The sequence below is a fragment of the Bacillus sp. AK25 genome, assembly GCF_048270685.1.
In the GTDB taxonomy this organism is placed as follows: Bacteria; Bacillota; Bacilli; order Bacillales; family Bacillaceae; genus Bacillus; species Bacillus altitudinis.
On the sequence record NZ_JBLUWC010000001.1, the window covers coordinates 754,729 to 812,399 of the forward strand.

At 40.0% G+C, this 57,671-nt stretch carries 51 protein-coding genes, 2 pseudogenes and 2 other annotated features (2 of these 55 only partly in view); of the genes and pseudogenes, 37 read left to right on the forward strand and 16 right to left on the reverse strand.

Going from position 1 to position 57,671, the window contains the following annotated elements; all coding sequences use genetic code 11:
• From treP to ACNO7B_RS03795, 5 genes are all read left to right on the forward strand, one after another.
• A protein-coding gene (gene treP, locus ACNO7B_RS03775) for a PTS system trehalose-specific EIIBC component (protein WP_035703666.1) crosses the window boundary here: on the forward strand, positions 1–843 show its 3' portion. Its footprint begins 591 nt before the window's first position; 843 of the gene's 1,434 nt are visible here — the last part of the coding sequence; the start codon falls outside the window, past its left edge; its stop codon occupies positions 841–843.
• Positions 844–858: 15 nt separating this feature from the next.
• Positions 859–2,559, forward strand: a complete 1,701-nt coding sequence (gene treC, locus ACNO7B_RS03780) for an alpha,alpha-phosphotrehalase (RefSeq protein ID WP_417901207.1) — start codon at positions 859–861, stop codon at positions 2,557–2,559.
• Between the two features lie 19 nt (positions 2,560–2,578).
• Positions 2,579–3,295, forward strand: coding sequence for a trehalose operon repressor (gene treR / locus ACNO7B_RS03785; protein ID WP_007496585.1), 717 nt, complete (start codon positions 2,579–2,581; stop codon positions 3,293–3,295).
• A 64-nt stretch (positions 3,296–3,359) separates the two neighbouring features.
• Positions 3,360–3,794, forward strand: a complete 435-nt coding sequence (locus ACNO7B_RS03790) for a terpene synthase (protein ID WP_417901208.1) — start codon at positions 3,360–3,362, stop codon at positions 3,792–3,794.
• Between the two features lie 485 nt (positions 3,795–4,279).
• Positions 4,280–5,272, forward strand: a complete 993-nt coding sequence (locus ACNO7B_RS03795; RefSeq protein ID WP_417901209.1) for a Two component regulator three Y domain-containing protein — start codon at positions 4,280–4,282, stop codon at positions 5,270–5,272.
• 65 nt (positions 5,273–5,337) lie between these two features.
• On the opposite strand, the gene ACNO7B_RS03800 is transcribed toward ACNO7B_RS03795, so the two are convergent.
• Complete coding sequence (locus ACNO7B_RS03800; protein ID WP_417901210.1) at positions 5,338–9,618, reverse strand: multifunctional 2',3'-cyclic-nucleotide 2'-phosphodiesterase/3'-nucleotidase/5'-nucleotidase; 4,281 nt, start codon at positions 9,616–9,618, stop codon at positions 5,338–5,340.
• Positions 9,619–9,872: 254 nt separating this feature from the next.
• Between ACNO7B_RS03800 and ACNO7B_RS03805 the strand changes: the two genes are divergently transcribed.
• Positions 9,873–10,391: a type 1 glutamine amidotransferase domain-containing protein gene (locus tag ACNO7B_RS03805; RefSeq protein ID WP_007496591.1), complete on the forward strand. Its 519-nt coding sequence runs from the start codon at positions 9,873–9,875 to the stop codon at positions 10,389–10,391.
• 101 nt (positions 10,392–10,492) lie between these two features.
• On the opposite strand, the gene ACNO7B_RS03810 is transcribed toward ACNO7B_RS03805, so the two are convergent.
• A complete protein-coding gene (locus ACNO7B_RS03810; RefSeq protein ID WP_008341757.1) occupies positions 10,493–10,708 on the reverse strand; it encodes a DUF1128 domain-containing protein in 216 nt (71 codons plus the stop codon).
• A 75-nt stretch (positions 10,709–10,783) separates the two neighbouring features.
• Positions 10,784–12,139: an alanine/glycine:cation symporter family protein gene (locus tag ACNO7B_RS03815; RefSeq protein ID WP_417901211.1), complete on the reverse strand. Its 1,356-nt coding sequence runs from the start codon at positions 12,137–12,139 to the stop codon at positions 10,784–10,786.
• 174 nt (positions 12,140–12,313) lie between these two features.
• Here ACNO7B_RS03815 and ACNO7B_RS03820 point away from each other — a divergent pair, with 174 nt between their 5' ends.
• The 3 genes from ACNO7B_RS03820 to ACNO7B_RS03830 are packed head-to-tail and all read left to right on the forward strand — an operon-like array spanning position 12,314 to position 13,974.
• Positions 12,314–12,784, forward strand: a complete 471-nt coding sequence (locus tag ACNO7B_RS03820; protein WP_242731756.1) for a low molecular weight protein-tyrosine-phosphatase — start codon at positions 12,314–12,316, stop codon at positions 12,782–12,784.
• 20 nt (positions 12,785–12,804) lie between these two features.
• Positions 12,805–13,137, forward strand: coding sequence for a hypothetical protein (locus tag ACNO7B_RS03825; RefSeq protein WP_017366825.1), 333 nt, complete (start codon positions 12,805–12,807; stop codon positions 13,135–13,137).
• An 18-nt stretch (positions 13,138–13,155) separates the two neighbouring features.
• Complete coding sequence (locus ACNO7B_RS03830; RefSeq protein ID WP_008341753.1) at positions 13,156–13,974, forward strand: YihY/virulence factor BrkB family protein; 819 nt, start codon at positions 13,156–13,158, stop codon at positions 13,972–13,974.
• A 211-nt stretch (positions 13,975–14,185) separates the two neighbouring features.
• On the opposite strand, the gene ACNO7B_RS03835 is transcribed toward ACNO7B_RS03830, so the two are convergent.
• Entirely contained in the window at positions 14,186–15,367 is a 1,182-nt protein-coding gene (locus ACNO7B_RS03835; RefSeq protein WP_046342950.1) for an MFS transporter, read from the reverse strand.
• Between the two features lie 20 nt (positions 15,368–15,387).
• Here ACNO7B_RS03835 and ACNO7B_RS03840 point away from each other — a divergent pair, with 20 nt between their 5' ends.
• The 3 genes from ACNO7B_RS03840 (at position 15,388) to ACNO7B_RS03850 (ending at position 17,802) form a co-directional block, all read left to right on the forward strand.
• Positions 15,388–15,819 carry an OsmC family protein gene (locus ACNO7B_RS03840; protein ID WP_417901212.1) on the forward strand — a complete coding sequence of 144 codons (432 nt, stop codon included), beginning with the start codon at positions 15,388–15,390 and terminating at the stop codon, positions 15,817–15,819.
• A 65-nt stretch (positions 15,820–15,884) separates the two neighbouring features.
• Positions 15,885–16,952, forward strand: coding sequence for a calcium/proton exchanger (gene cax / locus ACNO7B_RS03845; RefSeq protein WP_035703687.1), 1,068 nt, complete (start codon positions 15,885–15,887; stop codon positions 16,950–16,952).
• Between the two features lie 67 nt (positions 16,953–17,019).
• Positions 17,020–17,802 (forward strand): YfkD famly protein, encoded by a 783-nt coding sequence (locus ACNO7B_RS03850; RefSeq protein ID WP_017366830.1) that lies wholly within the window; start codon positions 17,020–17,022, stop codon positions 17,800–17,802.
• A 376-nt stretch (positions 17,803–18,178) separates the two neighbouring features.
• Here the strand turns inward: ACNO7B_RS03850 and ACNO7B_RS03855 are convergent, their stop codons facing one another.
• The 4 genes from ACNO7B_RS03855 to yfkAB all read right to left on the reverse strand — a co-directional run bounded on the left by ACNO7B_RS03855 (position 18,179) and on the right by yfkAB (position 21,498).
• Positions 18,179–18,898: a YebC/PmpR family DNA-binding transcriptional regulator gene (locus ACNO7B_RS03855; RefSeq protein ID WP_007496614.1), complete on the reverse strand. Its 720-nt coding sequence runs from the start codon at positions 18,896–18,898 to the stop codon at positions 18,179–18,181.
• Positions 18,899–19,030: 132 nt separating this feature from the next.
• Positions 19,031–19,432 carry a nuclear transport factor 2 family protein gene (locus ACNO7B_RS03860; protein WP_017358797.1) on the reverse strand — a complete coding sequence of 134 codons (402 nt, stop codon included), beginning with the start codon at positions 19,430–19,432 and terminating at the stop codon, positions 19,031–19,033.
• A 100-nt stretch (positions 19,433–19,532) separates the two neighbouring features.
• On the reverse strand, positions 19,533–20,369 hold the full coding sequence (locus ACNO7B_RS03865; RefSeq protein WP_017358798.1) for a mechanosensitive ion channel family protein: 837 nt from the start codon (positions 20,367–20,369) through the stop codon (positions 19,533–19,535).
• 7 nt (positions 20,370–20,376) lie between these two features.
• Complete coding sequence (gene yfkAB / locus ACNO7B_RS03870) at positions 20,377–21,498, reverse strand: radical SAM/CxCxxxxC motif protein YfkAB (protein ID WP_017358799.1); 1,122 nt, start codon at positions 21,496–21,498, stop codon at positions 20,377–20,379.
• Between the two features lie 147 nt (positions 21,499–21,645).
• Between yfkAB and ACNO7B_RS03875 the strand changes: the two genes are divergently transcribed.
• Positions 21,646–21,837 carry an SE1561 family protein gene (locus ACNO7B_RS03875; RefSeq protein ID WP_003218031.1) on the forward strand — a complete coding sequence of 64 codons (192 nt, stop codon included), beginning with the start codon at positions 21,646–21,648 and terminating at the stop codon, positions 21,835–21,837.
• 102 nt (positions 21,838–21,939) lie between these two features.
• Complete coding sequence (gene pdaA, locus ACNO7B_RS03880) at positions 21,940–22,731, forward strand: delta-lactam-biosynthetic de-N-acetylase (RefSeq protein ID WP_417901213.1); 792 nt, start codon at positions 21,940–21,942, stop codon at positions 22,729–22,731.
• A 32-nt stretch (positions 22,732–22,763) separates the two neighbouring features.
• Here pdaA and ACNO7B_RS03885 read toward each other — a convergent pair.
• From ACNO7B_RS03885 to ACNO7B_RS03895, 3 genes and pseudogenes are all read right to left on the reverse strand, one after another.
• Positions 22,764–23,064: pseudogene (locus tag ACNO7B_RS03885) on the reverse strand (DUF2716 domain-containing protein).
• A 34-nt stretch (positions 23,065–23,098) separates the two neighbouring features.
• Complete coding sequence (gene corA, locus ACNO7B_RS03890; RefSeq protein ID WP_007496624.1) at positions 23,099–24,058, reverse strand: magnesium/cobalt transporter CorA; 960 nt, start codon at positions 24,056–24,058, stop codon at positions 23,099–23,101.
• Between the two features lie 131 nt (positions 24,059–24,189).
• On the reverse strand, positions 24,190–24,696 hold the full coding sequence (locus ACNO7B_RS03895) for a hypothetical protein (RefSeq protein WP_007496625.1): 507 nt from the start codon (positions 24,694–24,696) through the stop codon (positions 24,190–24,192).
• 433 nt (positions 24,697–25,129) lie between these two features.
• Between ACNO7B_RS03895 and ACNO7B_RS03900 the strand changes: the two genes are divergently transcribed.
• Together ACNO7B_RS03900 and rlmD are read left to right on the forward strand one after the other, a co-directional pair.
• Positions 25,130–25,999 (forward strand): DNA-3-methyladenine glycosylase family protein, encoded by an 870-nt coding sequence (locus tag ACNO7B_RS03900; protein ID WP_417901214.1) that lies wholly within the window; start codon positions 25,130–25,132, stop codon positions 25,997–25,999.
• Positions 26,000–26,101: 102 nt separating this feature from the next.
• Positions 26,102–27,487 (forward strand): 23S rRNA (uracil(1939)-C(5))-methyltransferase RlmD, encoded by a 1,386-nt coding sequence (gene rlmD / locus ACNO7B_RS03905; RefSeq protein ID WP_373422529.1) that lies wholly within the window; start codon positions 26,102–26,104, stop codon positions 27,485–27,487.
• A 275-nt stretch (positions 27,488–27,762) separates the two neighbouring features.
• Here the strand turns inward: rlmD and ACNO7B_RS03910 are convergent, their stop codons facing one another.
• Positions 27,763–28,125 carry a DUF1433 domain-containing protein gene (locus tag ACNO7B_RS03910; protein WP_417901215.1) on the reverse strand — a complete coding sequence of 121 codons (363 nt, stop codon included), beginning with the start codon at positions 28,123–28,125 and terminating at the stop codon, positions 27,763–27,765.
• A 50-nt stretch (positions 28,126–28,175) separates the two neighbouring features.
• On the opposite strand from ACNO7B_RS03910, the gene ACNO7B_RS03915 reads away from it, so the two are divergent.
• The 12 genes from ACNO7B_RS03915 to ACNO7B_RS03970 all read left to right on the forward strand — a co-directional run bounded on the left by ACNO7B_RS03915 (position 28,176) and on the right by ACNO7B_RS03970 (position 41,058).
• Complete coding sequence (locus ACNO7B_RS03915) at positions 28,176–29,591, forward strand: lipase (protein WP_417901216.1); 1,416 nt, start codon at positions 28,176–28,178, stop codon at positions 29,589–29,591.
• A 12-nt stretch (positions 29,592–29,603) separates the two neighbouring features.
• On the forward strand, positions 29,604–29,909 hold the full coding sequence (locus ACNO7B_RS03920; protein ID WP_191219222.1) for a hypothetical protein: 306 nt from the start codon (positions 29,604–29,606) through the stop codon (positions 29,907–29,909).
• A gap of 322 nt (positions 29,910–30,231) precedes the next feature.
• A complete protein-coding gene (locus tag ACNO7B_RS03925) occupies positions 30,232–30,642 on the forward strand; it encodes a DUF6508 domain-containing protein (RefSeq protein ID WP_348649983.1) in 411 nt (136 codons plus the stop codon).
• Positions 30,643–30,668: 26 nt separating this feature from the next.
• Entirely contained in the window at positions 30,669–31,187 is a 519-nt protein-coding gene (locus ACNO7B_RS03930; RefSeq protein WP_060832173.1) for a hypothetical protein, read from the forward strand.
• Positions 31,188–31,321: 134 nt separating this feature from the next.
• Positions 31,322–32,149 (forward strand): MerR family transcriptional regulator, encoded by an 828-nt coding sequence (locus ACNO7B_RS03935; protein WP_304717408.1) that lies wholly within the window; start codon positions 31,322–31,324, stop codon positions 32,147–32,149.
• 26 nt (positions 32,150–32,175) lie between these two features.
• Positions 32,176–33,363: an MFS transporter gene (locus ACNO7B_RS03940; protein ID WP_178929598.1), complete on the forward strand. Its 1,188-nt coding sequence runs from the start codon at positions 32,176–32,178 to the stop codon at positions 33,361–33,363.
• A gap of 190 nt (positions 33,364–33,553) precedes the next feature.
• A complete protein-coding gene (locus ACNO7B_RS03945) occupies positions 33,554–34,384 on the forward strand; it encodes a DNA alkylation repair protein (protein WP_417901217.1) in 831 nt (276 codons plus the stop codon).
• A 268-nt stretch (positions 34,385–34,652) separates the two neighbouring features.
• Entirely contained in the window at positions 34,653–35,837 is a 1,185-nt protein-coding gene (locus ACNO7B_RS03950) for a DUF1835 domain-containing protein (RefSeq protein ID WP_366963887.1), read from the forward strand.
• 74 nt (positions 35,838–35,911) lie between these two features.
• Positions 35,912–36,136: a binding site (T-box leader), on the forward strand.
• Between the two features lie 38 nt (positions 36,137–36,174).
• Positions 36,175–36,399 (forward strand) — a binding site (T-box leader).
• A gap of 51 nt (positions 36,400–36,450) precedes the next feature.
• Entirely contained in the window at positions 36,451–38,370 is a 1,920-nt protein-coding gene (gene thrS / locus ACNO7B_RS03955) for a threonine--tRNA ligase (RefSeq protein ID WP_417901218.1), read from the forward strand.
• 174 nt (positions 38,371–38,544) lie between these two features.
• A complete protein-coding gene (locus ACNO7B_RS03960; RefSeq protein WP_417901219.1) occupies positions 38,545–38,961 on the forward strand; it encodes a hypothetical protein in 417 nt (138 codons plus the stop codon).
• A gap of 166 nt (positions 38,962–39,127) precedes the next feature.
• A complete protein-coding gene (locus ACNO7B_RS03965) occupies positions 39,128–40,420 on the forward strand; it encodes a hypothetical protein (protein ID WP_417901220.1) in 1,293 nt (430 codons plus the stop codon).
• Between the two features lie 356 nt (positions 40,421–40,776).
• On the forward strand, positions 40,777–41,058 hold the full coding sequence (locus ACNO7B_RS03970) for a hypothetical protein (protein WP_017366847.1): 282 nt from the start codon (positions 40,777–40,779) through the stop codon (positions 41,056–41,058).
• A 55-nt stretch (positions 41,059–41,113) separates the two neighbouring features.
• On the opposite strand, the gene ACNO7B_RS03975 is transcribed toward ACNO7B_RS03970, so the two are convergent.
• Complete coding sequence (locus ACNO7B_RS03975) at positions 41,114–42,622, reverse strand: helix-turn-helix domain-containing protein (protein ID WP_366963883.1); 1,509 nt, start codon at positions 42,620–42,622, stop codon at positions 41,114–41,116.
• A gap of 709 nt (positions 42,623–43,331) precedes the next feature.
• Here ACNO7B_RS03975 and ACNO7B_RS03980 point away from each other — a divergent pair.
• The 4 genes and pseudogenes from ACNO7B_RS03980 (at position 43,332) to ACNO7B_RS03995 (ending at position 51,549) form a co-directional block, all read left to right on the forward strand.
• Positions 43,332–49,484 carry a SpaA isopeptide-forming pilin-related protein gene (locus ACNO7B_RS03980; RefSeq protein WP_417901221.1) on the forward strand — a complete coding sequence of 2,051 codons (6,153 nt, stop codon included), beginning with the start codon at positions 43,332–43,334 and terminating at the stop codon, positions 49,482–49,484.
• A gap of 21 nt (positions 49,485–49,505) precedes the next feature.
• Positions 49,506–50,108, forward strand: a complete 603-nt coding sequence (locus ACNO7B_RS03985) for a class D sortase (RefSeq protein WP_417901222.1) — start codon at positions 49,506–49,508, stop codon at positions 50,106–50,108.
• A complete protein-coding gene (locus ACNO7B_RS03990) occupies positions 50,101–50,427 on the forward strand; it encodes a hypothetical protein (RefSeq protein ID WP_017366851.1) in 327 nt (108 codons plus the stop codon). Before ACNO7B_RS03985 ends, ACNO7B_RS03990 begins: the two co-directional genes overlap by 8 nt.
• Positions 50,428–50,737: 310 nt before the next feature.
• Positions 50,738–51,549: pseudogene (locus tag ACNO7B_RS03995) on the forward strand (leucine-rich repeat domain-containing protein).
• Between the two features lie 40 nt (positions 51,550–51,589).
• Here ACNO7B_RS03995 and ACNO7B_RS04000 read toward each other — a convergent pair.
• The 3 genes from ACNO7B_RS04000 to ACNO7B_RS04010 form a co-directional block, all read right to left on the reverse strand.
• Positions 51,590–51,904 carry a DMT family transporter gene (locus ACNO7B_RS04000; protein ID WP_007496650.1) on the reverse strand — a complete coding sequence of 105 codons (315 nt, stop codon included), beginning with the start codon at positions 51,902–51,904 and terminating at the stop codon, positions 51,590–51,592.
• Entirely contained in the window at positions 51,905–52,249 is a 345-nt protein-coding gene (locus ACNO7B_RS04005; protein ID WP_073415281.1) for a DMT family transporter, read from the reverse strand.
• A gap of 80 nt (positions 52,250–52,329) precedes the next feature.
• A complete protein-coding gene (locus ACNO7B_RS04010; RefSeq protein WP_417901848.1) occupies positions 52,330–52,908 on the reverse strand; it encodes a TetR family transcriptional regulator in 579 nt (192 codons plus the stop codon).
• Positions 52,909–53,081: 173 nt separating this feature from the next.
• On the opposite strand from ACNO7B_RS04010, the gene ACNO7B_RS04015 reads away from it, so the two are divergent.
• From ACNO7B_RS04015 to ACNO7B_RS04035, 5 genes are all read left to right on the forward strand, one after another.
• Positions 53,082–53,630, forward strand: coding sequence for a VanZ family protein (locus ACNO7B_RS04015; RefSeq protein WP_417901223.1), 549 nt, complete (start codon positions 53,082–53,084; stop codon positions 53,628–53,630).
• Positions 53,627–54,091, forward strand: a complete 465-nt coding sequence (locus tag ACNO7B_RS04020) for a DUF6884 domain-containing protein (RefSeq protein WP_417901224.1) — start codon at positions 53,627–53,629, stop codon at positions 54,089–54,091. The genes ACNO7B_RS04015 and ACNO7B_RS04020 overlap by 4 nt, the downstream gene beginning before the upstream one ends.
• 150 nt (positions 54,092–54,241) lie before the next feature.
• The gene (locus ACNO7B_RS04025; protein ID WP_255233713.1) at positions 54,242–54,871 is read left to right on the forward strand and encodes a rhamnogalacturonan acetylesterase; all 630 of its coding nucleotides are present in this window, start codon (positions 54,242–54,244) and stop codon (positions 54,869–54,871) included.
• A 152-nt stretch (positions 54,872–55,023) separates the two neighbouring features.
• Entirely contained in the window at positions 55,024–56,064 is a 1,041-nt protein-coding gene (locus tag ACNO7B_RS04030) for an NAD(P)/FAD-dependent oxidoreductase (RefSeq protein WP_255233714.1), read from the forward strand.
• 75 nt (positions 56,065–56,139) lie between these two features.
• On the forward strand, positions 56,140–57,671 hold the 5' portion of the coding sequence (locus tag ACNO7B_RS04035; RefSeq protein ID WP_410685310.1) for a helix-turn-helix domain-containing protein. Its footprint extends 73 nt past the window's final position; only the first 1,532 of its 1,605 coding nucleotides appear in the window; the start codon lies at positions 56,140–56,142; its stop codon lies beyond the right edge, outside the window.

Genomic DNA, 57,671 nt, shown 5'->3' on the forward strand with positions numbered 1-57,671 from the left:
GTACATCCAGATCTGTTGAATGCGTGGGGATATGGAGCGGCGGAAAAGACAGGTGACATTCCTGTTTGGAATTTGTTTGGACTTGAAGTGCAAAAGGTAGGTTATCAAGGGCAAGTTCTGCCGATACTCGTTGCCTCCTATTTACTCGCAAAGCTCGAATTATTTATAACAAAACGGACACCTGAAAGTATTCAGCTGTTAGTTGTTGCACCAATTACATTACTACTCATTGGATTTTTATCATTTATCGTCATTGGTCCCGTTACATTTGCGATCGGAAACGTTTTAACATCTGGACTCGTCACCGTGTTCCAGCAATTCGCAGCACTTGGTGGCCTTTTATACGGCGGATTGTATGCAGCGTTAGTCATTACAGGGATGCACCATACGTTCCTAGCAGTCGATATTCAGCTGATTAACTCAAAACTGCACGGAACGTTCCTATGGCCAATGCTCGCCCTGTCTAATATTGCTCAAGGATCAGCGGCACTTGCGATGATGTTTGTCTTAAAAGATGAAAAGCAAAAAGGGCTCTCGCTGACATCAAGTATTTCTGCTTACTTGGGCATTACTGAACCGGCGATGTTTGGGGTGAACTTGCGCTATAGATTCCCGTTTATTTTTGCCCTGATCAGTTCAGGGATAGCTGGTATGTTTATTGCCTCACAAGGGGTACTGGCAAGTTCAGTCGGCGTTGGAGGCATTCCAGGAATCTTCTCGATCATTCCGAAATATTGGGGGGCATTTGCCATCGGAATGGTGATTGTGCTGATCGTCCCATTCATTGGTACCCTTTTATATGCAAAACTTAAAAAGAAGGATGTATCACAAGAACTGAACTAGTGGTGGTGAAGGAAATTGAATCAACAAACAAACGAACCGTGGTGGAAAAAAGCCGTGGTCTATCAAATTTATCCGAAGAGCTTTTTAGACACAACAGGCTCTGGTACAGGTGATATCAATGGCGTGACGAAAAAGCTCGACTATATCAAAGAGCTAGGGGCGGATTGTATTTGGCTGACCCCTATGTATGAGTCACCACAGCATGACAATGGTTATGATATTAGTGATTATACAAAAATCCATGACATGTACGGCACAATGGCTGATTTTGAGCACATGCTGAAAGAAGCACATGAACGAGGGATCCGTGTCATCATGGATCTAGCCGTGAACCATACGTCCATTTTCCATGAGTGGTTTCAAGCCTCCCGAGAGTCGAAGGAGAACCCGTATCGAGACTATTATATTTGGAAGGAGCCGAAAGCGGACGGCTCTCCTCCGAATGACTGGCAGTCAAAGTTTGGCGGGCCAGCGTGGGAATTAGATGAAGCGACAGGTGACTATTATCTTCATTTATATGATGTTACCCAGGCAGACCTCAACTGGGAACATGATGAAGTGCGCAGGAAAGTATATGACATCATGCACTTTTGGTTTGAAAAAGGGATCGATGGATTCAGACTGGATGTCATCAATAACATTTCAAAGGATCAACGCTTTTTAGATGATGCCGGGCAATCAGTGCAAGGTGACGGGCGTATGTACTATACAGATGGGCCGAGAATTCATGAATTTTTGCATGAAATGAATCAGGAAGTGTTTTCGAAATACGATAGCATGACCGTGGGGGAAATGTCTTCAACGAATATTGCAGACTGCATTCGGTATACAAGACCTGATCGGCAGGAGCTGGATATGACGTTTAATTTTCATCATTTAAAAGTTGACTATCCTAACGGTGAAAAGTGGGCCATTGCGCCATTTGATTTTCTAGAGTTGAAATCCATTCTGTCAGAATGGCAGACGAAAATGCATGAGGGCGGCGGCTGGAACGCACTCTTTTGGTGCAACCATGACCAGCCACGCATCGTGTCTAGATACGGTGATGATGGCACGTACCATCAGCAATCAGCGAAGATGCTGGCGACCACCATTCATTTGATGCAAGGCACTCCTTATATTTATCAAGGTGAAGAAATTGGGATGAAGAATCCTCGCTTTGAGGACATTTCGTCATACCGCGATATCGAATCACTCAATATGTACGAAGTCATGCTTGAAAAAGGGAAAACAAAGGAAGAAGCTTTGGCAATTTTACAGGTCAAATCAAGAGATAACGCAAGGACACCTATGCAATGGACGTCGGAAAAAAATGTGGGGTTCTCAAAAGGTATGCCTTGGATTGAACCAGCTCAAAACGATATTTCAGTAGAAGCTGCTTTAAAAGATGAGACGTCGATTTTTTATCATTATCAAGCCCTTTGCAGGCTTCGTAAGGAACTTGATGTAATCACCTATGGAAGCTTTACTTTATTGCTGGCAGATGATCCAAAGGTGTTTGCGTATGTCCGAGAAGGCAAAGATGAGAAGATTCTCGTGATCAATCATTTTTATGCAGGCGAGACGGACTTTACACTTCCAGATGAGCTTGCAAAGGATGTCAATGAAATGGAAGGGCAAGTCCTGCTGTCCAATTATGAGGATGTGCCGGCAGATATCAAGGGATTTACGTTGCGCCCATATGAGTCAATCGTTTATCATTTAACCAAACGCTAGTAAATGGGGCGGAAGGAAAATGAAAGAGAATAAGTTTCGAGTGATTTATGATCAGCTCGCAAGACGAATTGAACAAGGTGAATGGCAGGATAAAGGCATCCTCCCATCAGAACATGAGCTGTCTGTCATGTATGACACATCCCGTGAGACGGTGAGAAAGGCATTAAACATCCTTGTGCAAAATGGCTATATCCAAAAAATTCGTGGGAAAGGCTCAGTATTGCTGAATCGAGAGAAAATGCAGTTCCCAGTTTCGGGTCTTGTCAGCTTTAAAGAGCTTTCCCAAACGCTTGGACGCAAGACGGTAACAACGGTTCATGAGTTCGGTTTAATCAAGCCAGATCAGTATATTCAGTCTCAGCTGAAAATCAGTGGGCAGGAGGACGTTTGGGAAGTCATTCGCTCTCGCAATATTAGCGGAGAAGAAGTCATTTTAGACAAAGATTACTTTTTGCAAAAACATGTGCAGGTCTTGTCTAAGGACATTTGTGAAGGATCGATCTACGAGTATATTGAAGGAGAACTTGGGGTTTCGATTAGCTACGCACAAAAGGAATTTGTGGTCGAGCCATGTACAGAAGAGGATGAAAGGTATCTCGATTTGAACGGGTTTGATCATGTGGTGGTGGTGAAAAATTATGTGTTCTTGGAGGATACGAGTCTATTCCAATACACCGAAAGCCGCCACCGGCTAGATCGTTTCAGATTCGTGGATTTTGCTAGAAGAGAGAAGTAGACAGGGCCGAGGCTCTGTCTATTTCAGGTTTTAGGGAAACAAGAGCAACATTCTAGGAGGACAAATGATCAGACTGAATAGACCATTAAAATTAAGAGATTTAGAAATTTTTAGCGTGATGAAAGATCACAGGATTTTATGTTATGTCATCATTGAAGACACGCGAAAACCGTTTACGGAAGAAGATAGAAAATTAGAGCCATTATGTTATATGGATGAAGAAGACATTCAAGGGATTTTGAATGTATTTCATATTTCAATTATCAGTGATGAAATATTAAATGAAGAAGATTTAACCCTTGTGAAATCGTACTTTGCTGAATTTGTGAATAACACGAACTTAACGAATTTCATTACGAGAGAATATGTTCAAGAGGATTTATATGCCATTGATGATGAAGATGATATCACGTTCTTTAATAGAATGCTGCGTCATATAGGGTCAGATGATGTGAAAGAATTTGATGACCGTCATTGGATGTATTTATCCCAAGATTGATAGTGAGATGGAAAAAGGACAGAGCCGAAGCTCTGTCCTTTTCTTTTAAGAAGACATCTTGATTCGTATATTGAAAGTCATTCAATATACATAAAAATCCAATGATATCAAAAGATAATGTGGTTATCAGCGGAAGCACCGATTTGGAAACCATTTTACCCAGTCTGATACTTATACCAGAAAATGAATTAATCTAGAACATGAAGACAGTATGCAAAAGAGTTTCTGCTATTAAATTAGTAGAAAAAAGGTTGCTGGGTCTCGAATTCTGTATATTATTTTGTAATGAAATGATAATATATATATAGGATTTAGGGAGGATGTACTAATAGAAGAAAAATTTGAAAATCGAATAGGTGTATTCTATTTTATAAAAAAGTGCATTAAAAGAAGATCAAGAAATTGAAAGTAAGAACGAGGAAGTAGTGTCCCTCCTAAATATAAAAGAAAATAACATAATGAAAAATTTTGTGGAGAGTGAATGAATGTTTAAGGATGAAAAAACTTTCGATAGTGAAAAGAGTGTAAAGTATGTATTTAGAAAATCTTTCAAAGAAACAGATGCGCTTGTCATTGTCTTTTCTGCATTCCAAAAAATTGGTTCACCACCTAGCTATAACTATGTTCGAACGATAGAAGAGTTTGATTGCAATAAATTGTTCATATTAGATGATTTCGGGGCAAGGGCTTCTTATTATTTGTGTGAAAATAGGGACTTTTCGATTGAACGCTCGGTAATAAAATTAATCAAGAAAATCATCGGAGAAAATGACATAAAGACAGTCATATCTGCTGGATCTAGCAAAGGTGGATACGCTGCAATGTATTATGGAATAAAATACGGATTCGATTATATAATTTCTGCTTCTCCGCAATATTTACTAGGTGACTATTTACTAGAACAAACGAGAACGAACGAAGTTGTAAAATTTATGGCCGGGAATGACTTAGAGGGAGATCATATTTTTTTAAACACGATAATGAAAAATATGATAATCAAAACTCACAACAAGCCAAATATTTTGATACATTTAGGTAAAGGCGAAATGTCTTATCAAGAACATGTACTGCCTTTAACGAAAGATCTAGATGATGCTGGATTACAATATAATCTCGACCTAGGAGATTATGATAAACATAGTGATGTAGCAAAGGCATTTCCACCAATATTAAAGAGGAAAATAAGGGAATATATAGGATACCCAAGTCTGGATATTGAGATTCAAAGAAACAATGTTGATGGTAGTTGTAAATTTATTGCAAAAACAGAGACTGATAATAAAGTTGCTTGGTATGTCTATCAAAACAATAAAAAGATAGATGCAAAAAACTATTCACTAGACAAATTTTATGATTTAAAGACAACAAATCATGGGGAATACAAAGTTAAGGCATTTGCACAAAATGAGAAAGGGCTAAAGGTATCTTTATTTTCCGAGCCAATCATTATTCAAATGGAACAAACTATTCAGTCGTAATTAGTTAAAGGAAGACAAAATCATTGCATGAAAAAAGGACAGAGCCAATGCTCTGTCCTTTTCTATTAAGATGATACTTTGTCTCGTGTGCGTTTGCGCTGGTAGTAATAAAGGATACCGCCTGAGGCGAGCATGAGCAAGCCAATTAATACCGCTGTATACATCATCGTTGCAGTATTCGGCAGTGTGCCGCCTGGTAAGCCGCTTCCATCCTGATTTGGATCCGAACCGCCTGGAGCAGAAGTTCCACCGTCTCCGCCATTTTGGCCTGGAGCTGTTCCAGCAGCTTCACTTTGATTGAGTACGGTGTATTCACTAAAGTGCTCCGTTTGACCTGAGACAATCCCGTTTTCGAATGAACCGTTACTTGTTTTGGCATAGCGGTTTTTCTCACGATCGACATAATAGACACCTGGTTTTTTCGCTTTTTCAGGCGCATCTAATGTAAAGAACAGTGTGACGGGATCTTTAAAGGTAGACACATTTTTCTGATCTTGTTTGATTTGGAAATCGTATGTGTCGGTTAATGCGTTTTTCACCTTATTTGTTTTTGCCATTGATATATCTGCTTGTTGCTCTGACAAATTGGAGAGCGGTAATGCTAGACCGACTTTGTCATGATAGATGGTGACGTTTGGATCTTGCTCTCGTTTCTTCAGTTCAGCTACTTGCCCTTTTGATAGAGACAATTGAACCTTTTTCGCTTCGGTTGCTTTGTCTAAATAGAGCAATGCTTTGTTCGTATGCTGCACATACGTTTGGAATTTCTCATCATCTTGAATGTCATAGGCGCCTTTTCCTTTCAAGCGAGGAAGGAATACTTCTTTCACTCGATGGTCGATGACTGGAGAAATATGACCGTCTGCCTGTTCAATTTGCTCTTTGAAAATTTCATAGTCAACATAGCCTAAGTCTTCACCATGAGACGCTTCTGTAAAGACGCTGTAGCCATCACCGCCTGTGCCAACAAATGCGTTAGTCGCCACGCGGTATGTTTTCTGATCATCAATGTCAGTCAGATTGCCATTTTGATCTTTCAATTTGACATCAATCAGTCTACTGCCAGCAGGCTTACTGAGCGTAAACGTATATTCAATGCCAGCTACATGAGGGAATGCGCCTCCGCCTTCTTCAATGCCTGAAAGACCTTGTTCAAGCGCTTTTTTAATTTGACTGCCTTTTAAATCTGCGACATATAGTGTGTTTCCAAAAGGCATCACCGTTAAAATATCCCCTAATGTGATATCTCCTTTTTCAATGCTGCCTCGAATACCGCCACCGTTTGTAATGGCAAGGTCAGCCCCAGCAGATTCTTGTGCTTTCTTTAACATGCCATCTGCAATAAAGTTTCCAAGGTTCGTTTCCTTTGCACGGACGTGTTCACGCTGTCCATCTAAGAAGACATCAGACGTCCCGACTTTTTCGGTTTTTAAATCTTGGATATCTGCCTTGTACTGATCAAGAATCGCTTTTGCGTCCTCATCTTCTTTCACAGAGTCGTCGATCGTGATGAGGTCAAAAGTAGATTCTTTTGGCTGTACGACGCCTTTTTTGTCAAAGGCCACGTCTACTTTTCCTAAAAATTGTCCGTAGTCTTTTACTTGCGCAACAATCGTTGGTTCTTTTTTATTGATGACCTTTAATTTTTCAACAAGGGTGTGGGTGTGACCACCAATGATGAGATCAATGCCATCTACTTTTTGAGCCAGTTCTAGATCACGATTATAGCCAATATGTGTAAGCGCAATAATTTTATTGATTTTTTCTTCAGTTTGAATGGTATTGACTGTTTCTTTTGCTTTTTTGTATGCATCTTGAAATTGAATGTTGGGACCACTGCTGGATGTAACGGCTGTGTCTTCAGTGGTTAAACCGAATACAGCGACCTTTTCACCATTTACATCAAGCAGAATGTAAGGGTAAATGCCAGCTTCTTTTTTCTCACCAGCTTTAAATGTTGCTGGTTTTTTCACTAAGTCGCTTAACTGTTTTTCCTTAGAGACATTCACGTTTGATGACACGATCGGGAAGTTCGGTTTTTCAAACTGATGACGGTTTTTAGCATCAACACTGGATGCGTCACCTGTCAGGAATTGACGAAGGACAGATGGACCTTTATCAAATTCATGATTCCCAAACGTCATGGCATCGTATTTCATTAAGTTCATCAGCTTCAGATCGGCAAGTCCTTGCCATTTTGTGAAATAGAGATCACCAGAGAAGACATCACCAGCGTCTAATAAAATATTGTTTTCGCTTTGGGCGCGAACTTCTTTGATCTTGGTTGCGCGTCTTGCTGCATCATCCAGATGGGCATGTGTATCGTTTGTATGCATCACCGTTAAATGCCAATTGTCTGTTGCAGGTGGTTCTGTTGTACCATCATCTTTAAACGCTAGCTTGTACACGCCAAGTCCGTCTGTGCTGGCATTTCGAATAAAGTCGACGCTGTTTGATTTCTCTGCGAACGGTTTTGCAAGTAGAGAAGATTCAAAGGTGACTGTTGCGCCTTTTACTGGTGCAATGGACCAGTTTTGATCTGCGCTTGGGTTAATGGTTTTTTGTTCAATAATATAATCCATCAGCACTTGGCGGTTCTCATCTGCTGAGGCGAGCACGACTTTATCTTGTGTGAGGTGCGGGAAGCCTCCGCCGCCAGATGCACGGTAATTGTTTGTCACGACTAAAAATTCTTGATTGTCAGAAACGGGTTTTCCGTTGTAAGACAAGTTTTTGATGCGGTTCGCACTAGCGTTAACAAGTGTGCCTGTTGTGCTGTATTTAGCAGGCTGTGTGACATCTACTTGGTACGTCACACCATCGATTACATCAAAATTATATGAGCGGTATTCTTCGTTTAAAATAGGCTGTTCATTTGAAGTATTTGGTTTGATTTGGTTAAACTGACCAGCAGACATTTCAAGCCAGTCTTTTACTTCACTGCCTTTTAGTTTTACAATCTGCACGGTGTTATCGTAAAGGTAGAGATCACCGATGTTTTTAATCGCTAAATCACCTTTTGCGATATTTGTATAATAGTTCACACCGTTGCGTCCGCCGGCTTTAAATGGCGCACCCGCAGAGAGAATCGGCAAGTTTTTGTACGAAGTATCTTTCATTTTTTCTTGTGCATACCATTTCTGGGCATCTGTCACGATTTGAATAGAAGGGTCATCCATCACTTGAGCGAAAAAGCTGTTAATGTCTGCTTCTGTTTTTCCAACTGGCTTTCTGACGTAATCTAGGGTGTTTTGGTGAGTTGTTTGAATGGCATTTTTCACTGTACTGTTTTGAGATGTCACCCCGGCAACAGATTCGATTTTGCCTGTTCCGTCTGTGACTTTCCAGTTGCTGCCGTCTGGCTCTAGTGTTAAATCAATGACTCCGAGGTAGCTTCCCCAGTTTTTTGACATGACGACAGGAATGCCATTAATGGTTCCCTTTGCGACATCAAATTTGTCTACGCCGCTATATTCAGCGCTTGGGAATGTGCCATGCTGGTGGCCAGACACAATCGCATCAATGCCTTTTGTTTTCGTGGCAAGGTCAAAGATCATATTTTCTGATCCTTTAGGTGAAGCTGTTTTTTCAATTCCTGTATGAGCAAGAGCGACGATGACATCTGCGCCTTTTGCTTTCATTTCTGGAATGGTTTCATTGGCAGACTCCACAATATCTTGCACTTGAACTTGTCCATCTAAATGTTTCTTATCCCACGTCATAATTTGTGGTGGTACGAATCCTATGTAACCGACTTTCACAGTTTGGGAGGCTCCGTTTGCATCTTTAAAGGTTTTATCCTGAATGACATAAGGAGTAAATCGGTGTTCTCCGTTTAACTTTTTGACGTTCGCATTGACAATCGGGAAGTTGGCGCCCGCAATGGTACCGTCAAGAAAAGATAAACCGTAGTTAAATTCATGATTGCCGAGTGTACCTGCATCATATTTTAGTTTGTTGAGTGTATGAATAATGGGGTGAACCTTTGTTTGATTGATGATGCTGTCTTTTTCATTTTTATAAACGTATTCTCCAAGAGGGGTTCCTTGAATCAGGTCTCCGTTATCAACAAGGAGTGTATTGGGATTTTGTGAACGGTGCTTGTCAATCAGCTCGGCTGTTTTTTCCAAACCGAATTCATTTGTTTCTTTGTCACTGTAGTAATCATAATTCATCATGTTCGCATGAACATCCGTTGTGGCTAAGATACTGACCTTTACGGCGCTGCCGCTTTCTGTTTCTGCATGAGTAGGTACTGCTGGGAGAATGAGACTAATCAACATCATGGAAGTGAGCAGAATAGACAGGTTTTTCCTTCGTTTAGACCTATGTGCTTGCTTCTTCACCTGATCTCCGCCTTTCTAATTTTTTTGACCACAATACCTATTGTAGAAATGTTTCGTTAACTTTTGTAGTTATTTTTTGCAGATTATTGTAAAGATAACATAAATCATACGAATTACCTTGTTAAGGGAATGTGAATGAGTCTAAATGCTTATTTTTCTGAAAGGGGGTTTTCTCATAGGGATAGGATGTTTGATTTCAATTGGCGGGGGTATAGTGTGTAGTGTAAACGATAATCAAGCAGGAGGGTTTCTACATGGGTAAGAAAATTGCAGTTGTCTTAACAGATTACTTTGAGGATGTTGAATTCACCGAGCCTGCAAAAGCCTTTAAAGACGCAGGCCATGAGATCACAGTAATTGAAAACGAAAAAGGAAAAACAGTGAAAGGAAAGCAAGGAGAGGCAGAAGTAAGAGTCGATGCGTCTATCGATAACGTGAAACCAGAAGACTTCGATGCACTTCTGATTCCTGGCGGCTTCTCACCAGACATTCTGCGTGCGGATGATCGCTACGTGCAATTCACAAAAGCCTTTATGGACGAGAAAAAACCAGTATTTGCGATCTGTCATGGACCGCAATTGCTTATTACAGCGAAGACGCTGGAAGGAAGAGGCGCGACCGGCTATACATCCATTCAAGTAGATATGGAAAACGCAGGCGCCAAATTCAAAGATGAAGAAGTCGTCGTTTGTCAGGATCAGCTTGTCACAAGCCGTACACCTGATGACATTCCAGCATTTAACCGTGAATCATTAAAACTGCTCGCCAAATAAGTAGTTTTGACAGGATAAACAAAGCCAGCACCTTGCGAGGTGCTGGCTTTTTCTGTGCATGGATGTAAGAAAGCAGCGTAAACCGCAATTCAGGTGCACGATTATTTTCTTAAGCTTTTCAGCTCGCTTGCAATGGCTTGCATTTCACTTGGGCTGAATGAAGATTTTTTCATCACCATTTGGTGAAGAAATTCAATATCTTCATACTTATCTGGACTGAAGTCTTCGGCTTTGATGACTCCAATATTCAGCATATTGAGCTTTTGCGAAATGTCTTCAATCAGCTGATTGACTTCAGCCGCTTTTTGCTGTGACAAGGGCGGCACGTCCTTTCCTGCATGTGTCGAATAATATGTCTATTTTAACAGAAAAGCAAAAGAATAAAAGGGCTATTATGATGACACTGAAATGTTTTTTTCCTTTTTCTCTTCTTTGATCTTATCAATGATTCGTTTGGATTCAAACACCACAACACCTGATAAACCGATGAGTCCAATTAAGTTTGGAATGGCCATCAGTCCATTGAGCATATCTGCTACGCCCCAGACGAAGTCATTCTTAAACACGGCACCGAAAAAGACAGCTATCACAAACACGATGCGGTAATACATGACGTACGAATCCTTCGCCAAATATGTAAAGCATTTCTCTCCATAATAGGACCAGCCAATGATGGTTGAATAGGCAAACAGGAGCAGCCCGATTGCTACGATGGTTGAACCAGCTGGACCGAGGAAGTGAGCAAAGGATAACGAAGTCAGCGCATCACTTTTTTCTGTTAAATACATATCTGCCATGACAATCGTAATGCCAGTGATAGAACAAACAATGATGGTGTCAATAAACACTTGCGTCATAGAGACGAGAGCTTGACGGGCAGGCATATCTGTTTTCGCAGCTGCAGCAGCAATTGGTGCTGATCCAAGACCAGCTTCATTGGAAAAGACGCCTCGCGCGACACCCCAACGAATAACGGTTCCAATCGCACCACCTGCCACGGCTTGACCTGTAAAGGCATCTGAGAAAATAAGACTGACTGCGCCAGGAACAAGATCAGCATTCATGACAAGAATGATGAGCCCACAAATGACGTAAAATAAAGCCATGACTGGTACAAAAATAGATGTCACTCGGCCGATACTTTTAATTCCGCCTAAAATCACGAGTGCCGTAAAGACGGTAATGATGATACCTGTTACCCATGTTGGAATTTGAAAAGTAGAATTCATGACGCCTGAGATGGAATTAGACTGTACCAGGTTGCCGATCCCAAAGGCAGCACTGGCACCGAAAACAGCAAATAGCACCCCTAGCCATTTCTGTTTTAAGCCATGCTCTAAATAATACATAGGTCCGCCAGACATTTCGCCTTTTTCGTTTTTGACCCTGTATTTCACAGCAAGAACAGCTTCTGCAAACTTGGTGGCCATCCCGAAAAATGCAGCAAACCACATCCAAAATACTGCACCAGGACCACCTGCAATGACAGCTGAGGCAACACCGACGATATTCCCTGTACCGACAGTTGCAGCAAGAGCCGTCATTAATGCTTGGAAATGGGAGATATCTCCCTCTGAAGTTTTGTCTTGTTTTGAAAAAGCGAGCTTTAAAGAATAAGGAAGTAATCTAATTTGAATGAAGAGAACGCGAAAGGTGAGGTAGATTCCAGTACCAACAATTAAAATTAACAGGGGAGGCCCCCACAAAAAATTGTTCATCGTCGTGACAAATTGCTCAATGATTCCCATCTAATGTCCCCCTTTGTTTGTGTAATTCTCCTAAAGTTTCTCCTGTTTTTGTGTAATTTGTCAATGCCGATGGGAGTTTTTCTTGCAAAGTTTCCAAAAGAAAAAGGGCTTGATATGATAGAGAAAAGGTTTTCCAAAGGGATTCTTAGGGAAAAGATAGGAGGAGAATGAAGGATGATTCATGTATTATTTGTATGCCTCGGCAATATTTGCAGGTCACCGATGGCAGAGGCGATGTTTAGAAAACGAGTCGAAGACGAAGGGCTGAGTGAACACTTTGTGATTGATTCAGCAGGCATTGGCGGCTGGCATCAAGGCAGTCCTCCGCATGAAGGAACACGAAAGCTGCTTGATGAAAAGGGTATCAGCTATGAAGGAATGACTGCAAGACAAATCATGGATAAGGATATCACCACATACGACTATATCATTGCGATGGATGCTGAAAATGTTGGCGCCCTCCGCAGTTTAGCCGGCTATGGAAAACATCACTTTATTGGCCGTCTTCTTGACTTTGTAGAAGACGACGATCGAGACGATGTGCCAGATCCTTATTACACTGGGAACTTTGAGGAAGTACATGATTTAATTAAAACAGGAATTGATCGTTTTTTGACGTATGTAAAAAAAGAGAAACACCTTTAACTGAAAGGAGATCAGATGAGATGGAAGAGAACAAACAAATCGTGCTTCGGGGAGCTGTTATAGGCGCAGCCTGCGGCATATTGCTGACATTATTTCATCGTCCAACAAGAACTGTACTGAAAGAAAAATGGAATGACTGCCAGCAAAAGCTGGATGAATACCGCCTGGAGCCTGGCAGGATGTCTGCTTGCGTGAAGGAAAAAATGGAAGAAACGAAGCAATTGATGAGAACGGTCTCAGATGATTTGTCTTTTCTGAATGAACAGGTGAATCAGTTAAAGGAAACAACACCAAAGGTATTAGAGATTATTGAAGAAACAAAGGATCACTTTCAAAAGAAACAGAAAGATTGATCATTGGAGATGAGGCGTATGGGTTTTGTTAAAGCGTTAATTGGACGCTTTTTGCTGCATGAAGGACCGGCAAAATCAGCTGAGCTTGCGTATTTCTTTTTGCTTTCATTATTTCCGTTTCTCATCTTCGTGCTGACGCTTGTTGGTTATTTGCCGCTGACATCAAAGGATGTTCTAAGTGTCATTTCTGGTTATGCGCCAGAGGGAGCGCTTTCCATGATTGAATCCATTGCCGAAGAGACGCTGAATAACCGTAACGGCGGATTGTTGTCATTCGGGATTATTGCGGCACTCTGGTCTGCATCCAACGGCATTAATGCGGTGGTCAGAGCATTTAACCACGCTTACGAAGTTGAGGAAAATCGTTCCTTCATTCTCGTACGTTTAACATCAATCATCTTAACCATTGCGATGGTGCTTACGATTATTTTTGCCTTGATGCTGCCTGTCTTTGGAAAAGAACTTGGTTTATTCGTTGCCAAATTAGTAGGGCAGTCAGATGCGTTTCTCACCATTTGGACCGCCATGAGATGGATTATTAGTCCACTGATTTTACTGATTGTTTTTACATCCCTATATTATTTTGCCCCCAACATCAGGCTGAAATTGAAATTTGTGCTGCCAGGCGCCATATTTGCATCTGTTGGCTGGATTCTTGTCAGCATGCTGTTCTCATTTTATGTAGGTGAATTTGCTAACTATAGTGCGATGTACGGAAGCATTGGGGGAATCATTATATTAATGATCTGGTTTTATTTAACCGGCATTATGATCATCCTCGGCGGCGAGCTCAATGCGCTTTTACATAAGCGTAAAATCGTACCAGGCAAGGTGTGAAGAAATCCGGGCATCCTAAAGAAGAACGAACATGTTCAATCTTGACGGATGGGGGAATACCGAATGTCTAAACAATCGAAAAAAGGCGGAAGCAACACAAAACAAAACAAAGGCCATCAGCCAAAGCACAAAACAAGTGGAAGTGCGAATGGGCAAAATGGGTATCACTAGATGAAAAAACTCCTCTGCATAGGTAGGTGCAGGGGAGTTTTTAATGAGAAATGGATTCGTTTGGAGTGTCAACCACTGCCAGCGTCTTCCCAAATCGAACACAACAAAACACAAATAAAATCACAATGCTGACAAGGTAAAGTAAATTCATGCCCTCGAACGTCTGCACAAAGAATCCGCCAAGAACCGGCCCGAGAATACTTCCTGCACTAAACGCCATCCCGCACATCAAATTCCCAGCAGGCAGCAGATGCTTTGGCAATAAGTCCGTCATATAACTGATGCCAAGTGAGAAGGTCGAACCTACAGCCATACCTGCGATAAAGAAACAGATCGCAACAGCCAAAACGGACTGAATGAAAATCCCTGCTAAAAGGAAAAAGAATGAACCGACGAGTGTCACAACTAAAATCATGCGTCGTCTGCCGAAACGGTCACTCAGCATCCCGAGAGGAAGCTGAAAAACAATACTCCCAATCGCAAACGCAGGTAAAATAAACGCAACAGCATCTATCGTCACCCCGCTTCTCAGCGCATACACAGGGAAGTTACTATTGAGTGTCGTTTCTAAAAAGCCGTAGCAAAACGGCATCATAAACGCTACCCAGCCAAATTGAAACGCCTTCTTGAAGCGCTTCAAACTATTTGTCTGCTCTGACGTCTGCATTTCACCTGTATCAGGATATGTATTTTTTAAAACAAACACAAGCAGCCAAATACACAAACTAACTGCACCAGACACAATAAACGGCAAGGATGGATTGATTTCAATGAGTGGTGTTAAAAAAGGGCCAGCGGCAAAACCGAGTCCAAAGGATAACCCATACAATGAAATATTTCGCCCGCGATTTCTAGATGATGAGGCATAGGTTACCCACGTCTGTGTGGAGAAATGAAGCATATGATCACCGATGCCAATCATCAGCCGCAAGAAGAACCAGACGACATAAGATTCAATAAAGACAAAGCTAAACAAACTTAAAAAGACAGCAGCGCCCCCAATGACGATCAATGGTTTAAATCCGAAGCGGCGAAGCGGCGCTTCCATAAAAGGAGACGCAAGCAGCACGCCGATATATAAACCGGTGGCATGCAGTCCGTTTAACGTCGGAGAAGTGCCGGCATGTTCGAAAATAATCGAAATAACTGGCAGTAACGCTCCCTGTGAAAAACCAGATACGGATACAAGTAAAATTAAAATCATAAAATGAATTCTCGACATAAGAAGCTCCTTACAAGTTCATGCTTTCATCGTACAATGGAACCATAGGGGTTTCAATAGAAAGGTGGAAAAGGAATAAGCTGATATACGAAAATGATCGGTGGATCGCAAATGCTGATCAAAGGCAGCTGCCTATTTCAGGAAATGAAGAAGCGGGATACAGGCCGTATCAATTGTTCACCTCGGCTATTGCGGGCTGTTTTGGAGAAATGGTCATTCATGTATGCCGAAAAAAACGAATATCCTATCAAGGGCTGACCATTACACCTGAAACGACAAGAGAAGGAACTGTAAACAAAATCACTCATATTCATTTACATATGATCTTTGAAAGCATCAGCACCTCTGATGAACAGCTGGAAAAAGTAATGAAACTTGCGTTGAAACATTGCTCCATGGTGCAATCCGTGAAAGGAACGATTGATATCACCCTTTCACACGAACGAATCTAAATGTATATGATGCCGGCACTCACGAAAGAATAACAGTCAGATATGATGTAAAGGAGATTGGCTGTATGAATCGTTTGTTTCTTGTGATTGTCGCAATTGGTGTTCCATTATCTGTAATTGGTAGTTTTCTTCATTTCCCGCAGGCTGTCATGTTTGCCGTCTATTGTATCGCCATCATCGGTCTTGCAAGTTTTATGGGAAGAGCGACAGAGAGTCTTGCCATTATAGCGGGACCAAGAATTGGTGGGTTATTAAACGCTACTTTTGGAAATGCAGTAGAATTAATCATTTCATTTTTTGCATTAAAACAAGGACTCACCGCCATTGTCCTTGCTTCACTCACTGGCTCAGTGATCGGCAATTTACTGCTTGTGGCTGGACTGTCTTTTTTCGTTGGCGGATTGAAATTTAAACGACAAGAGTTCAATGTCCACGATGCAAGGCATAACTCTGGGCTGCTTATGTTTGCGATTATTGTGGCTTTTGTCATTCCAGAAGTCTTTTCCATGGGGATGGCAGAAGATCGTCAATTTGTTTTAAGTATCGGCATTAGCATTGTGATGATTTTGCTTTATGTCGCAGCACTCTATTTCAAACTTGTCAGCCACAGAGGTGTTTATGTTGCCAAGCAAGAAATTGCGAAAGGGGGAGCCGCGACGGAAGAAGAGACACCAGAATGGTCTGGGAAGTTTGCCACGGCGATTTTACTCCTTGCGACAATTGCTGTGGCGTATATTTCAGAGCGGCTCGTCCATACATTTGACACGGTCGGAGAACAGTTTGGCTGGAGCGAACTGTTTATCGGGGTCATTATTGTTGCGATTGTCGGTAATGCAGCAGAACACGCATCTGCAGTCATTATGGCGTATAAAAACAAAATGGATGTCGCAGTGGAAATTGCTTTCGGTTCTACGCTTCAAGTCGCCATGATGGTCGCACCGATCCTTGTGATCAGCTCTCTGTTTTTTGAAAAGCAAATGCCACTGATCTTCTCATTACCAGAGCTCATTGCCATGGCATCCTCTGTTTTACTAACGGTCATCCTCTCAAATGATGGGGATACGAACTGGTTTGAAGGTGCTACATTGCTCGCTGCCTATTTCATTATGGCGATTGGATTTTTCCTTTTATAATCTTTTGTGGATAAGGGACGTCTTTCGGGAAAATACTATGGAAAAATGAATGAGAAAGAGTGATGATATGAAAAAGATGCCCCGCATCATGTTTGTTGTTCTCTTATCCTTAAGTTTTCTATACAGCTTTCCAGCCGAGGCAGCAAAGCCGTTTAAGGTGCCATCGTCTGTCGCCAGTATCTCAAAGGAAAATACGTATCCAAATGCGTCACAGGATCAACCGCTGCTCCAGCCGAGCGAGCTGACGGCCGAATTATTTAAAACAACAAGTGTACCAATTGAAAATACACATTTGATTAAAATGCTGAATGAATCCAGTATCTCAGGTACACCGCTAGCAGTTGGCTACAGGGCAACGATTTTTCTTGGAAGATGGGCACTTAGCTATGATTCAAACGAAACCGTCGCCAATTGGGAATACAAAAAAGTGAACACGAATCACATTGATAATAGAGGCGGAAACAAAACAGCCATCGGCAAATATGTGCAAAAGCAACAAGTAAAAGTAAGTGGAGGGCTCACAGCAAAAGTACCAAACCCAGAAGATGTGAAAACATTGATGATGCAAAAAGCCATCCAAAAAACAAAACTTCCGCTCGCCTTCGACACAGTGATTGGTGCAGGAACAAAGCGAGATCAGTCCTACCACGTATCTCCGAAAAAAGCAGCAACCCTGCATGCATACGCTCCAGCCATTAACGAAAAAGGAAAGGTCACATACGGAGAAGTGTATCTTGTGCTCAAAGGAAATAAACGCAAACTCGTCGTGAAAAACGTGACCTCACAAGGAATCGGCGCTTGGATTCCTGTTCAGGATCACCTGACGTTTGGGTTTCAAGGGATGAATTAAAAACAGTCATCTCCTCTATTGATAAGAGGAGATGACTGTTTTTTGATTAAGATGTCCTATCTTTTTTCTTTTTCATTTCATGAATGTAAAAATCAAAGGCGTTATATAAATACCATATAATGAAAAAAAAGAAAATGATTTTAGTGAATATCGTCAAATTGTTGAAAATAAAGCATAGGCCAATATAAGGGAGGATCATAAAGCCAGAATACGAAAACCACCATGTTTTAAAAATGAAACTCAACCCCTTGGTTATTTGTGGGAATGACTCTATCTTCATATTACATGGTCTTGAGTAGAACGTAAACCTTACCTAGACAATAAAAAAGCCAACGCAGAAGTTGAATGAATCCAACAACTACGATGGCTTAGCTGATTATTCCCCTAAATCCACATTATGATAAACCTGCTGCACGTCTTCAAGCTCTTCTAATACATCGATGAGTTTTTCAAATTGTGCTTTCGATTCATCATCTAATGTCACTTCGTTTTGAGGTAGCATTGTGATTTCAGCGACAGTAAATTCTTCTACGCCTGCCTGTTTGAACGCTTCTTGAACTTGATGGAATTGATCTGGTTCAGCGTAGACGATCACCGTATCATCTTCTTCCATAATGTCACGTACATCAATGTCTGCTTCCATTAAAAGTTCAAGCGTTTCTTCTTCACTTTTCCCCTCGACACCGATCACCGCTGTTTGGTCAAACATGTAAGCAACAGATCCACTGACGCCCATGTTTCCACCGTTTTTCCCAAATGCCGCACGAACATCTGACGCTGTACGGTTCACGTTATTGGTGAGGGCATCAACAATCACCATAGATCCGTTTGGCCCAAATCCTTCGTAACGCAGCTCATCGAAGTTCTCTTCTGCGCCGCCTTTTGCTTTTTCAATCGCACGGTCCACAATGTGTTTTGGGACACTATATGTTTTTGCACGTTCTAGGACAAAACGAAGTGCTTGGTTTGATTCTGGATTTGGCTCACCTTGCTTGGCAGCCACATAGATTTCACGCCCGAATTTTGCGTAAATACGACTTGTATTGGCATCCTTTGATGCTTTCTTTTCTTTAATGTTGTTCCATTTACGACCCATCTTATTCACTCTCTTTCACTTAGTAAATACACAGTATGAGGGTCCCCATGCTGCATGAAATCAATCTGCTTTCTATTATACATGAATCAGTCAAGAGGATAGAAGTAAGACGGCTGAAAAGAAAAGAATTCCTTAGCTGATATGTCCAAGTTGTTCAAGCGTCTTATTTTTCTCATGCGGTCTAGTCAGCTCATCACACCGAATGATTCTACCATCTAATAAAGTAAATAACGCCATCACATCTATTAGACCATGGTCTCCTGTGGACAGCTCAACATGTACAGTGTAACGAAAACACCCTTGCTGAGTCTCTTCATCAAACAACATATCATGAAAGGCGGGGATGTCGAGCTGTTTGGTCATGACTTTTAATGTGGAGAGATGCTTTTTAAATTCATCAAGGGAAGAGACCTTTCCATCAGTGACTTGCTGATAATCTGAAGAAAAATAAGTCTCCACCTTTTCTATATCTAATTGGATTAACACCTCTTGATACATTTGCTTAATAAAAAAAATCGCTTCAGTTTTTCTCAATGTAAACATCCTTTCTTTTAGTTAACCGGTGAACTATATAATATTATAATTAACTGGTTAACTAAAAACAATCAAAAAAATAACCTCATCACAAATGAGGTTATTTTGTAGGCTGTGGATAGACGAGATCCTCAAGCAATTTCACATCATGCTGATGAAGTTGTGTGATCATTTCTTTTCGCACAGCGAGGGCGGCTTCGAAGTATTTTTCATCCTCGACCATTCCTTTTACGGTGATCTCAATTCCGCGATTCAATTTATTGAGCCCCATAATGCCATGAACCTGAAAAGGTTCAATGGCGTTTTGGAATTCATCTTTTTTCAGTAAATCATGATGCATTTGATTTAACTGATCACATGCTGTTTCTAGCGCCTTGAAAGCAATGTCGGGATTTTGGTTTGCGCTGATCAAGACTGACTCTGTGATACGCATGTAGTGCATATTGTAGTTTTGGATTTGACGAATGTCTCCGTTTGAAATGGTTAACAGCTTGCCGCTCCATTCTCTAATTTGCAAAGACCGGAGACCAATTTCTTCAATGGTTCCGTTAAAAAGATTATTGACCGTCACATAATCACCTTTATGAATTTGCCTTTCATAAATGAGGAAGATGCCGGCTAAAATATCACGAATCAAGGTCTGAGCGCCAAAACCAATGACAATTCCAGCAACACCAGCCCCCGCAAGAATCTTCCCAAAGTCATGAAAGAATAGAGAAATCACATATAAGACAAAACATATGGAAGCTGTATACTTTGAAACCGATTTGACCAAGCTCTCAATCGTTTTTTTCTTCTTGTCTTCAATGAATTCAGTGCGTTTAAAGAAAATCTGAAGCGCTTTGTTGATCATAAAGACGGCAAGCCAAAGAATGAGGCCAACAAGGAGAATTTCAATGTATTTGTTCTTGACTACTGTCAGAAATGTTTCGTCCATCTATCGGTTACCCCCTGGCTGTACGAGAAGTAAAATCAACATCTTGATAATAACTGTTTTTCACAAGAACATTCGGACCAAGGCATTGCACACTCGGGCAATGACAATTCAGTTCTTTTGCCAATTTTGTGTTCATCCAGCGTGTATAAGCTGATTGCAACGTATCAGTTTCAATATTTCCTAATGGTGGTGTATCGCCAAAGTCTGTCACAATAATATTCCCATCAAAAATATTCACATTCAACCGTGAACGGCCATCAGGGTCATTTCGTACTGTCACATTTTTCGCTTGACGCAATCGAGTCAAGAGGCGCTGGTCTTCTTCATCTGTGCTGCATGAATAAAATGGCAATGTGCCAAACAGCATCCATGTGTTCTCATCACGAACATCGAGCAACTGATGAATCGCATCCCGCATTTGCGGAAGTGACAATGATTCAAGGGCGCTGGCAAAATCACTTGGATACATCGGATGAACTTCGTGACGCTGGCATTTCATCTCGTCCACGATTTGACGATGGATGTGTTCAATATAAGGAAGCGTACGCTTATTCAGCATCGTTTCAGCAGATACGGTTACACCCGCTTTCACAAGTGCTTGACTATTCTCAATCATGCGGTTAAACAATTTCTCGCGCTGCTCAAAGGTTGGCTTTCGGTCCATCATTGCAAAACCAACCGTAGCAAACTCTTCGACTGTTCCCCAGTTATGTGAAATGTGTAGGACATCCAAGTATGGAATAATCTCTTCATATCGAGCCAAATCAAGTGTTAAATTCGAATTAATTTGGGTACGGACGCCGCGTTCATGGGCATACTTTAATAAAGGAACGACATATTCCCGTACAGATTTCAGAGACAGCATCGGCTCTCCGCCTGTGATGCTAAGGGAACGCAAGAGCGGTACTTCATCTAAACGGCGAAGCAGTAAATCGAGTGGCAGTGCATTCGGATCTTTTGGCTGCAAAGTATAGCCAACCGCACAGTGCTCACATCTCATGTTACACAACGTCGTTGTCGTCAATTCAATATTTGTCAGCTTCATTTCTCCGTAATCCTGCACATCGAGATAGGCTTCCCAAGGGTCGAATGCAGGTGTAATCGGACGAAGTGCTGTTTTTTGGTTCATGGTATCTATCTCCTTTTCATTCGGGCAAACATAGACCCGCCAACAGTTAATTTTAAGCCCCATCACCGTTATACGCAAGAGGGGACACAATTGATTTACAAAGGAAAAAAAGATAAGCTATAAACAAATGCTAAAGGGAGTGTATCTATGGGCAAGGCAGCAGACAGCAAAGAACAGCAGGTTGATTATTTAAAGAACCGATTAGATATGTTTATGAATGTGATTGATTCATTAGATCCTGAATCCACAGACGTTGAGGATATAGACAGACTCATCCAGATGATTGACGACCTAGAAGCGAAATATGAACGGTTTAAAACCGATTGGAAGGAAGAATAGCTCGCGCTGATGCGGGCTTTTTTCTTTAAATTGGCAGGTCAAAAAGTGTATGAGTACCCGGTATATTCTGCACAATAGAAGAAAAACCGGGAAGTGACGTAAATGAAAAAATGCATACTGATCTGTCTATGTGTGCTTTTTGTATCGATGCCTTTTTCAAACTTAGAAGCCGTGTCTAATCAGCCGATTCATTGGGGATTTGCTAAAAGCAAAGAGCACAAGCCAGCAGATGCTGGCAAGGAACTGACGACACTCTTAAAGAAATATGATGCTTTCTATTTAGGAAATACGAAAAAGAAAGAGATTTATTTTACATTCGACAATGGCTATGAAAATGGGTACACACCCAAAATCTTGGACGTGCTGAAAAAGCATCAAGTACCCGGCACCTTTTTTGTGACTGGGCACTTCGTAAAGGACCAGCCTAAGCTCGTCAAACGTATGGCAGAGGAAGGTCATATTATTGGCAACCATTCCTATCACCATCCAGATTTAACAATAAAGAGTACGAAAGAAATCAAAGAAGAGCTAGATCGTGTCAATGAAGCGGTATACAAAATCACAGGAAAACAAGATAACCTCTACCTTCGTCCACCGCGCGGGGTGTTCAGTGAAAGGGTACTAAAGGAAACGAAACAGCTTGGCTACCAAACCGTTTTCTGGTCAGTAGCGTTTGTAGATTGGCATATCCACCATCAAAAAGGAAAACAGTATGCGTACAATCAAATGATGAAACAGGCGCATCCGGGTGCCATTTACTTACTTCATACCGTCTCAAGGGACAATGCCGAGGCACTTGATGATGCCATCACTGCTTTAAAAAAACAAGGATATACCTTTAAAAGCTTAGACGATCTCATGCTTGAAAAAGTATGGCATCTCCCTCAGCTATAGAAAAAGCTTGCAGACACTGCAAGCTTTTTGACTTATCCTTCTCTTATTTTACGCTGGAACAAAAGGGGACGATGACGAGTAAAGGAGTCAATCAAGCCCTCACCGAAAATCGTGATGCTTTGCTCCCAAGGATGTCCTAGTAAACCCCAGGTCATCTCTTTTGATAAAAAGAAATAGTCATCTCCATTCTCCAGAGATATCATATGTGATGTAAGGAGATGGTGCTTGAAAACCGGGAAAGCGAGAGATGCTTGGGTTAAATTTAAACTTTTGATCAAATGTTTTCCATGCGTACTTTAGTTCTTTGTCTGTCAGTGGAATCCAGTTTTCCATAGTATCTCCCTTTCAAGCACTTCTCTCAAAAAAACTATTTGAAAATCCTAAACCATCCTTTATGTTTAAACCACAAAAGCATCCCTGAGACAAGCAAACCCATGAAAATCAGTACGCCAAAATAGCCATATTTCCAGTGTAATTCAGGCATGTTATCAAAGTTCATCCCATACACCCCAACAATAAAGGTCAGTGGAATAAAAATCGTCGAGACAATGGTCAGTGTCATCATGATGGCATTCATTCGATTGGAATTTAGTGTTTGATAGCTGTCTCGTAAATCGGCTGTCATATCACGGTTTGACTCAACGATTTCTGTTAGTTTCAATAGATGATCATAAATATCATTAAAATATGCTTGCCGGTTTGCATCGCTTTTCATCATATTCGTGTTCACAATTCGATATAAGAGGTCCCTCATCGGAATAATGGTTCTGCGCAGTTTGAGCAAATCGGATCGAATACCGAATACTTCGTTCATCAAAGTACCATACGTTTTATGCCCTTCTTCATCCTCGATTTCATTGAGCCTGTCCTCAATTTGATAAATAATAGGAAAATAATCATCGACGAGCTGGTCAATCAGCATATAAGCCATATGCTCTGGCCCGCTCTCTCGTGCTTTATCAGACCCTTTGAGCTTTCGAATGACTCGATCAATGTAGGGGGCTTCCTTCAAATGAAAAGTAACGATATAGTTTTCTCCAACAAACAGGTCGACTTCTTCAGATCGAAGTGTTTTTTGATTGAGGGCATGAAGGACGAAAAATAAATACCCTTCATAAAAATCAAGCTTTGGCCGCTGTAAATAATGGAAGCAATCTTCAATCGCAAGCGGATGGAACTGAAAAAATTCCTTTAACAGTGCTGCTTCCTTTTCCGTTGGCGCATAAAAATCAATCCAATACCAGGCAATATCGGGGCTTGAAAGCTGCTGCAATGTTGCATGTTCAATCAAGTCGCCGTTTTTTGTCACTGCAAGTTTTTTCAGCATGTGCACCCCTCCAGACTTGCATTATATCATGAAGCAGCAGCGGTGAACTTATACGTTTTCACCATAAAAAAGCCGATCTCATCGCTGAGATCGGTCCAATGTGCGTGTATGATTGATGGATAAAGCGAGAATTAAGGACGACGGAAGTTGACGAAACCACCGTTACGGTCGAACCAACCTCTAAATGCCCAGTTGATGTAACCGCCATCACCTTTGTTTGTGAAAGATCCATTTTCAAATACCCAAACTCCGTACGTAATGCTTCCGTATTTAACAGTAGCAAACGTTTTAACACCGTTGAAACGAGTCTCATAGCCTTGGCTTAAGTTAAAGACCATGACATTGTATTTTGCGCCAGCAGCATAGAAAGCAGACTCCATTAATCCTTTGACAAAGCCTTCACGGTTCGTGTTAGCATTTGCAGCATTAATTAATGCATTGGCAATTCCAAGTACGTCAAAGTTAATGTTAACATTTGTCGCATTTGTCGTTGCTTTACCTTCAGCAGCTTTGTTTAACACAGTTTGCTGAATAGTTGTTGAAACTGGAGCAGTTTTTTGCTCAGCAGCGTCAGCGAATACTGGTAGTGTCGAAGAAACAGCAGTGGCAAGGGCAACAGAAAGAATTGTTTTTTTCATTGGTCGGATCTCCTTTGTTTTTAAATTTTGGGTCTTCTTTTAGTAAAACGTGAAACTAGGTGAAGCCGGTTATCAATGAGGTAAATATGTTCCTGCAAGATGAAACAAATGATTGCCTAATCCGCTAATTCCTTTGTTCACCTCCTTGATATGTCATAATTATACAAATATTTTCGAAATAGAAGATATCACCCATAGGTTCTATTTCTAATTTAAGGAAAATGATCCTAAAATGTTGAAGATTGCTGTCGAATTTTAGCTGAATTCGACTAAAAATTTTCATCTATCCAAAAGGAGAATGACCATAAATAAGGAAGATATAACTGATAAATTCTTGTACTCTTTATATTTAAAAGTATTCAATATAGAGAATCATTCATGCAAAGTGAAACAATCACATCTGCGTGTGTTGACAGAAAGGAAGAGGAAAAACATGTGGGAAAAACACCTATTGGTTGAACCGCCCTATCACTTCGATCAAGTGCTGAGACGTTTGTCGAGCGATCCATTAAAGGCGGTCGATCTGGATAAAAGAGAAATCAAAGTACCGATGAGGCTGAATCATAAACCGTACGTTGCAGTCGTTCAAGCGACAGGAACAAAAGAAGCGCCTTCGTTCCGGGTACAGGCTAACGGGCCGGAGGAAGCGATCCTTTCTGAGGTGAAGCGGATATTTGGCATGGAGCATCAATTACATGCCGTGCATGACCATTTTGCTCAAACAAATCTTGCGCCCATTTTTGAACGTCATATCGGAACGCCGCTTATGCTGGATTTCCATCTATATCATTGCTTGATGAAATGCATCATTCATCAACAGCTCAATCTTGCATTTGCTTATGAGCTGACAAAACGGTTTGTTCAAACGTATGGTGAACAAATCGACGGCGTCTGGTTTGACCCTTTACCGGAAACCATTGCATCACTTGAAACCGATGATTTGAGAAAACTGCAGTTCAGTCAGCGAAAAGCGGAATATGTCATTGATGTCTCAAAGCGAATAGTGAGCGGCTCTCTGGATTTAGAAGAATTACACGACTTAACGGATATTGAAATTGAAGAACGTCTGCTTCCGATTAGAGGAATTGGACCTTGGACGGTTCAAGATGTCCTCATGAATGGACTTGGAAGACCAAATCTCTTTCCAATGGCAGATATCGGGATTCAAAATGCGATCAAACGTCACTTTGACCTGCCAGAAAAGCCAACAAAAGAAGAGATGGCAGTTTTAAGCAAGGAGTGGGCACCGTATTTAAGCTACGCCTCCCTTTATTTATGGAGAAGTATAGAGACAGATAAATAATTGAAAGGCATTTTCTCTCTTCGTCCAAGTCGTGATATACTATTCAGATGGAATAAAATGAGGACAACCGATAAAGGTTTAAATAGAACGGAGAGAATAAACGTGAAAGAAAAACAGCAAGGAGCCCTTCTGCAAAAGGGGCAGCAGTTCCCGCTTACCATTAAACGCCTTGGCATTAATGGGGAAGGGGTCGGTTATTTTAAAAAGCAAGTGGTCTTTGTCCCAGGTGCACTACCAGGTGAGGAAGTAGTAGTTGAAGCAACGAATGTTCAAGCGAAATATGCAGAAGGTACGGTGAGGAAAGTCCGCAAGCGCTCAGAGCATCGAGTGAAACCGCCGTGCCCAGTATACGAAGAGTGCGGGGGCTGTCAGCTTCAGCATTTGGCATACGAGCAGCAGTTAAAGGAAAAACGCGATATTGTCATTCAATCAATGGAGCGTCATACAAAGCTGTCGGTTGAAAAGATCGACATTAGACCAACAATCGGTATGGAAGATCCGTGGCACTACCGGAATAAAAGTCAGTTCCAAGTCGGACGTTCTCACAGCGGAGACATCATTGCAGGACTTTACGGACTGAATTCTCATAAGCTTGTACCGATCAAGGAATGTATCGTGCAGCATCCAAAAACAAACAAAACAACGGGCGTTGTCCGCAAAATTTTAGAGAAATTCGGCGTATCGGTCTACAATGAACGAACAAGAAAAGGCGACGTACGCTCGATTGTTGTGCGTGTCGGCTTTGAAACAGGTGAAGTACAGGTCGTTCTGGTCACATCAAAACCTGAGTTTCCAAAGAAAAAAGAAATTGCCGAAGCCATTCAAAAACGTCTGCCAGAAGTGACGTCTATTATGCACAATATCAATGGCGAAAAAACATCAGTCATCTTTGGGCATAAAACATCGCACCTAGCTGGCAACATGGTCATCCAAGAATTTTTAGGTGACGTTTCCTTTGAACTAAGTGCACGTGCTTTCTTCCAATTGAATCCGAAGCAGACATTAAAGCTTTACGACGAAGCGAAAAAAGCGGCCAAACTGACTGGCAAAGAAAAGGTAGTCGATGCGTATTGCGGTGTTGGAACCATTGGAATGTGGCTCTCAGATGGAGCAAAAGAAGTAAGAGGTATGGATGTCATCAAAGAATCAATTGATGACGCGAAGAAAAATGCCAAAAAACACGGCATGAAAAACGCAACTTATGTGACAGGCACAGCTGAACACTGGCTGCCAAAATGGGTCAAAGAAGGCTTCCGTCCTGACGTTATCGTCGTCGACCCGCCAAGAACAGGCTGCGAACGCACTTTCCTAGACACCGTCAAACAAGTCAAACCAAAACGCTTTGTTTACGTCTCTTGCAACCCATCTACACTAGCAAAAGACCTCGAATACATGTCAAAAGACTACAAGATCGAATACATGCAACCAGTGGATATGTTTCCGCATACGGCGCATGTGGAGTGTGTGGTGTCTTTAGTCCTTAAATAATAGTGGGCAAAGAACCGCGAAAGGCCATTATGATCATTTAACCTTCTAATATGAAGTAATCACCAAATTTTTTTCTGTTAAGTGAGCTTAAATATCATCAGTCATGTTTTATCAATGGAAGTTTTATATGAATATATGCATGGTCTTATCGCAGATGGTATCTATGGTCCAAAACCAAAGAAAAAAGCGCAGCTCGAAGCCTTCTTGAAGTAAACAAATAGTCCCCTTGAAATTTCGAGGGGACGTTTTTGTTTATTCGATGATTTATCCTCTTTTTAATACTCGCATACTTTATCTTCGCACTCAGGCTTTTCTTTAGCATCTACAGTGAAAGATATGACTTCGTCATTGCCTTTATCATAGATTCCCCATATTTCTTTTTTCTTATTTTCATTGAGATAACCATTAATTTCAATACCGCCCATTGGGTTTATCTCATAATCATCAGTATAATCAATTCGTTTAATATCATTATAGTTTGTTTTAATAAAGTCAGTCATTCTTTTTTTAGCCAAGGAATACAATTCTTCTTTTTTAGCTTCTTGGGCAGCTGTTTTTTTGTCGTGTTGTTCCTTCATAAATATCCCTCCAAGTGTTATAATAACCAAAGTCATAAGGATAATTATGTATTTTTTCATAAAACCATCCTTTCTATCTTAGATTTTACATGAGAGAAGGGGCATTGTACATGAATACAAAGACGGACATACCTAACTTAACAGATAAAGATTATTTTTCTCTGAGCCAAAATACATATAGTGAAAAGAAAATGAGAAAAGCCTATGAGAATAAGACACCACTTGTAAATGATTCAAAAAAAGCTTTTTACGTAGACAAAATCAAAAAAGACCCAGACACAGGGCTAGATGTTTACGTATTTGTCCAAGCCAAGAAAAAAGAAGGTAAATGGGTTAAACCAAAAGAGCCTGAGAATGTTGTCGTAGGTTTTCAAGGAACAAATCAGGAACAAATCAAAGCTGATGTAATAAGTGCAGATGGCGGCAACGTGGTAATGGGTCAAGATCCGAAAAAGAAAGTCAAATACATTATGAAAAAAGAGGCACCTGAAAACTCTAAAGCGATTACCAAGTATAACGGTAGTATGGAACAAGCCATGTTGTTGAAAAGTGGAGAATACAAAATTGTCACTAAGACATCTCAATTTGATCAAGGTGATAAGCTCGTCGCCAATGAAGTGAAAAAGTATGCTGGCACTAATACAGTGATTTCAACAACGGGTCACTCCCTTGGAGGGGCAGATGCAGAATACGCTGGTGTAAACAATCATGTTTACAGTGTAGCCTTTAACAACCCTTCCATTGTTAAGCTGCATGATGAGGAAACACAGAAGAAAATCAGAAACGGCGAATTTGATTTATATCATAAAGCCATCATTAATCCCGATGATATGGTGGGGGCAGGTTGGTTGTTAGAATATGACAGGCACAACGGAACGACAATTTATACGAAAGATCCTAGTCAATCACGAAGAGAGCGTATAGATCGGTTTGTGTCACCGCTTGGTGTTCCTGGGGTTTTAGGAAATTTGATTACTTCCTTCTATGGCCAAGCATTCGCAAAAGATCCGGATACTCATAGTTTAAATGAGTCGAACTTTACTTTTGATAAGAATGGTCATATTAAAAGTGTGGATGGAAGCAAAGGTGTTTATAACCAGAATATCGAATCGTTCTCATCTTATTCAGGTATGAATGGACAAACCATCAAAGTGGATGCCAAATATGCAAAAGAATTAGCTCATCGATTACAGGCAGCTATCGAAGACTTAAAAACAAAAAAACAAGCAATTGAACAATTCCCTCATGATCACAGCAAAATGATATATGACGTGAAATCTATTTGCGGAAAGAGGTTGGGAGAATTCAAGGATTTAGATCCAAGTGACGTTGAAAAAGCTATATTGTTTTACGCCCCTTTTGTGAAAGATGGAGCAGCATTTTATGACTCAGAAGAACAGTATCAAACTGAGGCTTCTCTACATTATTTGATTAGAGATTTAGAGGATATGAGTGAGTTTATTGTGAAAATGGCGGAGGATTTAAAAGATAAGGATAATGAATTAGCAAGATGGTTACGGTTGTAAGGGGGATTTCAATTGCCATATGGAGTTAATATGGATGCAGATGAGTTTTACAGACGATTACAACAGAATGAGGAATTAAAAAAAATTGTAGGTTCAAGTTTAAAAACGCATTGTCAGAATCTAAAACAAGACACAAAACATGCGTCAGACTTTTCTTCAGCACAACAGGTTGTAGCTGAAGTGTATGTTGCTTTACTCTCTTCATTTGAAGGAAAAGCTAAGGATGCATTGGTACAAAGACTCAATGAAAATGCGAAGATGCTGACAAATGCAACAGAGAACAGAAGTGCCTTTCTAAGAAGTATAAAGACAAAATAGTGAACATAACCTCTTCGCAACGATGTGACAGAGGTGTTTTTTTATTTGAGAATCGTCTTATAAATTCCTTGACGCTTTATTCACAGCTGGTATCAGCTTATTATTTAATATGACACATAAACGTTGACAAGCAAGATGATTAATACCGTGTATGTGAAGACAGTTTTATCGATGGTACGAGTGTAAAAAGTGAAATGAATAAAAATGGTTCGTGACTTGAATACTGGCTTCTAGTTTGTACGATGATCACGGACTTTTTTATTAACTTATTCAGAGAGATCGATCAAAGAATTTTTAATTCATGGAAAGGTGGAGGATGAAATTGAGTCAATTTAAAATCTTAACAAACTATATCCCTATGCTTCAAGGCGATGATATTGGTGAATGGGTCATAGATCAAGAAAATGACGGAACAGCCGAACATCCGATTCAGATGCCCTATGTGAATTATTCCGAAACGGTCCGTCGTTTTATCGAGGATGTCTATACATTTGCAGAACAGCATCAAGAACTGGAGATTACCCGCTATAGGGAGATCCTCAAAGAAAATGGAATTGAATGGGGAATGAATGACATGGAGGATGTGGACGTTTCCAATTTAAATTCGCAGTGTGTGCTGGCTCTCATCATGGGGGTTCTGAGAGCTGAACGATTTTGCGAGGGTGTCATACTCGATTTTTTTACAAACGGAACTATTGTCAAGTGGCTTGAAAGATTGGAACGTTTGGAGTAAGAGAGACTAGATTTCGGGGTGATCAATTGAAAAACAAAACAGATGTATCCCACATGTTTCCTCCTATGAAAATAGAAGAAATTGATCATATTTTATTATATGATCTTGATGCAATAAAAATGGAAAAAGAAGATGAACGTATAAAATTCATTTTACAAGATCCCTATTGTCCTGATAAACATCATATTCACAGTGTGTATGTCATCTATAAAAGGTCTATACTCAATTTACTTGAAGGTAGGATTCGTTCTATTCATAGTCATGAATTCATGACTGCTAAGAAAAAGGATCAAACGATTTCTATAGAAGATATAGAATATGTATTAGAGATCGCTACAGTTTTGGTTCTTGCAAGTGGAAATAATGGAATATTGACGAATTATTTTTATAGTGGAGTCGGACAAAGGTTAGATTGTATTTTTAATCTATGCTTAGGTTATTCAACAGATTTACAAAAGAAAGAGCATAAAGTAAGTTTGCAACGATTTATGGATGATATAAAGATTGTTGAAGAGATGGGATTGTTAGAAAAAATAGTAGGATAATGAGCAAAACCTAGATTTTAGAGAAATCTAGGTTTTTTCGTGCTTTTGAAAAATTTAATCAACTTCATGTTGACCTTCCCCTTAACTGAAAGGTTTATACTGTGATCAGATCAACAAATCGGAGGAGATGCAGGATGTTCAAGATCGGCGATTTTTCTATGTTAAGTAAAGTGCCTGTCAAAACCTTAAGATATTATGACCAAATTGATTTATTAAAACCTAAACAGATCGATCAAGATTCGGGATACCGTTATTACTCAGCTGAACAGCTGCTTGAGGTCAATCGAATTTTTCTCTATAAGGAATTAGGCTTTACGTTAAAGCAAATGGGGCAGCTTCTTCGTGAAGATATTTCGGTAGAGCAAATTCAGGGCATGTTTCTCTTGAAAGAGAGTGAGATTCAGCAATTGATCGAAAAAGAACAACAGAAATTAGCCCGTATTAAGGAGCGGATGCACCTCATCAAACGAGAGGGGTGTGTTGAAAAAGAACAGGAGGTCATCATCAAATCTGTTGAAAGCAAACGCATCATGTCTTTTCAATCCAACGGAACTGTTGAAGAAATCCCTTCATTCTTTCAAATGTTTCATCATTTATTACATAAACATCAACAAGAATCGATCTCGGGACCACAAGTAGTGCTATGGAGAGAATCACTGGATAAAGAAAGTGAGTTTGAATTTGAGGTGGGGTATTCCGTCAAATCGTTAAGGTGCTCTCTTCCTCAGGGAATGACAATTCGCACGTTACCTGCAGAAGACACCATGGCAACACTCTTATTTCATTCCCATTCTCCATCCGCACAAACTGCTTGTGTTGATCTGGCGACATGGATCGAACATAACGGATATCGCGTGAAAGATGATCAGCCGGGCCGAGAAATCTATTACCCATTGTCAGAAAATGAAGAAGGCAGACTCATTGAAATTCAAATTCCTATTAAGAATGAAATCAAATCGTAAACATGGCCCAAAGGAGAAACGTCACGATGCAAAATAAAACCGTTGTCTATTTACTTGCTTTAGCAGCTTTTTTAATCGGAACGATCGAATACATCATTACGGGCATTATTCAAATGGTCGCACATGATTTACATGTCACAACGTCTACTGCTGGCTTATTGGTCACATCTTTAGCACTTTCGGCCGCAATCGGTGCACCGATTGTCATCGCACTAACCATCAATATGGACCGCAGAAAAATATTAACATGGACGCTGATCATTTTTATTTTAAGTAACTTCATCACAAGTATCAGCCATTCGTTTGAAATGGTCATGATCACAAGAATTTTACAAGGAATCAGTGGGGGAACGGCGATTGTAGTGGCGATGGCGGTTGCAACTCGTCTTGTAGAACGAGAAAAAAGAGGAACAGCGATTGGCATCATTTTAATGGGATTAAGCAGCTCCTTGGTTTTAGGCGTTCCAATCGGGACATTTCTAAGCAGTATGATCGGATGGAAAGCATTATTCGCAGCCATTGGAGTGATCACGCTTATTCCGCTGATTGTGGTGTATAGGCGGATCCCTTCTATGAAAGAACAAGAACCGGTGACGCTTCGTATGCAATTATCGATTTTAAAAGACAAGCGAATATTGCTTGCAGTGGCAGTCACGTTATTCTATGTAGGGGGATATTCCACGTTATTTACCTATTTAACGCCCTTCCTCCAAAAATCAGCCAACCTAAGCATCACAGAAATCAGTGGCATTTTATTACTAGCGGGAATATGCAGCTTTTTAGGATCAAGCCTTGGAGGGATGGCAGCAGATAAAAAAGGACCCATCTTCACGATTTTTTCTGGCATCATCTTGCAAATCATGATGCTCATGCTACTAGCATTTGTCACAGGGAATCTCGTGGTCATGGTGGCTGTTATCATGATATGGATGATCGCAACATGGAGTACATCACCAGCTCAGCAGCTATATCTTGTAACCCTTGTTCCAAAATCTCCTGATATTGCATTAAGTGTCAATACATCATTTATTCAATTCGGATTTGCTTTAGGCTCGGGGTTAGGGGGGATTGTATTGAGCAGGACATCTATATTGCACCTGAGCTGGATCAGTGCTGGAACGGTTCTTCTCGCTTTACTCATGACCATCTTGATGGTGGCGTTTGACAGAATCTCTCAGCAGAAGAGTTTGAAGGTGATCGAGCAAGGAAGGTAACTTAAATTCAATTTTGTATGGAAGGGACTACTTATTTTGGGTAGTTCCTTTTTGGTTTGAAGAATGCACCAGTAAAGTTGTTTATTTGATACAATAGGGGGCAATATCCAAAAATTGAAGGCATTCATATATTTCTTTTAAAAACGATGAATATCAAACAAAAGAACCACTAGACGAGGAGAGAAAATAAATGCAAATAAGCGAAGAGATCATCAATCGAAAAGGCGCTCGAAAGGGGACTGATATCCCTCATGACGTCTTGTTCCTTTTGAATCAGGGAAAAATAGAGAGTGTGAATTTAACTGAATGGCTGGCTGTCAATCATCTGACGTTATTACGTCATGTTTTGCCATCCGTTGGTTTTGACCATCATTTAGACGATGTATCATCTGATGTCACTCAACAAAAGGCTGAGTCTGGAATGAAAGCAATTCGTCTCATCGGTCAATTGTTAGATGAAGTGTTACAGAAAGAGAATGGGGAAAAACAAACGGAAGTGCTACAGGCGTTTACTCACCATGTATCTGATAGCGTCCGCTGTTGGGCTGCTTATATGAACAAACACCGTTTATCAACTTTGGAAGAGAAATTGGCGTACATTCAACCATTTGCAGCTGATCCTCATTTTGGAGTTCGAGAAATTGCGTGGATGTCAGTGAGAGAAAGCCTAACGGATCAGCTCGATCAAAGTATAGAACATTTAACAGCATGGGCTAAAAGTAATGATGAAAATATTCGCCGATTCTCAGTAGAAGCTATTCGCCCAAGAGGTGTTTGGACAAAGCATATTGAGTCATTAAAACAAGAGCCAATGAGGGCACAGCCTATTCTAGACTTGCTCAAATCTGATCCATCAACATATGTTCAAGATTCTGTAGGAAACTGGCTCAATGACGCTAGTAAAACACAACCAAATTGGGTCATAAACCTGTGTGAACAGTGGTTAAAAGATTCTGATACAAAAGCAACTAGCAGAATTGTCAAGAAAGCCAAAAGAACGATTGTGAAGGGGAGTTTGTGAATAAGTACATCAACTGAATTTCCTTTTTTGGAAGGTATTCCTCTCAATCATTAGAAAGAGAGTCTCAAAGTTAGTTTAGTAAACTGACTGCCCCATTTCGTGGGGTTTTTCATTTTTTAAAACATCTAGTCTCCTCGATTCTGCATTCTTTATATAGATCTTATCCTCTCATCGTCGTACTTTTGAATGAAATTGACTCAATAGAATTGACGTAAGAACCATGAATAGGCGAAGATGATATAAAATGTAAGATAAAGGGAGGCGAATAATGATACATATCGTATTTGGGGCAGCAACTGCTGGTAGTTTAAAACAAGCATTACGAGAAATGAAGCAAAAACCAGTGGAAGACATCATCACCTTTGATGATATCTACTCCATTGGCCCACTTACGCACTTACATGAACGTCAAGGACAAGAGACTCGTATTGAGTGGCTTCGTCATGTCATGTCCAATGAGTTTGGTAGATTTGATGACATGGTCATCGATCAACAAATAATGATTCAACAAGTGAAGGATATAAAAGATGGATCACATTTAATGATATGGATAGGCAACAATGCACATGAACAAATAGGTCTACGATTTGCCATCTATTTATTAAAAGGAAAAAACGTGGACGTGTCTGTCATCAATACAGCGATTGCATATGATCACCATTTTAATACAAAGACGTTTCGCATGGACCTTCGACATACTGGGGAAATCCCATCTGAAAAATTTAAAATTATTTATGAAAGTAAAAATCACTTTCACACCATTTCCAAGGAAGAAAGAGAACGATTACAAGAAGAGTGGCTTCACATTGCCGAAACAGATCATACACTTAGGATATGGCGAAATGAACAAACGATCAACGTACCAGAAGATGAATTTGATGCTTATTTAGTAAAAATGGCTAAGCGGCTTCATTTGTCCGAGCCAGAAGAGGAATACATCGTAACTCCACGCTTAATTGGAGAAGTCCTTGGTCATTTAGAACAATATATCGGAGATGATTTTATTGAGTATCGGCTAAAGAAGCTGATTGATCAAGGTGTTTTTGCTATGAAAGGAAAACGAACGTCCATGCGTTATTACTCGATAAAACTGACAACATTTGGTCAGGAATTCAAAAAATGGGTATGCTGTCGTGATTTTGAGCACCAACCTTATGTGAAAATTGAAGGAACCTATAGTGGCGAACCTTTTCAATGCGGACATTGTCAATGTCATTTAGAAAGAGATGATGTACCTATAAGCGATGTACTATTCTCTAAAATATGGAATTGGGCCATACAGTATGGTTGTTGGTTTGATGAAGAAACAGATGACTTGCTGCCAGTAGGGGTAGAAATGGAAAAGAAGTTTAATCAAGCAGGGGAGTGTATAACGGAAGAAGTGAAGAATGCGTTATCTCCTAAGTATCAAGTCGAATATAGCCCCAGTGAAATGACAAGACATTTCATTTAAAGAATAAAATTCAATAGCACTATACAAAATAAATCTTTACATCATTCCCCATCATCATGTAATATATGGAGAAATCAAAAGCGAAGAAAAGGACATGAGCAGCTTTTATCGGTTCACAGAGAGGGAAGTCACGGTGAAATCTTCCTAACGCAGAAAAGCTATCTTACCACCTTTGAGCTGTATTGGGGAACATTACAGTATCCAATACCGTCTACGCCACGTTACGGCACCAGAGCCATAAAGCGAATACGCGTTATGGGAATTTGGGTGGAACCACGGATTACACATTCGTCCCTCTATGAGGGATGGGTGTGTTTTTTTTGTTTACTTTTATAGCATGATTGCTTTGAAAAGGACATGAGCAGCTTTTATCGGTTCACAGAGAGGGAAGTCACGGTGAAATCTTCCTAACGCAGAAAAGCTATCTTACCACCTTTGAGCTGTATTGGGGAACATTACAGTATCCAATACCGTCTACGCCACGTTACGGCACCAGAGCCATAAAGCGAATACGCGTTATGGGAATTTGGGTGGAACCACGGATTACACATTCGTCCCTCTATGAGGGATGGGTGTGTTTTTTTATTTCAAAAAAGAGAAAGGTGTGTCAGTGATGAGAGAAAAAATGGTAAAAATTCAATTTCCAGATGGAAAGATCAAGGAGTTCTCCGCAGGTACGACAGTCGCAGAGGTTGCCTCCCATATTAGCCCAAGTTTAAGAAAAAAAGCAGTAGCGGGAAAGATCAATGATCAGACAGTGGACTTAAGTTATCCGTTAAACAACGATGCGGGGGTTTCGATTCTAACACTTGATTCAAAAGAAGGGCTGGAAGTATTACGTCATACAGCTGCACATGTATTAGCCCAAGCTGTGAAAAGGTTATATGACAATGTGACACTGGGGATCGGACCTGTTATTGAGAATGGATTTTACTATGATATGAAGCTGAATCAAACGTTAAGCATAGAGGATTTGGCCATGATTGAAAAAGAGATGAAAAACATCATAAACGAGAATCACCTTATTCAAAGAATGGAAGTTTCTTACAAAGAAGCTGAAGTGATGTTTGCACATGATCCATATAAACTGGATATTTTAAAAAGTCTCCCTCGACAAGAAGCCATCACGATTTATCAGCAAGGAGAATTTATAGATTTGTGCCGTGGACCTCATTTGCCTTCTACAGGGTATTTAAAGGCATTTAAACTAACGCGTGTGGCAGGGGCATATTGGCGGGGAGATAGCAATCAGGATGTCTTGCAGCGAGTGTATGGTGTAGCATTTCAGCATCCAAATCATCTAGCTGATTATCTTCATTTCATGGAAGAAGCAAATAAACGTGATCACCGGAAATTAGGGAAACAGTTATCCCTCTTTATGTTTTCAGAAGAAGCGCCAGGCATGCCGTTTTATTTACCAAAAGGTCAGATTGTCAGAAATGAATTAATGGCCTTTTCAAGAGAAGTGCGAGGAAAAGCGCAATATGAAGAAGTAAGTACGCCATTTATGATGAACCAAGAACTTTGGGAAAAGTCAGGGCACTGGGATCATTATCATGAAAATATGTATTTCTCAGAAGTAGACCATACAAGTTTTGCTTTAAAACCGATGAACTGTCCAGGGCATATGCTCATGTTCAAAAATAACTTATATTCCTATAGAGACCTTCCAATTAGAATGTCTGAATTTGGTCAGGTGCATCGTCATGAATTCAGTGGAGCATTAAATGGATTGTTCAGGGTCAGAACATTTTGCCAAGATGATGCCCATATTTTTTTAAGAGAAGATCAAATCGAAGCTGAAATTAAACGGATTTTTCAATTAGTTGATCATGTATATCGGACATTTGGTTTTGAGTATACAGTCGAACTATCCACTCGTCCAGAAAAAGCATTAGGGGATGACGCTATTTGGGATATATCCGAAATAGCGCTAAAAAATGTGCTTGATCAGTTAAAGATTGACTACCATTTAAATGAAGGAGATGGGGCATTTTATGGTCCGAAGATCGACTTTCATATTCAAGATGCACTAAAGCGGAGCCACCAGTGCGCCACAATTCAGCTGGATTTTCAAATGCCAGAGAAATTTGATTTAACATATATCAACGAGAAAAATGAAAAGGTGCGGCCAGTTGTCATTCATAGTGCCATTTTTGGTTCACTTGACCGGTTCCTTGGTATTCTCATTGAACATTTTGCCGGCGTCTTCCCGTTATGGCTCGCACCAATCCAAGTACAAATCATACCTGTCTCAAGCGTTCACCTTGATTACTGCATAGAGGTGCAGCAGCAATTAAGAAATATCGGAATTAGAGTCACAATCGATGAACGTGATGAAAAACTCGGCTATAAAATGAGAGAAGCGCAAATGCAAAAAATTCCTTATATCGCTGTCATTGGAGATACAGAAATGCAAGAAAAAACACTGAACATCAGACAACATGGAGAAAAAATGTCAAAGCTGCTCTCTATTGATGACTTTAAACACCTGGCAGCCCAGCAAATAAAAGACAGAACAGCTCAAATATGATGTGCTGATTTCATCAAGAAGGATAAGACGTTCATTGAATGGTGGGCGTCTTTTCATTTGTGAAAAAGCCGAATTGACAATTGAAAGGGAAAATATTGAAACATTTTTTCGTTAAAATCGTAATAAGGATAGAGCGTTTATCAGAAAAATTTGAAACGAGGAGGAGTTTATCACATGGAACAAGCTGCACTAAAAAAGATGAGGACAAAACAAATCGCTATCTCTAATTTATTTGTCGGACTTATGATCATCATTTTTTTTATGTTGATTCAAATTGTTAAAATCCAACTGACACATTTCCTTTTTTGTTTAGGAATTTTAATCCTTATCCAAGGCATTTTAGGCTTTATCAGAAAAGGAACAACAAAGTCTTTCATCCCTATTTTAGAGCAGGTAGCTATTTATGAAAAAGAGAAATTAGGGAAAGAGTGGGAAAAAGAAAAACGGTTAGATTATGTGTGGAAAATCATATTGAGTGTCATTATGTTTATTCAATCATTCACTTTACAAAATGTGGATAATGCATTCGGTGACGTCGATCCTGCATTGATCATTTTCTTGTTTTTGATGGTTCTAGCCATTTTAATATAAGCATGCTTTTTCGTTTTAGAAAAATTGACCGATCGACTGTAGGTGAATTAACAGGCTACACAAAAGAGTCAAATATAATGGCAATCGCTTTAGGATTTTTTATGGCAATCGTCATTTTCATCTTTATCGTTATTTTTATTCTTCCATAAAACATCATCATTTTGAGGTGAATTCATTGAAAGCAAACATTCAACAACTGATCGATCAGACAAAGGTGACATTTGGCTTAGATCTTTACTATCTAAAAAGACACAGTTTTCATCGCTACGTCAATATGTTCAATGAAACGGTGTATACATTGAATATGGAATGGTTTCCCTCTCATGAAACGGAACCCGAGGACGATGATCTAAACCCAGACGGCACAGCTGTCATTGAAGTGAACTTGAATACAGGACAGACCGAATCAGTTATTTTTGTTATGGACAAAACCTATGCGCAGCATGGTGTCACGTTTAAGAGACCTTATCCAGCTCATGTCATTCAATGGATCGAACAAGAAACAGGATTGATCTATGGAGAGCATTTTCATATGCATCAGAAGGAAAAAGGGGAACTTTCTTTCGAAGAAGCAATAGATGGTGTGAAAGTAGCACCTTCAGGCAGAATCGAAGTGAAATGGAATGAACATGGACAGCTCATGTACTTTACACACCACGGTCCATTTTTAGCCAAAACATTACTGAAAGATGAGGAGTATGTGCTTTCCCTTGATCAGGTGGAGAACTTAGCTGAGCAGCAAGTGCAGCTGTTTCAATGGCCTTCCTTCGAACACAATCAAATCCGGTCTATTTATGCGTTAGAAGAAATCTATGTGAAGAACGATGGAACAGGAACTCTTCCGTTTGAAATTGGGCGTGAAGAAACAAATTGTATACACATGAATGAAGTCATTGAGTGGAATGAACCGATAAACAATGCCTTTGAAAAAAAGGAAATGGACATTCATGAGAACATTTCAGCTGAACAAGCTTTCTCATTGGAACCGTCACCAGATTCCTTCCCGATATCAAAAGAAGACCAGGATGAGTGTATCAAAGCAGTCCGCACCTTCTTGGCGCAAAAATATCCAAAGGATACAGGAAAGTGGGTTCTAAAAACACTCCAACGTGATCATGGATACATCCATGCGATATTAAAAACGAATGAGCAAGAAGGCAGTGGATTTATGGATAAAATCAAGGTCTTCATTTATGCCAACACTTTTGAAGCCATTAATTACATAGATAAAAAGGAGATGTTTCAAGTATGTGGGATACTCAATCCATCTCAAACAGCTAGTGAAATCACCATAACTCAGAAACAAGCCTTTGAAACATTGAGAGAACGCCTCGAACTTACACCTATCTATGTCTATGACGATGTGCAAAAACAATATGTTTTATGCGGCAAGCTCGATTGTCATGATGGCATTGATGCAGTGAGCGGCGAAGTGTTCTCTTTGACAGACCTTTCATAACTTCCAAAAGAACAGTGAGGAGCTGTTCTTTTTTTGTCCCAACTCCCTCTTTTTTGCAGAAAAATGGAATATTGTAGCAGGAAGTTGTCGTTTCATCACGAAAGAAAACAGGTAAGAATATGATCATAGGTCCATTGTTTGGATTCGTGGTGGAGTCAATGAGAAGACATAGGAAACGTTATACATATTAAACATTCGTGACAGTACAGTTGATCTACAGTATCAAGTCTAAAAAGTGAGTGATCATGTCTCAAGCCGTATGCGAAAATACGTGTACCGAGATCATATGATGAGTTGGTTCCGTTTGTTTTTAGGTGAGTTTGAAGCCAAGTTAGAAGAAAGTGAGGATATCTACCTTGAGTACATTGGAAGTGTTTCGTCAGTTTTTGGTTGACCATTATCCTGCGTTACAAGATGAGCTTTGGCTGAAAGATGTTGATACCCTTCGAATCTCTCCTATTCTTCATCCTTTTCTGAAAAGTAAGCTGCCAGATGGGATTGAAAAATTCACTTGTGTCCTATTCACGCAGCAAACAGATCAAACCACTGCCCCGCTCAAAGTATACCTTCTATTAGATGAATATGGGCAATCGCTTTACGCCATTGATTTGATGAATGAACAAATCGTGCTTCATTAATACAGAACCAAAAAGCTGCTTGAGCATGTCTCAGCAGCTTTTTTTATGATGAACATCAGTTTGTCATATCAACCAATCTGCGGTGCAAGTTGTCCAATTCCTTTTTTGTTGGAAAAGAGCTGATCAGCAGCGTGGATCGCCCGAACTGAAGAGGAAGCTCAGTATCGGTCACAATCATATCAATCCCAAGTTGATCCATCGTGACATCATTTAACGTATTTTCTGGACTTGTGAAAATGTGAATGAGAGGAGGCACACTTAATTTAATTAAATCAGCAATAAACAAACTATGATAATAGCCTAATGTTGAAGTAACAAAAATGTTCAGCGCGTTTCTCCGTTCCATCTCCAAATGAACAAGTCCTCTCCAGGAAGATGTAATCATACGAATCAATTCCCGTTCATTTTTCACAAAAGAAGCGAGGATATCGTCTGTTTTTAACTCTTGGATGATATGAGTAATCCTCGAATAGAAGTAGGGAAACTGTTTTTTCACCTCTGATAAATAGCTCGATTTCTTTTTGAAAAGGAATCCATCTCTCACGGTAATTTCATTGGAATACACATAATATTGGAGAAGAACGAGTGTCATCACCTTACGATTCGCTATTTCTTGATGAAAAATCGACTCCAACTGGGTGATAAATGAATGAATAGCATCATAGAGGCGTGGTGTATGTGACTGAAAGAACGTCAATTTTTCTTCGACAGTTTCAATTGATTTAAAGTGTCCAATAGCTGGTTCGATCAATAGCAAAAAGACAAATTCATGATGATCCAGCGTCACATCAAATACGTCTTTGGTCATTTGGCAGATGTGTTCTTCCCATCTTTTGATTTGATCATAGATCCCTTTAGCTGTAGAGGTTTGTTTTTCCTCATTCATTGAGTATGTATATTTACGGCTGATTGTAAAACCTTTTCGCATTCGGTGAATAGAAACGCCGAACCACAGGCAGTATTTATCTATCGCGACATCTGGTACATTGACTTCGAGCACCTGAAATAGTTCTTGTAATAAATGAACTGCGTCTTGTTTTTGAATATCATCAAATGGCCAAAGCCGGCTTCCATACACTTCAAACAAAAATTCAACAAAGAATTGACGAATCTCCTTCTCATTTCCATGGAACTGCATACTATCTGGGCGTAATTCAATGTCATAGGAAGTAAGAATCGAATTGATTTTATGAATGGTGTTATACAATGTGGATCTACTGATATTAAGTGTGTCCATCCATTCATAGAAAGACCTGTTTTGTTCGAAAAAAATGCCGTCAATCAATCGAATTTCAATCGTATCTTTTAAAATTTCTTTGATATAGTAGTCCACTCGTATCGTCTGTGTATAACAAATGGATATGCCTTGTCTTGGCTTTATGTGGATTAACGGTTCTCCGTTCTCGGTTTGGAACGATTTCATTTGTTCTAAATCGCTTTGAATGGCACGAACAGAACCGATATGTTCATTCGATATCTCTTGAAGGCTCCACCACTTATTTTTAGATACAAGCAGTTTTAAAATGTTTATCCATCTCTTTGATTTATTATCAATGAGCTCCATCAAACAACTAACTCCTTCCTTTAGCTTGCCTCTATATTATGAAGTTCACTTAAAGCACATTTGATTCTCAAAATAGGCATGAAATGATTGTAATGTTTAGGCTAAATCGTTTTGTCTTCACTTTTCATGATAAAAGAGAAAAAAATTAGACGAAAACAAATGTTATGCCCTGATTCTCCATATTTTTCTATTGAAAGGTGATAAATATGCCATGAATCCTATAAAAATGGATCATTTTAGATATTTTGTTTATTTTTTTGCTGTTGAAACGGTAAATGTAAGAATAAAAAGCACCGGCTTTTTGATTACCATATGAAAGGGAGTAGAAGGAATGCGATCTATATGATGCTGAACTATCTCACCATACATACCATATGAGTCATGCTTGTTTTATATGAACGTTCTATATGTGAATACATGCTTATATATGCATGTACTAATCATTTGTTGTTCGTTCCAGTATAAATAGAAAAATTCACATTTAATCTTTTCACGATCCCTCTCACTATTCCCCATTGCTATAGACCCCTATCTAATTACTATACCCACTACTCATGATTTCCTTTCAATTCATGATTGATCAACTCATCTTATTCATAGGGTCTTAAGGTGCATTTTTTTAGAAAATATTTGATCAGAAGCGGAGTGATTGATCTGACAGTATACAACTGATTTTTTTATCATTGTTGAAAATTAATTTTAGAAAAGGGTGGATGTATTGAAAAGAATATTGTCATTGGCTCTCATTGCGGTGTTAGTCATACAGTCTAGTATATTAGGAATCTTGCCTTTAGCAGGGGCACAAGCTAAAGACATTCAAGAGAATATCTATGGGAATATTGAGTTTGCTGATAGCGAAGGCAACAAGTTATCAAACATAGAAGATAAGCAAGTAAGAAAGGCCATTGTGCATTGGTCTATCAAAGGAATTGATCTCAAAAAGCAGTATCCGTATGTTCTCTCTCTTCCTTCAGCCGTTCAGGTAGAGAAGGAGCAGAAAGAACGATTGACTGTCGATGACATACCAATTGGTGAGTATACCGTTTCAAAACAAAATGAAGTGACTGTCACATTCAATGAGGATATTGAGCTTGATCCGAATTTAGAAGGATCTATAGATATTGACGTCACCAGTATAGCTGAGAAAAAAGAGAAAACAAAGCAAAATGAGCGTGAAGAAAACCTTTCAAAAGACGATTCAACCTCATCGCAGAAAGACAATGCTGCTAACAATCAAGAAACTGTTCAAAAGACACAAAGCGATGAAGAGGAGTTACTAGAAAACAAAGTGAACGTGTCTAAGCGTGTAGGGCTGCAAAGTGTTTCAAAACAAATGCAGATACAAGAAAATCTCCTTACTGATGCCAAATTAATTTTTGAAGATCAGGAAGGTAATTCAGTTGATAAGCCTGACGTCAACTCACTGATTTCCATTAACTATAAGTGGGCCATCCCGAATGGTCATAACTATAATGGCGGGGATGAATTCCATTTCAAGGTTCCAGAGGAATTAGTCATTTACGAAAAAATCGATCGTCTCGAGATGAAATTTAATCAATCGATCATCGGTTATTTTTCTGTAGATGAAAGCGGAAATGCCTCTATCGAATTCACAGATTTTATTAAACAATATTCAAATATCCAAGGAACACTTCAAGTATGGACACAATTAGATAAAAAAACAGTGATCACTGAAGAAAAAGAAGTGGTGATTACCCCGATTGAAGGCAAAGATACGATATCGATTCCGATTCAATACATTCCAAATGGTCCAAATGTCTCTAAAAAGGGAGAACCCAATCGTTCTTACAATGCTGAAACCATTCAATGGACAGTCGATTTTAATATGGACTTAGATGATGTGAAACAAGCGAAACTGTTAGATCCGATTCAAGAAGGTCAAGCGTTAAAAAAAGATTCAATCAAGCTTTATCGTGTAGATACAAAACTAAATGGTGAAACATCGCTTGGACAGCTGCTTGACGAAAATCACTACACCATCGGCCAAACAGCAGATGGTCAAGATTTCACGATCGAATTTAAAGATGACGTGCATCTCGCTTACCGTTTAATGTATGAAACGGACATTACGAATCAAGATCAGTCTGCGTTTCGTAATAAAGCGTCCCTTGTCTCTGCTGATAAAGAGATTAGTTCAGCAGATGGAACAGTAAATGTGACAAGAGGCAGCCCTTTAAATAAAAAAGCCGTCCACTACGATCCAGTCACACAAACGATTACTTGGGAAATTCGGTATAACTATAACGAAAAAAAGCTGGCTCAAAAGGATGCTTTGATAGAAGACTTCTTTAACGGTACACAGGCGCTAATATCTGACTCAATTCAAGTCAAAGAAGTCACAATTGATGAGAATGGCAAAGAATCAGGAACAAAAGCGTTTGAAGATTATGTGGTTCATCCTCAAAAAAAGGATGAACAAAACGGATTTACCTTGCAATTCAATCAAGATATCCAATCGGCTTATCTCATCACATATCAAACAAAAGCAACCGAGCGAATTTTCGAAGCTGAAGAGATTATCAATACTGTGACAGCTGGCAAAGAGAGCAAACAAGCGAAGCAAAGAATTGATCAGCAAATCCTAACGAAAAACCACGGAACACCGAATTACAAGAACAAGACCATTCCATGGCGTATCACCTTCAACAAAGATCAACAAACCATGAACAATCTACTATTAAAAGATACGTTTACAAACGAAGGATTGACGCTGCAAAAAGATAGTTTAAAAGTGACGACAGGTAATACAGTGCTTGAAGAAGGCACAGATTATCAAATCGTTGAACATGCAAATGGATTTGATATTCAATTTACGAAAGAAATCAAGACAGAACATACTATCACATATACAACGTCTTTTGATTATGAAAAAAGAGCAGATAAAGATCAAAAGAACTTGCGTAACCATGTAAAACTTGAATGGGTAAATGAAGATGGCAAGGATTTGACGAAGGAAAACCAATCTGTCTTTACGCCTGACACATACACGCAGTCCAATGGGTTCAAGAATGGAACATATGATGCAAAGAAAAAAGAGATCACATGGAATATCGGTGTGAACTATAATTTGAAGCATCTAGAAGAGGCGAAAATCGAGGATTTCATTCAAGGAAATCAGCGTTTGCTTAAAGATTCAATCATCGTCTACTCGCTTGATTTACAAGGCGGGGAAAATGGTGCGGAAGAAAAAGAAGTATTAGCGAAAGAACATTATGACATCAAATTCCTTGAAAATGAAAAGGGAGAATCAGGTTTCGAAGTCATTTTCAAACATGCCATTGATTCCCCATACAAAATCACGTATCAAACAAGTGTTGAAGGAATGGATTTAGTACAGAAAACCTACGAAAATAAAGCGACCCTTTATGATGGAAAGACGAAAGAATCAGACGTGAATGCTATGGTGTCCATTCCAAATGGAGGGAAATACACGAGCAAATCAGGAAATCAACAAGGGAAAGTCATTGATTGGAAACTGAATATCAACTTTGGTCAATCAACAGTCCAAGATGCGACGATTATAGACCATCCGAGCAGTAACCAAGCCATAATAGAAAACTCATTTCATCTGTATTCGACAACAATAGATGAAAAGGGGCAAGTGACCAAAAAGGAAGAGCTGGAAAAAGGGAAGGATTATGAACTAGACCTTGAATTCGATCCAGATTCTTTTCAAATCAAATTTAAAGAAGAAATCACGAGACCCTATATTTTAGAATACCAATCTCTCATTTTAGATAAGGTGGGAAGTACACTTCAAAACGAAGTAACGTTTAGAGGTGAAAATGTAAAAGAAATCAAAAAGGAATCCGAAGCCTCAATTGTGGTCAAACGTACCGCTGGCATGGGAGATGGCACAGGAGCGATTGGCGCTTTAACCATTCATAAGGTAGATGCGAGTGGTGGAAAAGCGCTAAAAGGAGCAACCTTTTCTCTGACTGATGCTGCGAGTGGTATCGTCATTGGAACAAAGACAACAGATGAAGAAGGAGCTCTTCGATTTGATCGTCTTCTGTATGGTGACTATATCGTGACAGAAGAGAAAGCACCTGATGGTTATTTGAAAACGAAGGAACAGATCAATGTCACGATTGATCAGCCTTACGAATCAGGAGATCAAACGAAAACAGGAAATAGCATGACGGTGCAAAACCAAGAAATCCGCCAGCATGTGAAGCTCACGAAAAAAGACAAAGAAACGGGTACGGCATTAGAAAATGCAGAATTTGAACTGAGAAATGAATCCGGAGATACCGTCCAAACCCATTTGAAAACGGATGAAAAAGGAGAAATCCTATTCAAACATCTTGAGCCAGGTTCCTATTATTTTGTTGAAACAAACGCACCGAAAGGCTATCAATTAAATCAGCAAAAATGGCCGTTCACCATTAAAGAAAATCAAACAGAAACAACGGTTGTCACCGCAGTAAATGACATCATCAAAGGCTCTGCAGAATTGAGCAAAATAGGTGAAGGCGGAGAGAGACTAGAAGGTGCACAGTTCAAGCTCTTAGATCAAGATGGGCATGAGCTAAAAGATTCGCTTGTCACAGGAGAAAATGGCAAGATCACGATAAACGAACTAAGGCCGGGTACGTATCAGCTCATTGAAACAAAAGCACCCGATGGCTATGTATTAGATGAAACGCCAATCAAATTTGAAGTACCACTTGATCCAAAGGAACCAGTCGTCATTTCGCAAAAGAACTTCTATGAAACAAGTGCATTAGAAGTGATAAAAGAAGGGGAGGATGGCAAGAAGCTTCAAGGTGTTCGATTTGAAGTGTTGGATCAAAATGGCAAAGTCGTGCGTAAAGATTTGACAACAGATGGAGATGGGAAGCTTTTGGTTGATAACCTCAAACCGGGCAAATATCAGCTCGTGGAGACAGAGAGTATTGATGGTTACCAAAAGAAAAATAAATCTTATCCTTTTACCATCGAAATCGCACAAAAAACACCGGCAGAAATCAAAGTGATCAATGATCTCAAAACTGGATCTGTCCAGCTCACGAAGCTTGGTGAAAAGGATGATGTGCTTGAAGGAGCAGAATTCAAGCTTGTAGATGCAAATGAAAAAGAGATGAAAACAGGTCTCGTCACTGATCAGAACGGGAAGATCATCGTCAACGATCTGAAGCCTGGAACCTATCAGTTTGTTGAAACGAAGGCGCCATTCGGTCATGAGCTTGACGAAACACCTGTCACTTTTGCTATTCCATTTAACCCTGAGAAGCTGGTCAGTGTGACGAAAGAAAATAACCGCACTACAGGCGGAGTGCTGCTGCACAAAAAAGGTGAAGATGGGAAATCATTAGAAGGGGTTGTCTTTGATCTATCTGATGATAAAGGAAAGATAGTGGCAGGAGGAGAAGGAATTACAACCAATCAGGATGGAAAGATCACCTTCACAGGTCTAAAACCTGGAACCTATCAATTTGTTGAAAGAAAGAGTCTTGAAGGCTATGAATTGAGTACGAAACCACTTGTCTTTCAAGTTGAATTAGGTCAAAAAGAATTGATTCAAGTGGAGGCAATCAATCAGCTTAAGAAAGGTTCTGTAGAACTCACAAAAATAGGAGAAGAAAAAGAAAGATTGAAAGGCGCAGAATTTACACTTTTCAATGACGATGGCAAAGAATTGATGTCAGGTTTAACAACAAACGAGAAAGGCATCATCACTGTCAACGATTTGAAACCAGGCGCTTACCAATTGGTTGAAACGAAGGCTCCGTTTGGACATAAACTAGATGCAGAACCAGTAGAATTTAAAATTGATTTCAACCCAAATCAACAGGTGAAAGTGACGAAAGAAAATATTCGGACGACAAGTGCTGTGAAGCTTGAGAAAAAAGGGGAGGATGGTCAGTTGCTCGCTGGCGTGACCTTTGACCTGATTGATGCGCACGATCAGCGTGTGAAGAAAGACTTAAAGACAGGCAAAAACGGTCAACTGACAGTCGATCAACTGAAGCCAGGAACCTACCAATTTGTCGAAACAGCAAGCATTGCCGGCTATGAATTGGATCAGACACCTGTCTCATTTACGATTCGTTTAGGTCAAGACAAACCAGCAAAAGTAGAAATGATCAACAAACTGACGCCGGGAGCAGTGGAACTGACCAAAGTGGATGCTGAAGGACACACGCTGGAAAACGCAGAGTTTGCTCTTCAGAGTAAAGACGGGAAAACGTTGAAGAAATCACTTGTAACGGATCAAAAAGGAAAGCTTCACATCAACGATCTAAAACCGGGAGAATATCAATTCGTTGAAACGAAAGCGCCTCATGGCTATGAATTAGATGATCAGCCGATCCGGTTTACGATTGAGAAAAATCAGCAGAAGCCTCTTCAATTAACAGCGAAGAATCACTTGATTTTAGGAAGTCTGCGTATCATAAAGGTAGACCAGCAGACTGATAGAACCTTAAAAGGTGCAGCCTTTGACATTCGTACAAAAGCTGGGAAAATCATCAAATCTGTGACAACAGGAAAAGACGGAGAAGCCATTGTCAAAGGGCTTAAACCTGGTGAATATACACTCACAGAGACGAAAGCTCCAAATGGTTATGTAGCGTTAAAAAAACCACTCGCTTTTACAATTCAAATGGGCGAAGTGGAGATCAAGACATTGATTGTGAAAAATGCTCCAATGAAGAATGAAGAGGACCACACGAATCCTCCAGCCTCAGATCAAGGGGATCAACATCCGCCTCATGACTCAAACGGTGAATTGCCAAAGACTGGGGAAGAATGGCTTCGTTATTTGATGTATGCAGGGATTTTACTAGTAGTGTCTGGAACTGTTCTTCTTGTAGTCAGAAGAAGAACCATTCAGTAAAAGAAAGGAACGAGTGTATTGATGAAAAAAAGAACCTTATTAGGCAGCTTTTTGGTGGTCGCAGGACTAATGCTCATCTCCGTTCCTTTTCTATATGAGTGGCGAACGTCTCAAGAGGTAGCAGCCATGGAAGAGGCATTGAAAATGATTGAAGAAAATGACAGTGATGCCCTTTCTTCTATTCCACATTTAACTGTGTCAGAAGAAGACCTGCGAGATACGATGGAGCTTGAGATCCCGTCAATTGATTTAAATGAAAAAGTGCTACCTGTTACAACAAAAGAAAATTTAAGTATTGCACTGACTCAAATCAAATCTCATCAAATGCCAGGTGAAGGAAATTTCACGATTGCAGGCCATAGAGGGTATAGAGGCGACCGGCTTTTCCGGCAGCTGCCAGAGGTGCCTAAAGGAGAAAAAGTCGTCTTACATCATCAAGCAGAAACATACGAATACAAAATTGTCAGCTCAGCTACGATAGAACCGACGGATGTTGATGTACTAAAGGATCGCGGGAAAAATGAACTGACATTGATCACTTGTACTCTTGATGGCCAGAAACGATTTGTCTTAAAAGGAATACGAATCAATGCTTCAAAGGATAAGCAGCCGTCGGATGTATAACACCAACATAATAGATGATGAGTTTGATGGAAAAGCAACGCTCACGACCGACATGTTACACCAATTGTTAGTAGAGCATTATCCCACTTTAAAAAACGAACGTTGGGATGTGGATATAGATACAATTCGGACTTCGCCTATTCTTCATCCTTTATTAAGAAGAAAGATTCCGATAGGTATTGAAAAATTCACATGTGTTTTGTTCACGCAGCAGACAGGGTCCTTTGGAGAGCCTTTGATTGTGTACTTTTTATTGGATGAAAAAGGCGAATCGATTTACGCAATGGATCTCTTGCTAGAGCAGCATGATCCACATTAAACAAGAAATAAAAACGGAAGGTCTTTGATTAACGGGTACGGTTTTAAGGTGGGATAGTTGTATTAGTCATATAATGAGAACTCTAATTCGTATATGAATTGGAGTTCTTTTATTTGTTTATATGAAAGAGTACGAGCTATCGTCAAGACCTGTGCAGAATATATGGAGTATAGTGAAAATCGTTGATATGTTGTTGCTCCATATTTTAGATGATAAAGATTTTATAAATCGGAAAGAATAATGTTTTGACTCCAAACTTCTGATAAAATTCATTTAGATATCCATCATTCGTAGGTGTGGAGGTAAAAGAATGCTCAAAGAAGACCCTGATTATATTTTTCGTCATGATGCCCAACCAGAAGTTGTTCATGATTTAGCCGATGTAGATGAAAATGCCACCGAGTTGTTAATCACAGGAAAAACAAAAAATATTGAAAGGTTGAACTCTTTTTCTAACCTCACGAAATTGTGGTTTACAAAGTGAGCCAAAAGGAATTCAATACGATCTTGAGCTTAGTTAATCCCAAAATGCTCTATATGCGTGAACTGAGAGTAGAAGATTTATCAATCATCAGTTCTCTTCAAGATGTTGAGGTATTGGCACTTGAATGGAATACAAAGACACAAAGTTTATGGGATCTATCAAAAAACACTTTTTTAAAATCTTTATCCTTAACAGATTTTTCAAAGTTGAATGACATAGCTCCTTTGCAAAAAAACACTGGTTTAGAATGGTTGCAATTGTCAGGCGGGATTTGGAATACATTAAATTTAAATACTCTACAACCTTTAAGATACCTTAAGAATTTAAAATATCTGTGCTTATCAAATATAAAAGTGAAGGATGAGTCTTTAGAACCAATATCGGCATTAGAGGGGCTCAAGGAGCTTGACATTTCAAACCAATTCCCGACAGAAGAATATGCTAGATTATCCGTCACCCTTCCAAATACGAAGTGTGATCGTTTTGCGCCATACATCTTTTTATCAAGTCCTATTGTAGATAAAGATGTAATGGTGATTGGAAAGCGGAAACCGAAATTAAATTCAAAAGTCGATGGGGAAAAGTTGCAAAAATACGAAGAACAATTTAAAGCGTACCAAGAAAAGTATAAAAATTAACTTAAAAAGCAATGGTTAATCTATTCCATTGCTTTTTCTATTACGCAAACAACTTCAGCCCAACCACACCAATCACAATCAGCAGCAAGCTGAGGATACGAATCATGTTTTTTGGCTCTTTAAATAGAATCATATTAAACAAGACAGAACCCGCTGTTCCAAGTCCAATCCAAACCGTATAGGCAACGGAGACTTGAACGGAAGAGAACGAGGCGTACAAAAACAAAAAGGATAAGGCAAATCCGCCGACAAATAAAATGCCTGTCGTGAGTTGCTTTTTCTTACTGAACATATTGAGACCAATGGTTCCGCCAATTTCGCAGGCAGAGGCTAACAGTACAAAAAACCAGCCCATTTATATCGCTTCTCCTTTCTGCTCATGTGCATCTCCATCAGACACTTTCAGTCCAATAATTCCGAGAATTAAAATGCCCATAAATAAAAGCTTTTCTAATGAAAACGAACCGCCGAACAGCACATAATCCATCAAAGATGTACCAATCGTTCCAACTCCGGCAAACACGGCGTACACGGTCCCAGTCGGCAGCTTCTCGCAGGCTTTCATTAAAAAATAAAAATCAACCGGGATCAGGCAGATTATGATCGCCCACTCCCACACAGCATCAGCTCTATTTAAACCAAACACCCAAAGTAATTCAAATAAACATGTGAGTGCAACATACATCCAGCTTTTTTTCATCGTATTTCCTCCTAAAACTTAAAACTGACGATTCGTCATTTTGAAGCCAAAAAAGAGCGTACAGCAAGTGCTGTACTAAGTTAAGATGTCTCTATGCCGAGTGCGTAAAGAAGGAATTGCTTGACCTCTCGCTTTTGAATTAGAACCTCTTCTGTATCTGTTTCTGTAAATAAGTACATTTGCTCAGCTGATGATTCAAGTAAACCGATAATGAATTTCGCAGCATATTGACAGTTCAAGTTCGCACGTACTCTTTTGTCCTGTTTTGCCTTTTCTAAAAAAGAAGCGACCCATTTGTAAATTGGTTCATAAATATCTTCCCATTCCTTTAAATGCTCGGTGGCAGCTAAACCTGAATACGTTAGGGCAAGAACATCACGGTATTGTCTTGTAAAAGAGAAAATAAATTCAACTAGCGCATCTGCTTGATCAAGTACATCCGCATGCTGAGTGAGTTCCATTTCAATGGCAGGGACCATCTGTGCGATTAGATGTTCAGCGATGGCAGGCATGACAGAAAGCTTTGAAGGAAAATATAAATAAAAAGTTCCTTGCGCTACTCCTGCTGTTTTCACAATATCCGATATGGTCGTCTTTTCAATTCCTTTTTCTTTAAACGCGTCAATGGCAGCAAGCATAATCTTATCTCGTTTCGACACATCATCACCGACCTTAAATGACTGAATGTCAGTCAGTTTAGCGAAAAAATGACGATTTGTCAATATGGGTTTCTCGTCATTGAATAGGAGAATAAGTGATGAATAGATGCGGGCAGGCCTGAATAAGCTGTAAATATGGTCAAGCATTATGTGAGAAAGGGGCAGCTCTCCGTATGACATTCAGTGCGATGTTTTCCATGACTTATTTCCTCTTGCTCGTCCCGCTCTATTTACATATGAGGTACAGACAGGCGAAAAAACAAAAACGATTTATCTATTTACGAACTGAAATCGTTCTTGCCTGTCTGTTTATGTATACAAATGTTTTATTATATTTGACGGTCTTTCCTAATCGTTTTTCCGCACCAAGGGATCAGGTGAGTGTCAACCTCATGCCTTTGCAGTCCATTTATCAAAATCTCCATGCGTATCATCATGGCTATCCCAATCTTGTTTTTTTAAATTTGGCAGGGAACATTTTGTTATTTATGCCACTTGGTTTTTTTCTTTATCAAGCATTCCGAACCTTGCGCTGGCAAAAGGCGATTCTTGCTGGCTTTTTCTTGTCAACAATAATTGAAGTGCTTCAATGGATATTCTCGCAATCTGGTATGATTACAAGAAGCAGCGATATTGATGATATTCTCTTAAATACACTTGGCACAGCGCTAGGTTGTATGTTGTATCGGATGTATCAACGAAGGAAGGAGAAAATCAAGTGAAGCGAGTTTGTATCATTCCATGTGGGGCGAAGAAAATATGGGACGTCCATCCAGAGGCAGGAAGCCAGCCAGCGGATCTCGTCTACTTGAGTCCGCTGCATCAGCGAACGAAAATCTATGCTCAAACATTCTTTTCAGACTGGATGATTTTATCCGCAAAGCACGGATTCCTAAAGGCGGGGGACATGATACATGAAAATTATGATGTGGCATTTGGTACACCGCATACTGATCAGATAACAAGAGAAGCACTAAGTCAGCAATTTCATGAAAAACATCTCACTGCATATGATGAATTAGTGATACTAGGTGGAAAGAAATATCGAAAGGTGATCGATCCTTTATTACTTCCTCATCAGACAGCGATTTATCCGCTGGCTCCATATAAAGGAATTGGCTATATGCTTCAGGCGTTAAAGCAAGCCGTTGAGACAAAAGTAGAACTTCCGCCGCATATTTAACGTATTCACATCTACAGGTAAGCAGGGTTTTGATCATTAAAAAGAGAATGAATGAAGTAGCGATGCTGATTGTTTCATATCTTTTCAGCAGCCACTAGCGTCTGCATCGCTCTTGAAGAGGTGGCTCAATGAAAAAGGGGGCGTATGAACATGACAACCATCTATTTAGCTGGTGATTCAACCGTTTCATCTTACCCAGATCGTCCTGTTCAAGGAGGGTGGGGAGAGTTTTTACATCTCTACACAGCACAGGGTGTGAGCGTCGACAACCGCGCAATCGGTGGAAGAAGCTCAAAAACATTCATTGAAGAAGGACGGCTTGATAAAATATTGGCTGACATTCAGCCTGGGGACTGGCTGTTTACACAAATGGGGCACAATGATGCTTCAACGGAGAAGCCCGAACGGCATACAGATCCTTTCACAACGTATAAAAGCTATTTGTCTCAATATATTCACGGAGCAAGAGCGAAAGGAGCTACACCGCTTTTATTAACGCCAGTCGGCCGCTTTCATGAAAAAGACGGAGAATATATCAACGATTTTCCTGATTACTGTGCCGCGATGAAAGAACTTGCCGATGAAGAAGAAGTTCTTCTTGTAGATTTAAATACGGCAAGCCTTCAGTTTTATCAAATTTCCGGCATAGAGAAAACGACTTCTTACTTTATGCTGTCAACAGGCATAGAGGATCGCACGCACTTTACAAAAGAAGGAGCAGATGCGATTGCAAGACTTGTTTCGCTGGAATTAAAGGACCTTGGATTAACGATTGTGTGACGATGACAGGACGAGAAAGCGCTCGTCCTGTTCTTTTTTTGCAGAAAGCTATTGATTCCCTTCACCAGAGTAGACTACAATAGGTACATATGATAATGAGAATCAATATCACTTATAAATAGATCAATCGATGAAAAACTGGAGGGACTCAAATGACAGAACAACTTGAATTGTTTGACGTCACCATTATTGGCGGCGGTCCAGCAGGAATGTACACCGCCTTTTATAGTGGGATGCGGGATTTAAAGACGAAGGTACTAGAGTATAACGAAAGCCTTGGCGGAAAAATCCTCCTATATCCTGAAAAAGTTATTTGGGATGTGGGCGGTTTGCCGCCAACAAGAGGTGAACAGCTGATTCAGCAGCTAGAAACGCAGGCGAAAACATTTGAACCAGAGATCTCGTTGAATCAAAAAATCACGCAATTCGAGCGGGATGAGAATGGTCATATCCTGCTGACGGCTGAAAATGGCGACCGTCATTTGACAAAGACCCTCATCTTAGCCATGGGTCACGGAATTCCAGTTCAGCGAAAACTTGAAATCGAGCATGCAGACCGTTATGAGGTAACAAACCTTTATTACACCGTGCAGGAGCTAAAGACGTTTGCAGGAAAGCGGGTGGTCATCTCTGGAGGCGGAGATTCAGCTGTTGATTGGGCAAATGCCCTCGTTCCAATTGCTGAAAGTGTGACCGTTGTGCATCGTCGTGATATGTTTGGCGGACATGAAAAAAACGTCGCCAACATGAAAGCATCTAGTGCTCGCATTCTCACACCGCATGAACTCACAGAGCTTCATGGTCAAGGTGACAAAATTGAAGCCGTCACCATTCAGCACTTAGAAACAGGCGACATCGAACGAATCGAAACCGATGCTGTCATCGTCAACCATGGCATGAAAGGTGATTTAAGTGTTCTATCAGAATGGGGACTCAAGCAAGGTGAGTGGGGACTCATCGAGGTCAATGAAAAGATGGAAACCAATTTACCTGGCGTCTATGCAGTTGGCGACTTATGCACACATAAAAGTAAAGTGCGTTTAATTGCCGGTACGTTTGTTGATGGAGTTAATGCACTCAATAGCGCAAAGCTATACATCGAACCAGAAGCAGAAAAAGTAGCGTACGTGTCTTCACATAATGAACGCTTTAAAGAGAAAAACAAAGAATTACAAACGGCTGGAGCGCGATAATCACCATTCAGTCAGACATTGAAGTGCTAAAATGGTTTATTTTAGCACTTTTTTATATGGAAGGAGAAAGAGAAAATGACCGCCTATACTCATACAATTCTTCGCATGAAAGAAAGCAGTAAACGATCTCTTTCTGTGAAACAAGCGGACTCATGGCAAACATCTTCACTGATGTTCTTGACTACGGACGGTGCGGTGAGACTTGACATGGAAGGAATTCGATATGAGCTAAATGCCAAAGACAGTGTGTTGATCCGCTCAGGAATAGATGTCATGGTTGAATCTTTATCCAGCAAGCAAGTAGTGATCTATACGGTCACATTTGACCAATTCACTCTGGCACATGATGCACAAAATGAATTGGTCTATAAGGTGAATCACGATAATCTCCCTGATAACGGGGAAGTGGTGAAAGGCTCTGCCGTCCTTTTTTCTTACATCAAACAAATACAGACGAGTCAAATCATACAAGAACAGGCGAAGTGGCTGGAAGAAATCATGTTCATTTTCCGCAAACAATCCAAGCCATACAACGAAAAAGTGCATTATTCGATTAACATGATCTTGCAGTATATGGCTGAGCATTATGATCAAAAACTAACAAGAAAAGACTTAGCTCATAAGATGGGGTTTCATGAGAGTTACTTTTCTACCTTTTTCAAACAAAGTATGGGGATGAGTGTGACAGAATACATTGCACAAATTCGAATAGACGAAGCCAAAAAACGTCTTCTGCAAACAGACGATCAAATTCAAATCATAGCACGGCAAGTCGGGTATGCAGACAGTTTATATTTCAGCAGGAAGTTCCGTCAAAAAACAGGAAGAACGCCCAGTCAGTTTCGAATGAACCGAAGACCAGAGCGGATTGCTGCTTTTCAATTTGTCGGGTCATTGGTTGCAATAGGCATTGAGCCTGTTTGTATTGACGAAGAAACCGATCTCCATTCAGATATACTCAAAGAACATCTGGCTAGTTCGCTCGTCATAAATGAACACACGCCTGATGACGTCTTTAAATCACTTCAATTAGATGTCATCATCGTCCCTAACTATTATTATTCAAAACCTGCATTGATCAAGCGATTGGAGCAAATCGCACCTGTTCTTGTTCTGCCATACGCCGGTCATCATGCTGTACAAGAGGTACTGACTATAGGACGCCTTTTAGGAAGAGAAAATGAGGCAAACGATTGGGTGAAACGATTTGAACAGCTTAGTCAACAGGCAAGAAACAACCTGTCTTCCTTTAGAGAAAAAGGCGAGACCGTTGCGATCTATGAAATGAGAGGACATGACAAAGTGTATATGTGGTCCTATGAGGCAAGAGGGGCCTTCTATCTTTACGAAACGCTTGGCTTAAAACCTCCAAAAGCCATTTTAGAAGAAGTTCTTCTTCCTAATCAACATACAGTCATTCCTTTAGAGAGACTTGGAGAATACGAGGCGGATCATATGTTTTTTATTGTCTCTGACCAATATGGGTGGTATAAGCAAATGGACAAGCGAATGGAAGAAAGTGATGTTCTTCGTCAATTATCGGCTGTGAAAAAGGGTACCTTTTATCCAGTAAAACTGGAGGAGTTTAGATTTGATGAAGGAGAGCG

Coding starts and splice junctions, on each gene's coding strand:
- ACNO7B_RS04025 (WP_255233713.1), top strand. CDS start 54,242: ATGACAACCATCTATTTAGCTGGTGATTCAACCGTTTCATCTTACCCA.
- ACNO7B_RS03935 (WP_304717408.1), top strand. CDS start 31,322: ATGTTCAAGATCGGCGATTTTTCTATGTTAAGTAAAGTGCCTGTCAAA.
- ACNO7B_RS03960 (WP_417901219.1), top strand. CDS start 38,545: ATGGAACAAGCTGCACTAAAAAAGATGAGGACAAAACAAATCGCTATC.
- ACNO7B_RS03915 (WP_417901216.1), top strand. CDS start 28,176: ATGAATACAAAGACGGACATACCTAACTTAACAGATAAAGATTATTTT.
- ACNO7B_RS03990 (WP_017366851.1), top strand. CDS start 50,101: ATGTATAACACCAACATAATAGATGATGAGTTTGATGGAAAAGCAACG.
- ACNO7B_RS03820 (WP_242731756.1), top strand. CDS start 12,314: ATGATTCATGTATTATTTGTATGCCTCGGCAATATTTGCAGGTCACCG.
- ACNO7B_RS04000 (WP_007496650.1), bottom strand. CDS start 51,904: ATGGGCTGGTTTTTTGTACTGTTAGCCTCTGCCTGCGAAATTGGCGGA.
- ACNO7B_RS03945 (WP_417901217.1), top strand. CDS start 33,554: ATGCAAATAAGCGAAGAGATCATCAATCGAAAAGGCGCTCGAAAGGGG.
- ACNO7B_RS04030 (WP_255233714.1), top strand. CDS start 55,024: ATGACAGAACAACTTGAATTGTTTGACGTCACCATTATTGGCGGCGGT.
- ACNO7B_RS04015 (WP_417901223.1), top strand. CDS start 53,082: ATGACATTCAGTGCGATGTTTTCCATGACTTATTTCCTCTTGCTCGTC.
- ACNO7B_RS03790 (WP_417901208.1), top strand. CDS start 3,360: ATGATCAGACTGAATAGACCATTAAAATTAAGAGATTTAGAAATTTTT.
- ACNO7B_RS03900 (WP_417901214.1), top strand. CDS start 25,130: ATGTGGGAAAAACACCTATTGGTTGAACCGCCCTATCACTTCGATCAA.
- cax (WP_035703687.1), top strand. CDS start 15,885: ATGAATCGTTTGTTTCTTGTGATTGTCGCAATTGGTGTTCCATTATCT.
- ACNO7B_RS03985 (WP_417901222.1), top strand. CDS start 49,506: ATGAAAAAAAGAACCTTATTAGGCAGCTTTTTGGTGGTCGCAGGACTA.
- ACNO7B_RS03830 (WP_008341753.1), top strand. CDS start 13,156: ATGGGTTTTGTTAAAGCGTTAATTGGACGCTTTTTGCTGCATGAAGGA.
- yfkAB (WP_017358799.1), bottom strand. CDS start 21,498: ATGAACCAAAAAACAGCACTTCGTCCGATTACACCTGCATTCGACCCT.
- ACNO7B_RS03805 (WP_007496591.1), top strand. CDS start 9,873: ATGGGTAAGAAAATTGCAGTTGTCTTAACAGATTACTTTGAGGATGTT.
- ACNO7B_RS04005 (WP_073415281.1), bottom strand. CDS start 52,249: ATGAAAAAAAGCTGGATGTATGTTGCACTCACATGTTTATTTGAATTA.
- ACNO7B_RS03795 (WP_417901209.1), top strand. CDS start 4,280: ATGTTTAAGGATGAAAAAACTTTCGATAGTGAAAAGAGTGTAAAGTAT.
- ACNO7B_RS03895 (WP_007496625.1), bottom strand. CDS start 24,696: ATGAAAAAAACAATTCTTTCTGTTGCCCTTGCCACTGCTGTTTCTTCG.
- pdaA (WP_417901213.1), top strand. CDS start 21,940: ATGAAAAAATGCATACTGATCTGTCTATGTGTGCTTTTTGTATCGATG.
- ACNO7B_RS03815 (WP_417901211.1), bottom strand. CDS start 12,139: ATGGGAATCATTGAGCAATTTGTCACGACGATGAACAATTTTTTGTGG.
- corA (WP_007496624.1), bottom strand. CDS start 24,058: ATGCTGAAAAAACTTGCAGTGACAAAAAACGGCGACTTGATTGAACAT.
- ACNO7B_RS03840 (WP_417901212.1), top strand. CDS start 15,388: ATGCTTTCATCGTACAATGGAACCATAGGGGTTTCAATAGAAAGGTGG.
- ACNO7B_RS03875 (WP_003218031.1), top strand. CDS start 21,646: ATGGGCAAGGCAGCAGACAGCAAAGAACAGCAGGTTGATTATTTAAAG.
- ACNO7B_RS03825 (WP_017366825.1), top strand. CDS start 12,805: ATGGAAGAGAACAAACAAATCGTGCTTCGGGGAGCTGTTATAGGCGCA.
- thrS (WP_417901218.1), top strand. CDS start 36,451: ATGAGAGAAAAAATGGTAAAAATTCAATTTCCAGATGGAAAGATCAAG.
- ACNO7B_RS03975 (WP_366963883.1), bottom strand. CDS start 42,622: ATGGAGCTCATTGATAATAAATCAAAGAGATGGATAAACATTTTAAAA.
- ACNO7B_RS03865 (WP_017358798.1), bottom strand. CDS start 20,369: ATGGACGAAACATTTCTGACAGTAGTCAAGAACAAATACATTGAAATT.
- ACNO7B_RS03950 (WP_366963887.1), top strand. CDS start 34,653: ATGATACATATCGTATTTGGGGCAGCAACTGCTGGTAGTTTAAAACAA.
- ACNO7B_RS03855 (WP_007496614.1), bottom strand. CDS start 18,898: ATGGGTCGTAAATGGAACAACATTAAAGAAAAGAAAGCATCAAAGGAT.
- treR (WP_007496585.1), top strand. CDS start 2,579: ATGAAAGAGAATAAGTTTCGAGTGATTTATGATCAGCTCGCAAGACGA.
- ACNO7B_RS03940 (WP_178929598.1), top strand. CDS start 32,176: ATGCAAAATAAAACCGTTGTCTATTTACTTGCTTTAGCAGCTTTTTTA.
- ACNO7B_RS03835 (WP_046342950.1), bottom strand. CDS start 15,367: ATGTCGAGAATTCATTTTATGATTTTAATTTTACTTGTATCCGTATCT.
- ACNO7B_RS03850 (WP_017366830.1), top strand. CDS start 17,020: ATGAAAAAGATGCCCCGCATCATGTTTGTTGTTCTCTTATCCTTAAGT.
- ACNO7B_RS03910 (WP_417901215.1), bottom strand. CDS start 28,125: ATGAAAAAATACATAATTATCCTTATGACTTTGGTTATTATAACACTT.